We start from the raw sequence: 56102 nt of genomic DNA, 5'->3' as shown, positions 1-56102 counted from the left end.
CGAGCCGACGGGAACCGCCTCCCCCTCCGTCCCGGACCTCGGACCCCGCCCCGATCCCTACTCCGACCCCGACCCCGACCCCAAGCCCACCCCCGCCCGCGGGTTCGACGCCGTGGCCGAGGCCGTGCTCGGGGACGCGCCGCTCACCGCGCCGGGCGACGCCACCGCGCCCGCGCTGCTCGCGGAGCCGACGGCCCGTATCAACGAGGCCGTCAAGGAGGGACGTACGGACGCCGCGGCGCGGCTGGCCGAGGAAACGGTGACGGATGCCTCGGAGACGCTGGGGCCGGAGCACCCCGAGGTACTCCGGCTCCGTGAACTCACCGCGTACATCGCCTACTTGTCGGGCGACCCGGACCGCGCCTTCCGGCTCTCCCTTGACCTGGCCCGGATACACCGGCGTGCGGGCGACGCCGAGGCCGCGTACGGCAACGTCCAGAGCGCGGCGACCGCCTGGCGTGCCGTACGCGATCCCGCACGGGGCCTGGAGCTGGGGCACGACCTGGTCGGCCTGTGGGACGAGCTCGCCGCCGAGGACGGCCCGGCCGCCGAGGACGCCGAGCAACTGGAGTCCGCCCGCACCCGCATGGGCCGCCTCACCGAACGCGCCCGCGTTCAGACGGGCTGACGCCGGCCGGACGTACCCGCGCGGGGCCGTCCGTTCCTACTGCGACAGTTCCCAGACCGCGTACGCGATGGCGTCGCTGTTGCGGTCCAGGGCGGTGTCGTCGATGTTGGCGGTCGTGTCGCAGGACGAGTGGTAGCAGCGGTCGAACGGCTGGCCCGCGGTGCCGCCCCACTCGGCCGCCTGCGCGGACGTCTTGCGGTAGTCGGCGCCGCTGAAGAGGCCGCCCACGGGGACGCCCGCGTTCTTGAAGGGCGCGTGGTCGGAGCGGCCGTCACCCTCGGTCTCGATCTCCGTGGAGATGCCGAGACCGGCGAAGTAGTCCTTGAACGTCTTCTCGATCGTGGGATCGTCGTCGTAGACGAAGTAGCCGGGGTTGGGGGAGCCGATCATGTCGAAGTTCAGATAGCCGCTGATCTTCGCGCGTTCGGCCGCGCCCAGGCTGTTGACGTAATAGCGGGAGCCGACGAGCCCCAGCTCCTCCGCGCCCCACCAGGCGAAGCGCAGGTGCTTGGTGGGCTGGTAGCCGGACCGGGCGACGGCGAGTGCGGTTTCCAGGACGGCGGAGGAGCCGGAGCCGTTGTCGTTGATGCCGGGTCCGGAGGTGACGCTGTCCAGATGTGACCCGATCATGACAACCTGATTCGCGTCGCCGCCGGGCCAGTCGGCTGTCAGGTTGTACCCGGTGCGGCCCGAGGCGGTGAACTGCTGGACGCGAGTGGTGAACCCGGCCGCGTCCAGCTTGGCCTTCACGTAGTCGAGCGAGGCCTGGTAGCCGGCGCGGCCGTGGGCGCGGTTGCCGCCGTTCGCCGTGGCGATCGACTGCAACTGCGTCAGGTGGGCCTTGACGTTGGCTATCGATATGTCGGGCGCGGCGGCGGCCGTCGGGTGCGCGGGTGCGGGCGCGGCACCCGCGGCGGAACCGCCGGTCACCAGAGTGGCGACGGCGACGGCGGCGGCCGTCAGCGCGCGCCCGGAAAGGAGGAGCTTCATGTGGGGGGCTCCGGATTCCTAGGGGGTCCCTGGGAAGGGGACTCCGCAGTGAATGGGGTGCCTGGATGGTGCGGGTGTGACTGACCCGCCGTCAAGACCGCTATTCGGCCACGGCGTCGCGCATAGCGGAAGCCCCCTGGTCACGCCTCCGAACGGCCGGCCCTTCGGACAGGAACCATCCTTCGGGCAGGACCGGTTCTAGTGGACGCAGAACTCGTTCCCCTCGGGGTCCGTCATCACCACCCACTCCCCGCCCGGTTCCTTCACCTGCCGCTGCACGCTCGCCCCGAGCGCCTCGAGCCTGGCGACCTCCGCCTCGCGCCGCCCGTCCGTCGAGTGCACGTCGAGGTGGAGCCGGTTCTTGCCGGTCTTGGCCTCCGGCACGCGCTGGAACAGCAGCCGTCGCCCCAGCCCGGTGCCGCTCCCCTCCTGGAACGGGTCGTCGGGGTGCCGTACGGCGGCCAGGTCCCGCCAGGCGCGGCGGCCGCGGGACTCGACGGTCAACTCCTCCGGTACCGCCCCGAAACCCAGCAGTTTCTCGATGAGCGCGCTGTTGTCCTCCACCTCGTAGTGGAGGGCCGCGGCCCAGAAGTCCGCCTGTGCGTGCGGGGCGGCCGCGTCGATGACGATCTTGAAGTGCAGGGGGGCAGGCCTTGAGGTCGATGTCATGTAACCACTTATACTGGTTTCACGAGGGAGTGAGTAGTGGAATCGCCGGAACAGGCAGAACAGGCAGAACAGGCGGAACAGTTGGAACCTCCGAAGCCGTCCCCGGAGCGTCCTCCCGGACTGACACTGGTGTCCCACGAGGGCAAGCCCTACCGCTTCGACCCGGGCGCACTCTGCCTCGAACTGCTGACGACCGGAGGACCCGGCGCCTTCGCGCGCTGGGAGGTGCTGCACGAGCCCGCCGACCTGATGGACTGGGTCGACCGCAGCCGGCTCCCGGACGGGCTGGACCTGACCGTGGACCGGACGGACGTGGCACGGGCCAGGACCCTGCGCGACGCCCTCTTCCTCCTCACCGCCGACCGTGCCCACGGACAGCCGCTCCACCCCGGTCACCTGGACGCCGTCAACGCCGCGGCGGCCGAGGCCCCGCTCGTCACCCGCCTCGAACCGGACGGCACTCGCGGCTGGGCCCCGGGAGCCACGGGCGCCCGCCTGCTGGCCACGGTGGCGCGCGACGCGATCGAGCTGTTCACCGGTCCCTACGCGGACCGCATCCGCGAGTGCGGCGCCCACGACTGCCGTCTGTTGTTCGTCGACACCTCACGCCCCGGCCGCCGCCGCTGGTGTGCGATGGAACACTGCGGCAACCGGGAGAAGGTCCGGGCGCACCGCGCGCGACGGGCACCGGAGCAGCGCTGACCCGGTGCCCCGCGGGGAGCTAGGGCTTCGTCGCCCTGGCGTCGCGCTGCTCGGTCGTGTCGGGGGAAGCGGGGGCCGGCGCCCCGGAGGCCACGATCCCCTGCTCCCGCGCGGCGGCGTCCCCCTTGACCGGCGGTGCACCGGCGCCCGCCCGGTCCAGCTGCTCCCGCAGTGCCCGCGCGGACCGGCGGGCCGTGCGCAACGCGTCCCAGGTGAGCAGCGTCAGCGCCAGCCAGACCAGCCCGAAACCGGCCCAGCGCTCGGGCGGCATGGCCTCGCCGAAGTACAGGACGCCGAGCACGAACTGGAAGACCGGCGCCAGGTACTGCAGCAGCCCCAGCGTGGACAGCGGCACGCGGATCGCCGACGCGCCGAAGCAGACCAGGGGGATCGCGGTGACGACGCCGGTCGCGGCGAGCAGGGCCGAGTGCCCGAGACCCTCCGTGGTGAAGGTCGACTCGCCCCGCGAGCCCAGCCACAGCAGGAAGCCGAGCGCCGGCAGGAACTGGATCGCCGTCTCGGCGGCCAACGACTCGACACCACCGAGGTTGACCTTCTTCTTCACCAGGCCGTAGGTGGCGAAGGAGAAGGCGAGGCAGAGCGAGATCCACGGCGGCTGGCCGTAGCCGATGGTGAGGACGAGCACCGCCGCGAAGCCGGTGGCGACCGCCGCCCACTGCGCGGGCCGCAGCCGCTCCTTGAGCAGCAGCACGCCCATCGCGATGGTGACCAGCGGGTTGATGAAGTACCCGAGCGAGGCCTCGACGACATGGCCGCTGTTCACGGCCCAGATGTAGACGCCCCAGTTGACGGTGATGACCGCGGCGGCCACCGTCACCAGGGCGAGCCGGCGCGGCTGCCGCAGCAGCTCGCCGGCCCAGGCCCAGCGCCGTACGAAGAGCAGGGCGACGGCGACGAAGACGAGGGACCACACCATCCGGTGGGCGAGGATCTCACCGGCCCCGGCGGGCTTGAGCAGCGGCCAGAACAGGGGAACGAGACCCCACATCCCGTACGCCGCGACGCCGTTCAGCAGGCCTATGCGCTGATCACTCCTGGACGACCCGGCCACGGGCACCTCCTTCTCGCACACGGCATGCCGGGGACGGGAGGCATGCCAGGACGAAGGTAGCGTCGTACCCCGCCGCCTGTCATGCCCGTATCGGAATACGGTCATGACAGGCGAAGTGGAAGCGGGAGGGCGAGGTCAGCCCTTGAGGGCGGCGGCGACGGCCTCCGCGAGCGGCGTCGTCGGGCGGCCGGTCAGCCGGGACAGATCGCCGGTGGAGACGACCAGCTCGCCCTTGGCGATGGCGGCTTCCGCGCCCGCGAGGATGTCCGCGAGCGGCCCGGGCACCCCGGCGCCGGTCAGGATGCCGGTGTACGCCTCGACGGAAACGGGGTTGTAGACGATCTCCTTGCCCGTCTGCCGGCTCAGCTCGGCCGCGTACTCGGCGAAGCTCCAGGCCTCGTCGCCGCCCAGCTCGTACGCGGTGTTCTCGTGACCCTCGCCGGTGAGTACGGCGACGGCGGCGGCCGCGTAGTCGGCGCGGGAGGCGGAGGAGACCCGGCCCTCGCCGGCCGCCTGGACGACGGCGCCGTGCTCCAGGACCGGGGCGAGCTGCTCGGTGTAGTTCTCGTGGTACCAGCCGTTGCGCAGCAGCACGTACGGCACGCCCGAGCCGACCAGTACCTCCTCGGTGGCGCGGTGGTCGTCGGCGAGCGCGGCCTCGAGGCTGCTGGGGGCGCTGGTGTAGGCGAGCAGGGCGACGCCGGCCTTCTTCGCCGCGTCGATCACGCTCGTGTGCTGCCGCACGCGGCCCTTGTCGAACTCGTTTCCGGAGATCAGCAGAACCCGGTCGCCGGCCGCGAACAGGTCGTCGAAGGTCTCGGGGGAGCTGTAGTCGGCGACCGCGAGCCGTACGCCGCGGGCGGCGAGGTCGGCGCCCTTGTCGCGGTCCCGGACGACGGCGGTGACCTGGTCGGCCGGCACCTTCTCCAGCAGTTGCCGCACGACGTGGCGGCCGAGGTGTCCGGTGGCTCCGGTGACGACGATGCTCATGGTTTCAGTGCTCCTTGTGGGGGTGCGTTGTCACCGACCCTAGGAGCTGCGCTAACTGATGGAAAGTGCCCACTTTGAAGTAAGGTACTTACCTTTACGTAAGCCGGAGGGGCCCGGACGGCATGCGCATGCGTCCGGGCCCCTGGCGTGCTGTGAACGGCGGTCCTGTCAGCCGACGACCGTCCAGGTGTCGTTGCCGGCGAGCAGCGCGGCGAGGTCGCCCTTGCCGTTCTGCTCGACGGCGGTGTCGAGCTGCTCGGACATGAGCGTGTCGTAGACCGGCCGCTCGACCGAGCGCAGCACGCCGATCGGCGTGTGGTGCAGGGTGTCCGGGTCGGCGAGGCGGGAGAGCGCGAAGGCCGTGGTCGGGGACGCGGCGTGGGCGTCGTGGATCAGGATGTCCGCCTCGTTGTCCGCGGTGACGTCGACGACCTCCAGGTCACCGGTCCGCGGATCCCGTACGACACCCTTGGCGCCTCCCCCACTCTCGGCTTCGCTCGAGCGGGAGGTGCCCCCACCGCCGAAACGGATCGGCTGCCCGTGCTCCAGGCGGATCACCGCCTCCTCGGCCTGCTCCTTGTCCTTGAGGGCGTCGAAGGCGCCGTCGTTGAAGATGTTGCAGTTCTGGTAGATCTCGATCAGGGCCGTCCCCGGGTGCTCGGCGGCCTGCCGCAGGACCTCGGTGAGGTGCTTGCGGTCCGAGTCGACGGTCCGGGCGACGAAGGACGCCTCCGCGCCGAGGGCCAGCGAGACCGGGTTGAAGGGCGCGTCCAGCGAACCCATCGGAGTCGACTTGGTGATCTTGCCGACCTCGGAGGTCGGGGAGTACTGGCCCTTCGTCAGGCCGTAGATCCGGTTGTTGAACAGCAGGATCTTGAGGTTGACGTTGCGGCGCAGGGCGTGGACGAGGTGGTTGCCGCCGATGGAGAGCGCGTCGCCGTCGCCGGTGACGACCCACACGCTCAGGTCGCGGCGCGAGGCGGCGAGCCCGGTGGCGATGGCGGGGGCCCGGCCGTGGATGGAGTGCATCCCGTAGGTGTTCATGTAGTACGGGAAGCGGGAGGAGCAGCCGATGCCGGAGACGAAGACGATGTTCTCCTTCGCCAGCCCGAGCTGGGGCATGAAGCCCTGCACGGCGGCGAGGATGGCGTAGTCGCCGCAGCCGGGGCACCAGCGCACTTCCTGATCGGACTTGAAGTCCTTCATGGACTGCTTGCCCTCGGCCCTGGGGACGAGCTGGAGCAGTGCGTTGGTGTCAGCCATCGATGGCCTCCTTCAGGACCGTGGCGAGCTGTTCCGCCTTGAACGGCATCCCGTTGACCTGGTTGTACGACTGGGCGTCGACCAGGTACTTCGCGCGGATCAGGGTGGCGAGCTGACCGAGGTTCATCTCCGGGACCACCACCTTGTCGTACCGCTGCAACACCGCGCCGAGATTGGCCGGGAAGGGGTTGAGGTGACGCAGGTGGGCCTGGGCGATCTCCTCGCCGGCGGTGCGCAGCCGGCGCACGGCGGCGGTGATCGGCCCGTATGTCGAGCCCCAGCCCAGCACCAGCGTGCTCGCGCCGTCCGGGTCGTCGACCTCCAGGTCGGGGACGTCGATGCCGTCGACCTTGGCCTGCCGGGTGCGGACCATGAAGTCGTGGTTGGCCGGGTCGTAGGAGATGTTCCCGGTGCCGTCCTGCTTCTCGATGCCGCCGATCCGGTGCTCGAGACCGGGCGTGCCCGGCACCGCCCAGGGCCGGGCGAGGGTGTGCGGGTCACGCTTGTACGGCCAGAACACCTCGGTGCCGTCGTCCAGGGTGTGGTTGGGCCCCTGTGCGAACCGCACCGCCAGGTCCGGCAGTTCGTCCGGCTCGGGGATCCGCCACGGTTCGGATCCGTTGGCGAGGTAGCCGTCGGAGAGGAGGAAGACCGGCGTCCGGTAGGCCAGCGCGATCCGCGCGGCCTCCAGGGCGGCGTCGAAGCAGTCGGCCGGGGTGCGCGGGGCGACGACCGGGACCGGCGCCTCGCCGTTGCGCCCGTACATCGCCTGCAGCAGGTCGGCCTGCTCGGTCTTGGTCGGCAGACCGGTGGAGGGACCGCCGCGCTGGATGTCGACCACCAGCAGGGGCAGCTCCAGGCTCACCGCGAGCCCGATCGTCTCGCTCTTGAGCGCCACACCCGGGCCGGAGGTGGTGGTCACCGCCAGCGAGCCGCCGAAGGCCGCGCCGAGCGCCGCGCCGATCCCCGCGATCTCGTCCTCGGCCTGGAACGTGCGCACGCCGAAGTTCTTGTGCCGGCTCAGCTCGTGCAGGATGTCGGACGCCGGGGTGATCGGGTACGAACCCAGGAAGAGCGGCAGGTCCGCCTGCCGGGACGCGGCGATCAGGCCGTAGGCCAGGGACAGGTTGCCGGAGATGTTGCGGTAGGTGCCGGGCGGGAACGCAGTCGCCGCCGGCGCCACCTCGTAGGAGACCGCGAAGTCCTCGGTGGTCTCACCGAAGTTCCAGCCCGCGCGGTAGGCCGCGATGTTGGCCGCGGCGATGTCGGGCTTCTTCGCGAACTTCGACTTCAGGAACTTCTCCGTGCCCTCGGTGGGCCGGTGGTACATCCAGCTCAGCAGCCCGAGCGCGAACATGTTCTTGGAGCGCTCGGCCTCCTTGCGGCTGAGGTCGAACTCCCCCAGCGCCTCGACGGTCAGCGTGGTCAGCGGCACCGGATGCAGGCGGTAGCCGTCGAGGGAACCGTCCTCCAGCGGAGAGGTGTCGTAGCCGACCTTCTGCATCGCCCGCTTGGTGAACTCGTCCGTGTTGACGATGATCTCCGCGCCGCGCGGCAGGTCGCCGACGTTCGCCTTCAGCGCGGCCGGGTTCATCGCCACCAGCACGTTGGGCGCGTCGCCCGGCGTGAGGATGTCGTGGTCGGCGAAGTGCAGCTGGAAGGACGAGACGCCCGGCAGGGTGCCGGCGGGTGCCCGGATCTCGGCCGGGAAGTTCGGCAGCGTCGACAGATCGTTGCCGAACGACGCCGTTTCCGAGGTGAAGCGGTCGCCGGTGAGCTGCATCCCGTCGCCCGAGTCCCCCGCGAACCGGATGATCACCCGGTCGAGCCGGCGGACGTCCTTCGTCCCGGCCGGTTTGCGCTGCGCTCCCACGACGGTCTCGTCGGTTCCGTCGGTCTGCTCCGCTGGGCTGCTGACCTGGCTGGTCACTTACTGGACCTCCCTCGGGACGGCTGTCCGGGGACTGGTCTTCCACCGACCGTCCCAGGATCAACCCTACGTCCGCACGCCATGACTTCCGGTGGACATTCGCATGTTGGACACGACTTCGAGAAGGCCCGCAGCCCTGCAATTCCAAGGCTTCCCGCCCCTGGCACGTACGAGGACGCACCCCTGCCGCCCTCCGGTTTCTCATTCGTCCGGATGAGCGTCCGCGTCACCGGGCCGGGCCGGTGCTTCCGAGGCGTGGGCCGCTGATGTCAGGAATTGAGATACGTGAGGACGGCGAGCACCCTGCGGTGATCACCGTCGCTGGGGGACAGGCCGAGCTTCATGAAGATGTTGCTGACGTGCTTCTCGACGGCCCCGTCGCTCACGACGAGCTGCCGGGCGATCGCCGAATTGGTCCGGCCCTCGGCCATGAGCCCCAGCACCTCCCGCTCCCGCGGGGTCAGCCCCGCCAGCACGTCCTGCTTGCGGCTGCGCCCGAGCAGCTGCGCGACCACTTCCGGGTCCAGCGCCGTACCGCCCTGCGCCACGCGCACCACCGCGTCCACGAACTCCCGCACCTCGGCCACCCGGTCCTTGAGCAGATAGCCGACGCCCCGACTGGAACCGGCCAGCAGCTCCGTCGCGTACCGCTCCTCCACGTACTGGGACAGCACCAGCACGCCGAGACCGGGATGTGCCTTGCGCAGCCGCACCGAGGCCCGCACCCCTTCGTCGGTGTGCGTCGGCGGCATCCGTACGTCCGCCACCACGACGTCCGGCAGCTCGCCCTGCGCGTCCAGCTCGGTGATGGTCTTGATCAGTGCCTCACCGTCGCCGACACCGGCCACGACCTCGTGCCCGCGGTCGGTCAGCAACCGGGTCAGCCCCTCTCGGAGCAGCACTGAATCCTCGGCGATGACCACCCGCACCCTGTCCTCCACGATCTTCGGCCCCCCACAGCCCGTGCACCTCACGGTCCGCGCGGCCCGCGCCGCGTCCACGAACCGTCCGTGCGACAGGTCCAGCATTCCAGCATCCGAGGCCGGACGCCTTCAGGCAACGGAAAAGGGATCGGGAAGTCCTGAGGGCCGGTCCGGGTTCGGCCGCTCGATGGCCGGTTCCCGATCACGCCGCCCCAGCCCCGGTGGCCTGGGGGAGGGGGCCGGGTGGACCGGTCGGCGGTACCTGCGCCCGGCCCGGGACGAGCGCTGGGCGGGCGCAGTGCGCAGTGCGGATCAGTCGGTGACCGGCTCGTTCCGCCACGGCAGCTCCGCCGTGATCCGCGTCGGCCCGCCGGCCGGCGAGTCCACCACGAGAATCCCGTCCACCGCGTCGAGCCGCTCCGCGAGACCGGCCAGACCGGAACCGGCCGACGCGTTCGCGCCGCCCACGCCGTTGTCCACGACCTGGAGCATCAGCCGGTTCTCCACCCGCCACACCTCCACCGCGGCCGACGTGGCCCGCGCGTGCTTGCTGATGTTCTGGAGCAGCTCCGAGACCGTGAAGTAGGCGATGCCCTCGATCGCCGACGCCGGCCGCTCCGCCAGGTCGACCTCCACCCGCACCGGCACGGTGCAGCGCGAGGCGACCGCCGACAGCGCCGCGTCCAGACCGCGGTCGGTCAGGACCGCGGGGTGGATGCCCCGAGCCAGATCCCGCAGTTCCTGGAGTGCCGTCTTCACCTCGCCGTGCGCCTCGTCCACCATGACGGCCGCGGCCCGCGGGTCCTCCTTCAGCTTCTCCTTGGCCAGTCCCAGATCCATGGCGAGGTTGACCAGCCGGGCCTGTGCCCCGTCGTGCAGGTCGCGCTCGATGCGCCGCAGGTCGGCCGCGGCCGTGTCGACCACGACCCCCCGGTCCGACTCCAGCTCCACGACCCGCGTCGCCAGTCGCGACGGCCCGAGCAGCCCGTGGACCATGACCCGGTCCACCGTCGTCAGCGCCCGCACCAGCCACGGCGTCGCCAGGGTGAACAGCAGCCCGATCAGCGCCGTAACGGTGATCTCGAAGGGGTTGTCCAGGTAGATCCGGTGCGTCTCGTCGCCGTACAGCTGGAGCCCGTCCTGGCCAGCGTACATGGGGAACACCCAGAACCACAGCGGGTACGTCAGCATCGCCCACCCGAACGCCCAGACGTTCAAGGCGACGACGAACGAGAACACCGACCACGGGAACTGCAGCAGCGCGTACAGCAGGCTCCGCCAGGAAGCGCCGCTCTTGAGCACGGCCCCCATCCAGCCCATCGCGCCCCGCTTCCTCAGCCGCAGCGGTTCGGGGTCGGACACCCGCAGTCCCAGCAGGGCGCGGGCCCGCGCCCGCTCCATCGCCCCGAAGCCCCGGCACCCGGCGAGCGCGGCCGCCAGCACCGGCACACCCAGGAACGTCACGAGCAGGCCCGCCCCCAGCGACACCATCGTGACGGCGTAGGTGAAGAGCAGGATGCCGACCGGCAGACCCACCAGGACATAGCCGAACTCCCGCCAGCTGCGCGCCTCGAACGGTGCCCGCAGCCCCGCCGGCAGCCGGTGGCGCCGCGCACCCGTGTCCCCGGGGAAGCCGGACCCGCCCCCGAGTCCGTAACTCTGTCCGTATTCCGTGGCCATCGGTGCCGTCCCTCTCCTCGTCGCCCTACGGCTGTGCTGTCGTAACTCCACCCTCCTCGACCGCACCGCCACGGCCAATGGAGCCCGTCGGCGTCTGCGAAGGGGGGTTTTCCCTACCTCCTGGGTGCGGAGCCGGCCGCGTCGGCCCCCGTGCGGTCGCGCCACGGCAGCTCGGCCGTGACCGTCGTCGGACCGCCTTCCGGAGAGTCGACGACGAAGAGTCCGTCGACGGCGGACAGCCGGTCGGCGAGGCCCCTCATCCCCGTACCGCCGTCGAGGCGCGCGCCCCCGTGGCCGTCGTCCTCCACCTGTATGAGCAGTCGGTCTGACGACCGCCACACCTCCACGGACGCCGACCTCGCCCCGCTGTGTTTGCTGACGTTCTGGAGCAGCTCCGAGACGGTGAAGTAGGCGATGCCCTCGATGGCGGCCGCGGGGCGCTCCGTCAGGTCGACGGCCACCTTGACCGGCACGGTGCAGCGGGAGGCGACCGAGGAGAGCGCCGCGTCCAGGCCCCGGTCGGTCAGGACGGCGGGGTGGATGCCGCGGGCCAGGTCCCGCAGCTCCTGCAGGGCCAGCTTCACCTCGCCGTGCGCCTCGTCGACCATGGCCGCCGCCGCGTCGGGGTCCTCCAGGAGCTTCTCCTTGGCCAGGCCGAGACCCATGGCGAGGTTGACCAGGCGGGCCTGTGCCCCGTCGTGCAGGTCGCGCTCGATGCGCCGCAGGTCGGCCGCGGCCGTGTCGACCACGACCCCCCGGTCCGACTCCAGCTCGGCGATCCGCCGCTCCAGCTCGTCGGACGGCGACAGCAGCCCGCGCACCATCGCCCGGTCGACGTTCGCCAGGCCCCGCGCGATGAACGGCAGCACCGGCCACAGCACGAACAACGACGTCAGCGTCACGACGAAAGTGAGAACGCCCCAGGGAAACCGGATGAAGTCGTACAAAACCGTGCGCCAGCCCACCGGGTCCTTCAAGGACATCCACAACTGTGCGAAGAAGCCGCGCTCACCCCTCAACGGCAGCGGGCTCGGCTCGTCCACCCGCACCCCGAGCAGCGCCCGGGCCCGCGCCCGCTCCAGCTTGCCCAACTGCCGCGCGCCCAGCAGGCCGGCCGCCAGAAGCGGGAGCCCGATCACCGTGACCGTCAGTCCGATGCCCACGGACAGCATCGTCACGACGTAGGTGAATCCGAGCAGCGCCGCCGGGAAGTTCGCCAGCAGGTGGGCGATCTCCTTCCAGGTGTGCCGGTCGTAGGCGAAACGGGCCGGCGGCAGGCGGTCGCCGGCCGCCACGCCGGTGGTCCAGGCGGGGCTCGATGTCGAGACGCGTTCGGTCATACACGTCAGCGTGCCGTGCGGCGCGGCGCCGCGCCATGAGGTGGACCGCCGGGACGCACTGAGGAAAACCCCACCCCGCGTCTCAACGTACGACGGGCTGCTTACCGTCTCTTTATCAGGCCCTAGACTCCCGTGCGTACAGATCGTCGAACGTCAGCGTTCACGACGTTCACGACGTCCACGACAGGGAGCGAGGGGCGCACGTGCCGGAACCGACCGTCGGCGACGCGACCGCCGGCGCCGTGACCAACACCGATGCGACCGTCGGGCTCGCCGCTGACTACTTCCGGTCCTACTCGGTCGTCGGCCTGCTCGCCGTCGTGGGGGTGCTCTTCGTCGCCGTGGCTTTCGGTGCCGGGCGTCTGCTGCGACCCGTGGTCCCGACGCCCGAGAAGCTGCTCACCTACGAGTGCGGCGTCGACCCCGTGGGGGAGGGCTGGGCACACACCCAGGTCCGCTACTACGTCTACGCCTTCCTCTACGTCATCTTCGCCGTCGACTCGATCTTCCTCTTCCCCTGGGCGACGGTCTTCGCCGACCCTGGTTATGGCGCCACGACCCTTGTGGAGATGTTCATCTTCCTCGGATTCCTCGCCGTGGGCCTGTTGTACGCATACAAGAAGGGCGTCCTGTCGTGGACGTGAACCCCTCCGATCCCGCACCCGTGCCGCTGCCCGAGCCCAAGAGGCTGGGCACGCTCGCGCGCCTCGCCCCGGAGCCGATGAAGGTCGTCCTGAACTGGGGCCGCCGCTACTCGCTCTGGGTCTTCAACTTCGGCCTCGCCTGCTGCGCGATCGAGTTCATCGCCGCGTCCATGGCCCGACACGACTTCATCCGGCTCGGCGTCATCCCGTTCGCGCCCGGTCCTCGCCAGGCCGACCTGATGGTCGTCTCGGGCACGGTGACCGACAAGATGGCGCCGGCAGTCAAGCGCCTGTACGAGCAGATGCCCGAGCCGAAGTACGTCATCTCCTTCGGTGCCTGTTCCAACTGCGGCGGCCCCTACTGGGACTCCTACTCCGTGACCAAGGGCGTCGACCAGATCATCCCCGTCGACGTCTACGTTCCCGGCTGCCCGCCGCGCCCCGAGGCGCTGCTCCAGGGGATCCTCAAGCTCCAGGAGAAGATCGCACGGGAGTCCCTGGGGGAGCGGTACGGCTCTTCGCCCCGGCCGTCGACGGCCGCGCTGCGGAGCGGCCCGGTACGACCGCCTGCTCCGTCGTCCGACGCGGAGGAGGGGCGATGACCGCGGTCGGCTGGCTGCCCGCCGACGCCGAGGAACTCTTCGGTACGGACGCCACGGCAGAGGAGTCGTACGACCTCCTGACCGTCGACGTGCCGTCCACGTCCTGGATCTCCGCCCTGGAGACGGCGCGTGACCGGCTGGGCTGCACGTACTTCGACTGGCTGAGCGCGGTCGACGAACCGGGCACCGGTTTCCGCGTCGCCGCACATGTCGCCGCACTGGGGCGGCCGGTACGCCGGCTGCTGCTGCGTACGACCGTCCCGCACGAGGCCCCGGTCCTGCCCACCGCCGTGGGGGTGTACGCGGGCGCGGCCTGGCACGAACGCGAGACCCACGAGATGTTCGGTGTCGCCTTCGAGGACCACCCCGCCCTCGACCACCTGCTCCTGCCGGAGGGCTTCGAGGGCCACCCGCTGCGCAAGGACTTCGTCCTCGCCGCACGCGTCGCCAAGGCCTGGCCCGGGGCCAAGGAGCCCGGCGAGTCCGACCACGGCGGTCCCCGTCGCCGCCAGATGCTGCCGCCGGGTGTCCCCGACCCCAACGAGTGGGGCCCGCTGAAGGGCCAGCTGCCTCCCGCTCCGGCCCGCCCGGCACGAGGCGCGGGACGTGCGGCGGGGGAGCGCCCGGTACGCGCGGCAGGCGAACGCCCGGCCCGGCGGGCCCGTACGGCCGCCGAGGGCTCCGTCGGCCAGTCGGCGCCCGGTACCGAGACCCCGGCCGCGCCGCGCCGCTCCCGTACGGCCGCCGAGGGCTCGGTCGGCCAGACCTCCCCGGCCGACGAGCCGACGGCCGCACCGGCGCCGCGGCGGTCGCGCAGTGCGGGCCAGGGATCCGCGTCCCAGCGAGCAGCCGGCCCGACGGACGGGCCCACCGCCGACACGGCTGCCGGGCAGCGGGACGCCGCCGGTACCGGCCGCCCCCGGCGTACCCGGAGTGCGTCGCAGGGCTCGGCCGGCCAGCGGGAAGCCTCGGACGCCGGGCAGCCGGACGACACGGGTTCCGGCAGCGCCCCCCGGGGCGGCGACGGGACCGGCACCGCCTCCTCGCCTGCCGAGGATCCGGCCCCGAAGCCGGCGCCCTCGACACCGCGCAGCCCGGACGCCCCGTGGCATCACGCCCGTCCGGCGTTCGGCGAGCCCTCCGAGGCCCAGGAGCCGACAGCTTCCGAGGAGTCACCGGACACTCCCGACGGGGCAGAGGCTCCCGGCGGGTCAGAGGCTCCCGGCGGGTCAGAGGCTCCCAGCGGGTCAGAGGCTCCCAGCGGGCCGGGCACGCCCGAGGAGCCGGGCACCCCCGAGGACCCGGGCGCTTCCGAGGCGTCCGACACCGCCGGCGACACCGATGTCCCCGAGAACCCCCCGAACTCTCCAGGAGGCCCGCAGTGAACGACGCGCTCGACGTCACCCTGCGCCTCCTGATCGTCTTCGTCGTCTTCCTCGCCCTCCCCCTGATCGTCGGCCAGACCGAGCACAAGGTGATGGCACACATGCAGGGCCGCCTGGGCCCGATGTACGCGGGCGGCTTCCACGGCTGGGCCCAGCTCGTCGCGGACGGCGTGAAGTTCGCGCAGAAGGAGGACGTGGTCCCCGCCGACGCGGACCGCCGCATCTTCCAGCTCGCCCCGGCCGTGGCCCTGCTGCCCTACCTCCTCGTTCTCCTGGCCATCCCCGTCGGGCCCGGAGCGGGCGCGGTCGGTCAGGTCGTCGACGCGGGCGTCTTCTTCGTCCTGGCCGTCATGGGCGTGGGCGTCCTCGGCTCGCTCATGGCCGGCTGGTCCTCCGCGAACAAGTTCTCCCTCCTCGGCGGCCTGCGTACCGCCGCCCAGCTCCTCGCCTACGAACTCCCGATGCTGCTCACCGCCGCCTCCGTGGCGATGGCGGCCGGCACCGTCTCGCTCGTCGGCATCCTCGACGCCTTCGAGTGGTGGTGGCTGCCCTGGCAGATCGTCGGCGCGGTCGTCTTCTTCGTCGCCGGGCTGGCCGAACTGCAGCGACCCCCGTTCGACATGCCGGTCGCCGATTCTGAGATCATCTTCGGCGCCTACACCGAGTACACCGGCCTGCGCTTCGCCCTGTTCCTCCTCGCCGAGTACGCCGGAATCGTCGTCCTGTGCGGTCTGACCACCGTCCTCTTCCTTGGCGGCTGGCACGGCCCCTGGGGCGCCGACGGCCTCGGCTGGGTCTGGACCCTGCTGAAGGCGGCCGTCCTCGCCTTCGTCGTGATCTGGCTGCGCGTGACCTACCCGCGCCTGCGCGAGGACCAGCTCCAGAGACTGTCGTGGACGCTCCTCGTCCCCCTCTCCCTCGCCCAGATCGCCCTCACCGGCATCGTCAAGGTGGTGATCCAGTAACCATGGCCGCGTCCCGCCCACCCTCCAGGCCCCGCATCCCTGGCTCGGGCCTCGCCAAGGGCCTGGCCGTCACCCTGCGCACGATGACGAAGAAGACCGTCACCGAGCAGTACCCGGACGCCCAGCCGGAGCTGCCGCCCCGCAGCCGCGGTGTGATCGGCCTGTTCGAGGAGAACTGCACGGTCTGCATGCTGTGCGCCCGCGAGTGCCCCGACTGGTGCATCTACATCGACTCCCACAAGGAGACGGTCCCGGCGGCCACCCCCGGCGGACGCGACCGCAGCCGCAACGTCCTCGACCGTTTCGCCATCGACTTCGCCCTGTGCATGTACTGCGGTATCTGCATCGAGGTCTGTCCTTTCGACGCCCTGTTCTGGTCCCCGGAGTTCGAGTACGCCGAGACCGACATCCGCGACCTCACCCACGAGCGCGACAAGCTGCGCGAGTGGATGTGGACCGTGCCGGCCCCGCCCGCCCTCGACCCCGGCGCGGAGGAGCCCAAGGAAGTCGCCGCCGCACGCAAGGCCGCCGACAAACTCGCCGCGCAGCAGCAGACGGACCAGCCGGGGCAGGAGGACCGGACATGACCCTCGCAGCGACCGTCGGCCACCTCACCGCGTACGCGCACCCCACGACCACCGCCGCCGCATCCCGGGGATTCCTGTCCCCGACCGGTGTCGAGATCGCCTTCCTCCTCGTCGGCCTGGTCACCTTCGGAGCCGCCGTCGTCACCGTCACCACCCGTCAGCTCGTCCACGCGGCGCTCTGGCTGGTGGTGGCCCTCGGCGGCCTGGCCGTCGAATACCTGTTGCTCACCGCCGAGTTCATCGCCTGGGTCCAGGTCCTCATCTATGTCGGTGCCGTCGTCGTCCTGATCCTTTTCGGACTGATGCTCACCAGAGCGCCCATCGGCCGGTCCCCGGACGCCGACTCCGGCAACCGCTGGGCCGCTCTCGCCGTGGCCGTGGCCTCCGCGGCGGCCCTGGTGTGGGTCGTCGTCGACGCCTTCCGCACCACCTGGATCGACCTGGACGGCCCGGCCGCCGGCTCCACCGCCGTCACCGGAGCGAGCCTCTTCCAGAACTGGGTCCTCCCCTTCGAGGCCCTCTCCGTCCTCCTTCTCGCCGCCCTGGTCGGCGCCATCGTGCTGTCCCGCAAGGCCAAGGCGGAACGCGCGACCGACGCTGCCCGGACCGACGCGACGTGGACCGACTCGCGCCGTACTGAACCGCCCCGGACCGCCACCGCCCGGACCGACACGCCCGCCCCCAACGGTCCGGACAAGGACGGTGTCCGCTGATGCACCTCGCCTATCCCGCCGTCCTGTCCGCCCTCCTCTTCTGCACGGGCCTCTACGGCGTCCTGGCCCGCCGCAACGCGATCCTGGTCCTGATGTCGGTCGAGCTGATGCTCAATGCCGTCAACCTCAACCTCGTCGCCTTCGACGTCTGGCTCAGCAGGGCCGCGGAAGAGACCCTGCACTCCGGCCAGGCCCTGACACTGTTCACGATCGCCATCGCCGCCGCCGAGATCGGCATCGGCCTGGCGATCGTCCTCGCCGTCCACCGCAACCGCGGCACCTCGGACATCGACAGGCTCCGCGACACCGCCGAGGGCCACGAGCCGGACGGCCCCGACACCGACACCCCCGCGACCGGGGCGGCCGCCGAGAAGGCTGAGGCCACCGCGTGACCACGACCACCCTCGCCGTACTCGTCCCCCTCCTTCCCTTCCTCGGGGCAGCCGCCGGTCTCCTGCTGGGCCGGTCGGCGCCCGGGTTCGTCCGTCCCCTCGCCGTCCTGCCGACGCCGGCGGCCCTCGTCCTCGCCGTCCTCGTCGCGGCCCGGCAGGGCGGTGACCGGGCCGTCGACGCCGTCACGGAGCTGACACCCACCGGTTCGGTCCCCGTCGAACTCGCCCTGCACATCGACGGCTTCGCCGCCCTCGTCGCCGTCCTGGTCGGCACCGTCGCCACCTGCGTGCAGATCTACTCCACGGGCTATCTGCGCGACGACCCCCGCTACGCCTCGTACGCCGCTCTCGTCTCCCTGTTCACCTCCGCCATGTTCCTCGTCGTCTACTCCGGCGACCTGATGGTGCTGCTGGTCGGCTGGGAAGTCATGGGCATCTGCTCGTACTTCCTGGTCGGCCACTACTGGGAGACCCCGGAGGCGCGCGCGGCCTCCCTCAAGGCCTTCCTGGTCACCAAGCTCGGCGACGTCCCCTTCCTGATCGGCCTGCTGGCGCTGGCGACCGAGGCCGGCTCCTTCCGCATCACCAAGATCCTCGGTGCGGTGGCCAACGGATCGCTCGACCACCCGACGCTGATCGCCCTGCTGCTCCTGGCCGGTGTGGCGGGCAAGTCGGCGCAGTTCCCGCTGCACACCTGGCTCCCCGACGCGATGGCGGGCCCGACGCCCGTCTCCGCGCTGATCCACGCCGCGACGATGGTCGCCGCCGGTGTGTACTTCGTCGCCCGGCTCCTTCCGCTCTTCGAGGCCTCGCGGGCCGCGATGGTCGTCCTCGCCGTCATGGCCGCCGTCACGATGCTCGGCTCCGCACTCGCCGCCCTCGCCCAGGACGACATCAAACGCGTCCTGGCCTACTCGACGATCGGACAGCTCGGGTACATGACCGGCGCCCTCGCCACGGGCGACCGGGGTGCCGCCGTCTTCCACCTCCTGTCCCACGGCGCCTTCAAGGCGCTCCTGTTCCTCGCCGCGGGCGTGATCATCCACGCCGCCGGCACCAACTCGCTGGCCGCCATGTCCCGCATGCGGGGCCTGCGCGACCGCGTCCCGGACGCCTACTGGACGATGACCGTGGCACTGCTCGCGCTCGCCGCGATCCCGCCCTTCAGCGGCTTCTTCTCCAAGGAGTCCGTCCTCGGCGCCGCGGAGCACGTCGCCACCGGCCACACCGAGCACGCACCAGGCGCCGCGGGCTGGACCGTCCTCGTCGCCGGCCTGATCACGGCCCTGCTCACCGCCGCCTACGCGACCCGACTGTGGCTGCTGGCCTTCCGCGGACGAGGCGCCGAGGCTCCCGACCACGGCAGGCAGCCGGTGGTCATGAACGCCGTGCTCTGGGTGCTCGCCGTCCCCTCACTCGCACTGGGCGGGCTCACCTTCCGTCTGCTGCCCGACTGGTTCGACGGCCACGACCTCACCCCGACCCTCACCACCTCCGTGCTCGGCACGGGAGTGGCCCTGGTGGGCGGCATCGTCACCTACGCGGCCTGGCGGCACACCATGGCCCTCGCGGCCCGCACCCCGCTGGGCGCGGTCGCGGCCCACCCCGAGGGCGACGCCGCCCTGGTGGAGGCCGAGGCCATCGCCAGCCACCGGCCCGCCTACGGAGACCTCGCCTCCGCGCCCGACCCGTCCGATCCGGGGCGACTTCTGCTGGGCCCGGTGCACCGGCACGCGGCCGTCGGCTTCCACCTGGACGCGGTGTACACGATCCTCTTCGTCCGCCCGGTCCAGGCCGGAGCGAGCCTCGTCCGGTTCCTCGACCGTGAGGTCGTCGACACCTACGTACGCGCGGCGGGCGTGCTGCCCCGCTTGCTCGGGGCCGCCGTACGACGTGCCCAGACCGGCAATGTGCAGACCTATGTGAGCGCGCTGCTCGCCGGCACCGTCGTCCTCGCGGTCGCCGCCGTCCTCGTCGCCACGGGAGCGTGAGCAGGCGTGATCGATATCAACGAGTCCGTGATGCAGGTCCTTCTCGCGTTCCTCGTCGTCGGCCCGCTCCTCGGTGCCGCCGCCGCCCTTCTGCCCGCCCCGCCCGGACTGAAGGGGAAGTCACCCGAGCAGGCCGTGCTCCGGCACGGTGTCACCGTCACCGGCGCGGTCCTCGTCGCCGCGATCGTCCTCGTGCTCGGCTTCGACCACGACCATCCGTCGAAGATGCAGGCCAGCACGGACATCAGCTGGATCCCCGCACTCGACGTACGCATCCACCTCGGCATCGACGGCATCTCCCTCCCCCTGCTGGTCCTGACCGCGCTGCTGTTCTTCCTCTGCGCGCTCTACTCGTACTTCAAGCCGCGACACGAGCGGCTGACGCCGCGGGCGTCGGGCCCGAGCCCGAAGGCATTCGTCGCGCTGCTGCTCGTCCTGGAGTCCGGCACCCTCGCGACCTTCGCCGTCCTCGATCTGGTCCTGTTCTTCCTGGCCTTCGAGATGGTCCTCATCCCGATGTACTTCCTCATCGCCCGCTGGGGCGGCGAGGGACGGACCGGGGCCGCCTGGAAATTCATCCTCTTCACGCTCCTCGGCTCCGTCGTCATGCTGCTCGGCCTGCTCCTGATCGGAATCACGGCGGGCACATTCGACATGGTGGCACTCGCCACTGACAACGGCCGGTCGCTGACCACATCCGTGCAGGTCACCGCCGTTCTGGCGATCGGGATCGGACTCGCGGTGAAGACCCCGATGTGGCCGCTGCACAGCTGGCTGCCCGACGCCCACACCGCCGCGCCGACCGTGGGCTCTGTCCTGCTGGCCGGTGTCCTGCTGAAGATGGGTACGTACGGGTTCGTCCGGATCCTGCTGCCGGTGGCGCCGGAGGGCTTCCGCACCTTCGCGCCCTACCTCGCCGCCTTCGCCGTCGTCGGCATCATCTACGGGTCCCTGGCCTGCCTGGCCCTCGCCAGAAGAGGCGCGAAGGGCGACCTCAAGCGCCTCATCGCCTACTCCTCCGTCGGCCATATGGGTTTCGTCCTGCTGGGCATCGCGACGATGACTCCGACCGGCGTGAACGGCGCCCTCTTCGCCAACATCGCCCACGGCCTGATCACCGGCCTGCTCTTCTTCGTGGTCGGCGCGCTCAAGGACCGCACCGGAACCACCGACCTCGACACCCTCGCCGAGGAGTCCGGCCACGCCCTGTACGGCAAGGCGCCGCGCCTCGGCGGACTGCTCGCCTTCGCCGCGGTCGCCTCGCTGGGCCTGCCGGGCCTGGCCGGATTCTGGGGCGAGATGCTCGCCCTGTTCGGCGCCTTCGACCCGCACGACGACCTCAGCCGCCCCGCCTTCCTCACCTTCATGGCGATCGCCGCCTTCGGCACCCTGCTGACGGCCGCGTACATGCTGATCGTGGTCCGCCGCGTCTGTATGGGCGCCGTACCGCAGGACGTCCCGCAGCCGCGGTTCGCCGACGTGCGCACGTACGAGTTCGCCGCCTGGGCACCGCTCGTCGTCCTCACCGTCGTCGCCGGACTGTGGCCCAGAACCCTCCTCGGGCTGACCGACCCGGCCGTGCAGCAGCTCCTCTCAGGAGGCACCCGATGAGCTTCCCGGCCCAGCACCTCGCCGAGGCGGCCCAGGCGCAGTCACTGGCCCAGAACCTCGTCCAGTCCGTCGACTGGCTCGCCATCGCGCCGCCCACCATCACGGCGGTCGTCGGACTCGTCGTGCTCGTCACCGACCTGTTCGTCAAGGACACTCGCAAGGCTCTGCTCGGCTGGATCTCGGTCGCCGGGCTCGCCGCCTCCGCCCTCATGCTGCTGCCCCTGGTGAACGACGACCGCTCGACGTTCTGCCTGAGCAGCGAGCCCGGCGTCTGCAGCTACACCGCGGACACCTTCACCCTCGCCATCCAGTTCCTGGTCCTCGGCGGCGCCCTGCTGACCGCCCTCCTGTCCGTCACCGCGGTGAAGGACGCCGACCGGGGACTGCCCGAGGGCGAGTTCTGGTTCCTGCTGCTCTCCTCCGCGGCCGGCGCCGCGCTCCTGCCCGCCTCCCGCGACCTCGCGACGCTCGTCGTCGCCCTGGAGGTCGCCTCCCTGCCCGCCTTCGCCCTCGTCGGCCTCCGGCAGGGCGACCGCAGGTCCTCCGAGGCGGCTCTGAAGTTCTTCCTGTCCTCGGTCACCGCGACCGCGGTCAGCCTCATGGGCATCAGCTTCGTGTACGCCACCACCGGCACCCTCTACCTCACCCAGGTGGCCGACCGCATCCAGCACGTCGACGGGCAGTTCACGACCCTCGCCCAGACCGGCGTCGTCCTCACCCTCGTCGGCTTCGCCTTCAAGACGGCCGCGGTGCCGTTCCACTTCTGGGTGCCCGACACCTACGTGGGCGCGCCCCTGCCGATCGCGGCCTATCTGTCCGTGATCGGCAAGGCGGTCGGCTTCTGCGGCCTCATCCTCGTCACGGTCGTCGCCCTGCCGTCCTACGCCGACGTCTGGGGCCCCGCCCTCGCCGCACTGGCCGCGCTCACGATGACCGTCGGCAACGTCGGAGCCCTCCGGCAGCAGGCCACGCGCGCGTACAGCGCGGTACGCCTGCTCGCCTGGTCGTCCGTCGGTCAGGCCGGCTACCTCCTGGTGCCGATCGCCGCCGCCGCGTACTCCGACGATCCCGAACGTTCGATCGGCTCCACCGTCGCCTACGCGCTCATGTACGCCGCGGTGAACCTCGGTGCCTTCGCGGTGGCCGCGCTCGTGGGCCGCACGAGGGCCCTGAACCGCGTGGCGGACTACCGCGGCCTGTACGCGTCGAACCCCCTCGCCGCCCTGCTCCTGGCCTTCTTCCTGCTCTGCCTCGCCGGGCTGCCGCCCGGCATCATCGGCCTCTTCGCCAAGGTCACGGTGTTCTCCGCGGCCGTCGACGCCGGACTCGGCTGGCTGGCCGTCGTCATGGCCGTCAACGTCGTGATCGCGCTCTTCTACTACCTCCAATGGACGGCACTGCTGTTCCGGGCACCCAAGGAAGCGACCGACGGCCACCGCGCCCCCGCCCCTCTCACGGCCGCGATCACCGTGACCGCGGTCCTCGCCGTCGCCCTCTCCGGAGCACCCCAGCTGATCCTGCGCTTCGCCGACACCGGGCTCTTCTGAACGCAGCCGCCACGGCACGCACGCGTGCGGCACCCGTCCTCCACGCGCGCGTGCCGCCCGCCGCAGCCGTCACCCGTACGGACCACACGCGCCGTGCCGGGCACCGGGGAACTGGTGGCCCTCGCCTGGCGTTGACCAGTACGGAAGGGTCCACTGGACGTGTCACCACGCCACCGGTGGCATCGGAGACCAGGAAGCAACCACAGCGAGCGAGACCAGCAAGCAAAGGGTTCCCCTGCTGCACCACTTGGAGGGCGTACCGTGCACCGCCGGCACAACGGGCTCAGGACCGCAGTACTCCTCGGGGGACTGTCCGCGCTCATCATCGTCATCGGCAGCTTCTTCGGCCGAGCGGGGCTCGTCGTCGCCGTCCTCGTCGCCCTGGGCACCAACGCCTACGCGTACTGGAACAGCGACAAACTCGCACTCCGCGCGATGCGGGCGCGACCGGTCAGCGAGTTCGAGGCCCCGGCGCTGTACCGCATGGTCCGCGAGCTCTCCACCCAGGCCCGCCAGCCGATGCCCCGCCTGTACATCTCACCGACGGAGGCACCGAACGCCTTCGCGACCGGCCGCAACCCGCGCAACGCGGCCGTGTGCTGCACCGAGGGCATCATGCGCCTGCTCGACGAGCGCGAACTGCGGGGCGTCATCGGCCACGAACTCAGCCATGTCTACAACCGGGACATCCTGATCTCCTCCGTTGCCGGTGCCCTCGCCTCCGTGATCATGTTTCTGGTCAACTTCGCCTGGCTGATCCCCGTCGGCCGGTCCAACGACGACGACGGACCCGGTCTGCTGGGCATGCTCCTCATCATGCTGCTCGGACCGCTCGCCGCCACCGTCATCCAACTGGCGATCAGCCGCTCCCGGGAGTACGAGGCCGACGCGTCCGGCGCCCAGCTGACCGGCGACCCGCTCGCCCTGGCCGGCGCCCTGCGCAAACTGGAACTCGGCACCAAGCAGCTGCCGCTCCCCCCGGAGCCCCGGCTCGAGACCGCCGGCCACATGATGATCGCCAACCCCTTCCGCCCGGGGCAGGGACTCTCGAAGATGTTCTCCACCCACCCGCCGATGGCGGAGCGAATCGCCCGACTCGAAAAGATGGCAGGTCGTCAGCAGTGAAGACCATCCTCAACGTCATTTGGCTCGTGCTCAGCGGCTTCTGGCTGTTCCTCGGCTACCTGTTCGCGGGCGCGCTGCTCTGCATCACGGTCATCGGAATCCCCTTCGGCATCGCGGCCTTCCGTATCGGTGTCTACGCCCTGTGGCCCTTCGGGTACACGGCGGTCGAGCGCCGCGACGCCGGGGCACCCTCCTGTATCGGTAACGTGCTGTGGCTCGTCCTCGCGGGCTGGTGGCTGGCCCTCGGCCACATCGTCACCGGCATCGCGCTGTGCGTCACGATCATCGGCATCCCGCTCGGCATCGCCAACTTCAAGCTGATCCCCGTCTCACTGCTTCCGCTGGGACGCGAGATCGTGCGGACGGACCAGCCCTTCACCGCGGCGGGGACGACGCAGCGGACCGGCTGGTGAAGGCCCTCGTCGCCTTCATTGTCCACAACTTCCGCGTTGTCCACAGGCCCGCCCCGATGTCAGTGGCGGCTTGCATCATGAATCCATGACCGAGATCGAGCAGTTGCTGGACCGGGTGGCCGCCAAAGCGCGCGACACTCGCCCGTGGGGCTGGGCTTCGCTGCCCGCCCCCGTGGACGGGGCGACGCCGGCCCGTGCCGAAGCAGCCCTGGGCTTCCCTCTCCCCTCCCTGCTCGCCGAGCTGTACCTGCGCATAGGGGACGGCGGATTCGGCCCGGCGTACGGGCTGTTGCCTCTGTTCGACAGCCCGCCCTCGGGCGAGCCCGCCGCCGTCACCCAGTACCTCGCCAACCGCGAGAGCGGTGCGAAGGACCCCGACTGGCCCTGGGCCGAGGGCGTCCTGCCGATATCCCACTGGGGCTGCGCGATGTACGCGTGCGTCGACTGCCGATCCCCGCAGGCCACCGTCCTCCTCTTCGAGCCCAACGCCGGCGACCCCGACCACGCCTGGTACGTCGACGCCCCGAGCCTCACCGACTGGTTGCGCGCCTGGGTCGACGGCACGGGCTGGTACGAGGAGGCCAACGACGGGCCGGAACCCACCCCGTGGGCCGGCTTCCCCATACGCACCGGGAGACGGCCCGGTACGACGGTCACGGCGCCCGTACAGGCGTCCTGAGCAAACCGGCCGAGCCACTCCCACCGGGCGTGAGGCCGGAGCGCGGCCCGTCACCCGGGGACGTATGCCTACCGCGGCACCTGCCGACTCCGCACCCCGTACGCCACCACACCCACCGCCAGCACCCCCGCACCCACCACGACCGACACCACCGGTAGCGAGAACGCGAGCACCACACACCCGATCAGTCCCAGCGCCGGTACGAACCGGGACACCCGCGAAGGGCCGAGCGTCCAGGCCGACGCGTTGGCCACGGCGTAGTACGCCAGCACACCGAAGGAGGAGAAGCCGATCGCCCCACGTACGTCCACCGTCGCCGCCAAGACCGCGACCACCGCGCCCACGGCCAGCTCCGCCCGGTGCGGCACCTGAAAACGCGGGTGCACCGCGGCCAGTGCCTGGGGCAGATGACGGTCCCGGGCCATGGCCAGCGTCGTCCGTGAAACGCCCAGGATCAGCGCCAGCAGCGAACCCAGCGCGGCCACGGCGGCGCCCACCCGCACGACCGGTGCCAGCCCCGGCAGGCCGGCCACCCGTACCGCGTCGGCCAGGGGCGCCGTCGCCTGCCCCAGACCGGCCGGGCCCAGCACGGAAAGGACAGCCACCGCGACACACCCGTACACGGCCAGCGTGAGGCCCAGCGCCAGCGGGATCGCGCGCCCGACGGTCCGCCGCGGGTCCCGCACATCCTCACCGAGGGTCGCTACGCGCGCGTACCCCGCGAACGCGAAGAACAGCAGGCCGGCCGCCTGCAGTAGCCCGCCGGGGCCGCCCGACAGGCCGATGTCCAGCCGTCCGGAGTCGGCCCGCCCCGACCCCAGACACACCACCACCACAGAAGCGAGGACGGCAAGGACCACCGCCACGATCACCCGCGTCAGCCAGGCGGATTTCTGGATCCCGCCGTAGTTCACCGCGGTCAGCACCACCACGGCCGCGACCGCCACCACGTGCGCCTGCTCCGGCCAGACGTACGCGCCCACGGTGAGCGCCATGGCGGCACAGGAGGCCGTCTTCCCGACGATGAACGACCAGCCCGCGAGAAACCCCCAGAACTCCCCGAGCCGCTCACGTCCGTAGACGTACGTGCCACCCGAGGCCGGGTACCGGACGGCCAGCCGGGCAGAGGACATGGCATTGCAGTAGGCGACGACGGCTGCCGCGGCGAGGGCGAGGAGCAGTCCCGAGCCGGCGGCGCGCGCCGCCGGTGCCAGGGCGGCGAAGACCCCGGCGCCGATCATGGAACCGAGCCCCACGACGACGGCGTCGCCCAGACCAAGGGTGCGACGCAGCCCCGAATCCGCAGGTGTCATGGGCCGCACCATACTGATCAGCGCAACCACCGGGCGCGGTCGGAACGTCCTGTCCGCCAAGAGGACATGAACACCGCGGAGGAACGAGCCCCACAGCACTGGCACAGTGCGGGCACAGCAAGGAAGGGCAGGGTCACGGCATGACCGTCATCAGCTGGATCATCCTCGGACTGTTGGCCGGAGCCATCGCCAAGTTCCTGCTACCGGGCCGCGACCCCGGAGGGCTCATCGGCACCACCCTCATCGGCATCGCCGGCGCGTTCATCGGCGGCTGGATATCGGCCCGCTGGCTGGACCACCCGATCAGCAAGGACTTCTACGACGGCGCGACCTGGGCCGCGGCGATCGGCGGTTCGCTGGTGCTCCTGGTCGCCTACCGGCTTCTGTTCGGCAACTCGCGCGACTGAACACGCGCGGACCGGACGAGAAGGGGTGGGCACCGTCGGGTGCCCACCCCTTCTCGTCAACGGAGGACTACCCGCCACCGCGTCGCCGGCTCAGCACATCACCGGTAGTTCACGAACTGCAGCGCGAAGTCGAAGTCCTGGCCCTTCAGCAGGGCGATCACGGTCTGCAGATCGTCCCGGCTCTTCGAGGAGACCCGCAGCTCCTCGCCCTGCACCTGAGCCTTCACGCCCTTGGGTCCCTCGTCGCGGATGAGCTTGGCCACCTTCTTCGCGTTGTCCTGGGAGATGCCCTCCTCGATCGACGCGAAGATCTTGTACTCCTTGCCGGAGAGCTGGGGCTCGCCCGCGTCCAGAGCCTTGAGCGAGATACCGCGCTTGATCAGCTTGGACTGGAAGACGTCGAGGATTGCGTTCACCCGGTCCTCGGAGTTGGCCTCCATGAGGATCTTCTCCCCGGACCACGAGATCGAGGCCCCCACGCCCTTGAAGTCGTAGCGCTGCGAGATCTCCTTGGCGGCCTGGTTGAGGGCGTTGTCGACCTCCTGCCGCTCGACCTTCGAGACGATGTCGAAACTGGAGTCGGCCATGTCCTGTGGCTCCTTGTATCTGGGTGCGTGTCGGGCCGCGTATCGGGTCCGTACCGGCATTCATCAGCGGCCACCGGGCCCGGCAGGGTCCTCGGCCGCATCCGGACAAGCCTAGCCACCCGCCGCGGCCCGAGCGGCGATCAATCGGGTGGCGAAGCACCCCTCCACATCAGGTATTGTTTACGTCGTTGCCACGGAGCACCGCCCAAAAGCGGTTCGACGGGCAGCGAACCCCGGCGGTGTGCCCGAGCGGCCAAAGGGAGCAGACTGTAAATCTGCCGGCTCAGCCTTCCCAGGTTCGAATCCTGGCGCCGCCACACGGGAACGAAAGGGCCCCGTGACCTGCCCGAACAGCAGGTCACGGGGCCCTTCGTCATGCGCCGATCCGGAAGGGCGGCCCGTGGGACGGCTCTGGGGCCGGGCCTGGCGGGCAGACTGGTGCCATGGTCTCGTCCTCCCGCCGCAGAACCTGCCCCGAGTGCCGTCGCGAGATCGCCGTAGTCGCGGGGCGGTACGCGCGCCATGACCCGCCCGGCGCACGGGGGAGCGGTGAGCTGGTGTCCTGTCCTGGTTCGCGCCGATCGGCGCAACTCGGAGCGGCGCAGCCGTCCTTGGACGGGTACGTCGTCCCTGAGTTCCCCGGACAGCTGCCCCTCTTCTAGCCGTTGGTTCGAACCGTTCGCCCGCGGCCGCGAGTCGCCGTGCTCGGAGCCGCAGCGCCGCCCTCAGTTCCCGGCCACCGCCTTCACCGCCACCGACACCGGCGCCGAGCCGCTGATCAGCTCCAGGATCAGGCCGCTCGTGGCCGGGGTGTCGACCAGTTCCGCGAGGACGGCGGCGACGTCGTCGCGCGGAACGGGGCCGCGCCCGGTGTGCGCCTCCAGACGTACGAGGCCCGTGCCCGCGTCGTCCGTCAGGGCGCCGGGGCGCAGGATCGTCCAGTCCAAGGCGTCCAGGGAGCTGACGTACGCGTCGGCCTCGCCCTTGGCGCGCAGGTAGACGTCGAAGATCTCGTCCCCCTGGTGCCCGGGGTCGGCGGCCATGGACGACACGATCAGGAAGCGGCGTACGCCCGCCCGGACCGCCGCGTCCGCGAAGAGGACCGCCGCCGCCTTGTCCACCGTGTCCTTGCGGGCCGCCCCGCTGCCGGGGCCGGCCCCCGCCGCGAAGACCGCCGCGTCCGCGCCCCGCAGCCGCTCCGCCACCTCTTCGACCGAGGCCGACTCCAGGTCCAGCACGACCGGTTCGGCGCCCGCCGCACGCAGATCGTCGGCCTGCTCGGCCTTGCGGACGATGCCCGCCACCTCGTCACCGCGCGCGGCGAGCAACCGCTCCAGCCGCAGCGCGATCTGACCATGACCACCAGCGATGACAATGCGCATGTCTTCGACCGTACGCCCCGACGACCGCCCCCGCCCCACGACTTCGCCTCCCGGCGCCGCGCCGGCTCGCCGCCCACCACCCCGGCTCTCCCACAGGCCCTCAGGCCATGTCCCCACGCCCGCCGTGCCCGTCAGGCCCGCCGTGCCCGTCAGACCCGCCGTGCCCGTCACGTCGTCCGCGCCCGCTACGCCCCTGCCGGGGCAGCCCCAGGTCGGACGCGACGGTCGAGTCGCCGTACTCCCGTACCGCGCTGGTCCGCGCCACCACGCGCCCCCGGTGCACCACGATCCGGCTGTACGCCAGCGACAGTGCGCCTGCCAGCCGGTCCCCGCGTACGGCGACGAGTTCGGCCGGGAAGCCCGCCTCCACCCGTACCTCGGGCAGACCGAGGGCCGACCGCGCCGCCGCGCTCACCGCGTCGTACGCCTCCTCGGGACGCAGCCCGTGGTGCGAGGCCAGCAGGTAAGCGGACTCCAGGGGATCGCCCCGCCCGACCGGGTTGGACACGTCCCGCAGTGCACCGCTCCCGGCGGTGACCCGCACCCCGGCCGCCCGCAGCAGCCGTACCGGAGCCGTGCCGCCGGGGTGGTCCGACGCCCCGCAGGCGCCCTGCGGCAGGCAGACCACCGTCACTCCGGCCGCCGCGAGCTGGTCCGCGGCCCGGGAGACCGCCTCGGAGGGGAGCCGGCCCAGACCGTCGCAGGGACCGATGGCCACCCCGGGGCGCAGCCCGCCCGCCATGGCCGCCAGGCGGGCCAGCCGCGCCGGGTCGGCGGCGTCCGTGTGCAGGTCGACCGGGCAGCCGTGCTCGGCGGCGACCTCCAGGACGGCCTCCACGTACCCCGTCGGATCGGGGTCCAGGTCCGGACACCCGCCCACCACGTCCGCGCCCATCTTGACCGCGTCCCGCAGTATCGCCAGGCCGTCGGCACCGGCCACTCCGGTGAGCACCCGCGGCATCGCCACCGCGGTCAGTTCGGCGAGCCCGCGCAGCGAGCGCCGGGTCCGCAGTACGGCGGTCAGTGCGCCAAGGCCCGCGACGTCACCCACCCGCACGTGTGCCCGGAGCGCGGTGGCACCGTGTCCCAGCTGGAGCAGGGCCGCCTCGGTGGCCCGGCGCTGGACGTCCTCGGGGTCGTAGGAGACGGGGCCCGGGACATCCGCCGTGAGCGCTGTGTCGGCGTGGACGTGCGGATCGGCGGGGGCGGGCAGGAGCAGATAGCCGCCCAGGTCCAGATGACCGCCCGTGTCCAGCCGGACGCCGGGGCCGGGCGCGCGTCGTGGGGTCAGGCTGCCGGCCGTGCCGACCGCCTCGATACGCCCGCCGTGGAGCCGTACGTCCACGGTCCGGCCGTCGGTGAGCCGGGCCCCGGCGAGCAGGAGCGAACCGCGGTCGGCGGAGTCCGAGGGGAAGGGCGAGTGGGGCGGCTGCGGCTGGCTGTCGGGCATCGCGCTCCTCTGGGCTCGGGGCTGCGCAGTGGGGGACGCAAGATCACGCAGAGTGAGTCGAGCCTAGGACGGTGGTCAGCCCGTGGCGCGGAGGAGCGCAATAGTCGTACCGGTGCCGTCCGTGCGGTCGGGGCCGCCCCTCAGCGGTCCGGGCGGGACGGGGCAGGGTCGGCGAAACGGATTTGGGCGAACGGCGGGCGAGCGTGTAATGTCTTCATCGCTCGCCCCAATAGCTCAGTCGGCAGAGCGTCTCCATGGTAAGGAGAAGGTCAACGGTTCGATTCCGTTTTGGGGCTCTGGTGTGAGAGGTTCCCGTCGCAAGGCGGGGTCCGATCGCATCACAGCGGTGTAGCTCAGTCGGTAGAGCAAGCGGCTCATAATCGCTGTGTCACCGGTTCAAGTCCGGTCACCGCTACTCTTAGTAGCCGATTGCGGGGTCGGTCCTTCAATCGGCTACTCTTTCCTGCGTTAATAACATCAATCCGTTCGTCAAGGAGCACTCACGTGGCTGCCACCGACGTCCGCCCGAAGATCACGCTGGCCTGCGTGGAGTGCAAGGAGCGGAACTACATCACCAAGAAGAACCGGCGTAACAACCCGGACCGACTGGAGATGAAGAAGCACTGCCCGCGTTGCAACGCGCACACCGCGCACCGCGAAACGCGATAAATCAGGCTCGTACACGAGGCCGTCCCCGAAACCTGGGGGCGGCCTCGTGTCGTTGGCACAGTCGGCACAGTCGGTCGTTGTCACAGAAGCGAAGAGCAGCAGCAGGAGGTAGCGAGCCCATGGCGCTCGACCAGTCGTTCGTGGGGCGGAGTTATCCGCCGACCGCGCCGTATGAGGTGGGCCGGGAGAAGATCCGTGAGTTCGCGGAGGCGGTGGGTGACGCCAATCCGGCGTACACCGATGCGGAGGCCGCGAAGGCGCTCGGTCATCCGGACGTGATCGCTCCGCCGACCTTCGTGTTTTCCATCACGTTCAAGGCGGCCGGTCAGGTCATCGAGGACCCGCAGCTCGGGCTGGACTACAGCCGGGTGGTGCACGGCGACCAGAAGTTCGCCTACGTCCGCCCGGTGCGGGCCGGTGACCGGCTCACCGTCACCTCGACCATCGAGGCGATCAAGTCGATGGCGGGCAACGACATCCTGGACATCCGCGGCGAGGTCCACGACGAGGCCGGCGAGCACGTCGTGACCGCCTGGACCAAGCTCGTGGCCCGCGCGGCCGAGGAGGCGTGAGCACCCCATGACGAAGATCGCGTACGGCGACGTAGAGGTCGGCACCGAACTGCCCGCGCAGAGTTTCCCCGTGGACCGCGCCACGCTCGTCCGGTACGCGGGCGCCTCCGGCGACTTCAACCCGATCCACTGGAACGAGAAGTTCGCCAAGGAGGTGGGCCTGCCGGACGTCATCGCGCACGGCATGTTCACCATGGCCGAGGCGATTCGCGTGGTCACCGACTGGACCGGTGACCCGGGCTCGGTCGTGGAGTACGGCGTCCGCTTCACCAGGCCCGTCGTCGTCCCGAACGACGACCGGGGTGCCGTGATCGAGGTCAGCGGCAAGGTGGCCGCCAAGCTCGACGGCAACACCGTCCGCGTCGACCTCACGGCCACCAGCGCCGGCCAGAAGGTCCTCGGCATGTCCCGGGCGGTCGTCCGACTGGGCTGACGGGTCCGTCCGGTCCTGCCTCGTGCCGGTCTCATCACGCGATGCGGCCGGCGCGGGCGGGCGGGTCCGCGTCAGCCGGCGCCGGTGCGCACCGCCGTGGCCGCCAGCGTCGTGTAGTGCATCGTGAAGCGGCCGCCCAGGGCGTCGATGGCGTGGCCGACCGCGTCCAGTATCGCGGTCAGCTGATCGGGGCGCAGCCGGGTGAGACCGCCGGTGGTGGGGAGCAGTTCCAGCCACTCCTCGCGCGTGTAGGACCGCTGCCATTCGAATCGCCACTGCTCCGGCTCCTCGAACCGCCCGGTCTCGAGGATCCGGTCGGCGATCTTCGCGTACCCCGCCTGGTACGTCTCCAGCGGACGACGCGCCGGCTGACCGCTGAACGGCGAGTCGGGCGCCGCCCGGCGGCAGGCGGCCGCGAACGGCTCGGCCACCTCGGTCGGCGGCTCGAAGACGTGCCCGAAGACGGCAAGGCGCCCGTGCGGGCGCAGCACCCGGGCCGCCTTCTCGGCGCCGGCGACCGGATCCACCCAGTGCCACGACTGACCGGCGATCACCGCGTCGAAGGCTCGGCCGGCAGGCTCCCAGGCCTCGAAGGTCGCCACCTCCACCGGCAGGCCGCGGGCCCGCGCGAACTCGGCCATCCGCGCGTCCGGCTCGACACCGAGCACGGTGCAACCGGCGGCTGTGAACTGACGGGCCGCTATGCCCGTGCCGCAGCCGACGTCGAGGACGTCGGGTCCCGGGCTTCCGGCGACGATCCGCGCGACCAGGTCGTCGGGGTAGGACGGCCGGGCCCGGTCGTAGCGCTGCGCGTCCGTGCCGAAGGACTCGGCCGTGAGCCGGGCCTGGTGCAGTGGCATGGGCTGTGGCTGCGACGGTGGCTGCGGGGCCGGCTGCGGCTGCGGTTCCGACTGCGGTGGCATGGGCTCGGGCTGCTCCGGCGGCTCGGACGACGGTAAAGTGGGCATGCGTTCACTTTAGTGGGCAAGCGCCCACGTGCCAATGTGTGGGCAAGTGCCGAGAGTGCCAGGAGTGGCTGGCGTGAGGGAGGTTCCGCGAGTGCCGACCGGCGTGCATCTTCGCGATGCGCGGCAGCAGCTGTTCGACGCCGCCGAACGCGTACTCCTGCGGGACGGCCCGAACGGGCTGACCAGCCGGGCCGTCACGGACGAGGCGGGCTGTGCCAAGGGTGTCCTGCACCGGCACTTCGCCGACTTCGACGCATTCCTCGCCGAGCTGGTGCTCGACCGGGCCGCGCAGCTCGAGACTCAGGCACTGGCGCTGCGCGAGGCCGTGGGGACCGGCACCGTGGCCGCCAACCTCACCGATGCGCTGACCACTCTGTTCGGGCCGGTTCCGGTGGCGATCATCCCGCTCATCACCTTCCGGGACGAGCTGCGCGTACGGCTGCGGCAGGCCATGCCCGGAGGCGGCATCGCGATCCTCTCCCAGGTCACGGCCGCCGTCTCCGCCTACCTGGCCGACGAGCGCGCGAGGGGGCGCATCTCGGCCGACGCCGACATCGACTCGCTCACCCTCTCCCTGGTAGGAGGAGGGCACCTCCTGTTCGCGGACCGCGATCCCGGCCCGCCGCCCGCGGCGACCGTCGGCAAGCTGGTGAACACGGTGCTCGCCGACGTGGTGCAACGGCGCCCGCGCTGACTCGCCGCCTCCCGCACCACCCCGGACGCAAGCCCCTTGACCAAGTTAGTGATTGAGTACTAACTTAACTTCATGGTCAGGATGAGCGCAGAGGAACGGCGTGAGAGCGTCATTCGCGCGGCGACGAGCGAGTTCGCCCGGGGCGGCTACCACGGCACGTCCACGGAGGTCATCGCCAAGCGTGTGGGGGTCTCCCAGCCGTACCTCTTCCGCCTCTTCCCGGGCAAGAAGGCGATCTTCCTCGCGGTGGCGGAGCGCTGCCTGCGGGACACGCGGGAGGTCTTCGAGAAGGCGTCCGAGGGCCTCCACGGTGAAGAGGCCCTGCACGCCATGGCCGAGGCCTACTCGCAGCTGATCGCGGACCAGCCCGAGAAGCTCCAGATGCAGTTGCAGGTGTACGTCACCGTCGCCGCCGCCGAGGCGGCCGGGGACCACGAGTTCGGCGAGATGGTGCGCAAGGGCTGGCTCGAGATCTGGGACGCCGTGCACCTGCCGCTGGGGGCGGACATCGAGCAGACGACGACCTTCCTGGCCTACGGCATGCTGATCAACACCCTGGTCGGCATGGGGTTCCCGCCGGGGCACCGCGTCTACGGCGGTATCTACGAATCCGGGCAGGCCAAGCCCGGCCGGGAAGGCGCGTAGGGGGCGCGTGAAGGGTGCCGGGAGCGGTCGTTCGCCGTCACGCATACCCGCAGAAGTTAGTCATCAATTACTAATCAGAGACGCCACGGCAAGTGCACACCCTCTGGGGGAGAGATGTCACACCACGGAGCACGTCGGAACACACATCACACACGTCGCGGGGGAGCCGTCTGGGCCCTCGTCATCACCAGCGTCGCCGGCTTCATGGCGGCCCTGGACAACCTCGTCGTCACCACCGCCCTGCCCTCCATCCGGGAGGATCTGGGCGGCGCGCTGCACGACCTGGAATGGACCGTGAGCGCCTACACGCTCACCTTCGCCGTCCTCCTGATGTTCGGCGCGGCACTCGGCGACCGCTTCGGCCGTCGCAGGCTCTTCCTCGTCGGCCTCACCGTCTTCACCGGGGCCTCCGCCGCCGCGGCCATGGCACCCGGCATCGACTCGCTCATCGCGGCCCGCGCGGTGCAGGGCGTCGGCGCGGCGATCATGATGCCGCTGACGCTGACCCTGCTCACCGCCGCGGTACCCGCCGAGCGCCGCGGGATGGCGTACGGGATCTGGGGCGCGGTCAACGGGCTCGCGGTGGCTTCCGGGCCGCTGGTCGGCGGCAGCCTCACGGAGCACATCTCGTGGCAGTGGATCTTCTGGCTGAACGTTCCGCTGGGCCTGGCCCTGCTGCCCCTCGCCCGCCTCCGCCTCGCCGAGTCGCACGGCGCCGGCGCCCCGCTCGACATACCCGGCACCCTGCTCGCCAGCGGCGGACTCTTCGGCATCGTCTACGGCCTGGTCCGCGGACCCGTCGACGGCTGGACCGGCGCCGTGGTGCTGACCGCCCTCTTCGCCGGGGTCGCACTGCTGGCCGGCTTCGTCCTCTACAGCACCCGTGCCAAGAACCCCATGCTCCCCATGCGGCTGTTCCGCTCCCGCGCCTTCTCCGGCGTCAACGCGGCGAGCCTGCTGATGTTCCTGGGGATGTTCGGCTCGATCTTCCTGCTCAGCCAGTACATGCAGCTCGTGCTCGGCTACTCGCCCACCGAGGCGGGCCTGCGCATGCTGCCCTGGACCGGCATGCCGATGCTGGTCGCGCCCATCGCCGGCATCCTCTCGGACCGCATCGGAGGCCGCCCGGTCGTCGCCGCCGGACTCACCCTCCAGGCGGCCGGGCTCGGCTACCTGGCCTCCGTGATCACGGCCGACGCCTCCTATGCGATCCAGCTGCCCGGTCTGATCATCAGCGGAATCGGCATGGCCCTCTACTTCGCGCCCGCCTCCGCGCTGGTGATGTCCAGCGTCGCCGCGAAGGAGCAGGGCATCGCCTCCGGCGCCAACAACGCACTGCGCGAGGTGGGCGGCGCGCTCGGTATCGCGGTCATGTCGTCGATCTTCGCGGCGCAGGGCGGCTACGAGTCGGCGCAGACCTTCGTGGACGGACTGCGGCCCGCGGTCGCCGTGGGGGCCGCGGTGGTGGCCCTCGGCGGTCTCGCGGCCCTGGTGATCCCGGCGCGCCGCCGGACCGGCGACGGGGGACGGGGCGCCTCGGCCGCACCGGCGACGGAGCCGGCCCCGGCACCGGAACCGACCCTGGCCACGACGAGCCCGACGACCCCTCACTGACCGCGCGACACCTGAGCCCGAGCACAACGACACGAGAGGAGTACGACATGCCCACCCTTCCCTGGACCGTGCCGAACCGGCCTCCCCGGGCCACCGAGGTCCACGTTTTCGCCTCCCGCTTCGAGACCCGCAACCTGTGGGGAGCGCTGAAGTTCCTGGCGCGCACGCCGGGCGTGTGGCGGCAGGTCGGGAGCGCGCCCGGGGCGTACGGCGCCTCCCTGAGGGCGGAACCGTTCAAGCGGACCTTCTGGACGCTCTCCGCGTGGGAGTCGCCCGAGGCCCTCAAGGCCTTCGCCCACTCCGGCACCCACGCGCCGACCTCCCGCGGGCTGTCGGCGCAGATGCGGGACTCGAAGTTCGCCTCCTGGCCGGCGTCGAGCGACGAACTCCCGGTGAGCTGGGCGGAGGTGCGCAGGCGCCTGACGTGAGGACGCGCCCGAAGCGCACACCTCGGCATCGCCCCGGCCGCGCGGTCGGGGCGTTCCCGCGTTCCCCACTGCTCGGTGCCGTGGGTGCTGTCGGTGGCGTCTCGTAGTCTTGAGCGCGTGCAGGAACTCCACGACGCCCCCCTCGCCCCGCTGACCACCTTCCGCCTGGGCGGGCCAGCGACCCGGCTGGTCACGGCCACGACCGACGCCGAGGTGATCGCCGCCGTCCGCGAGGCCGACGACACCGGGACCCCGCTGCTGCTCATCGGCGGCGGATCCAACCTGGTCATCGGCGACAAGGGCTTCGACGGCACCGCCCTGCACATCGCCACGCGCGGCTTCCGCCTCGACGGCACGACGCTGGAGCTGGCGGCCGGCGAGATCTGGACCGACGCCGTCGCCCGCACCGTCGAGGCGGGCCTGGCGGGCGTCGAGTGCCTGGCCGGCATCCCCGGCTCGGTCGGCGCGACACCGATCCAGAACGTCGGCGCGTACGGCCAGGAGGTGTCCGCCACGATCACCGAGGTCACCGCCTACGACCGCAGAAGCCGTGAGACGGTCGCCCTCTCCAACGCCGACTGCGCCTTCTCCTACCGGCACAGCCGCTTCAAGGCCGAGCCGGAGCGGTACGTCGTCCTGCGGGTCCGCTTCGAGCTGGAGGACGCCGGCGGTCTCTCCGCGCCGCTGCGCTACGCCGAGACGGCCCGCGCCCTCGGTGTCGAGGCGGGCGACCGGGTGCCGCTGACGACCGCCCGGGAGACGGTGCTGAAGCTGCGCGCGGGGAAGGGCATGGTGCTGGACCCCGAGGACCACGACACCTGGTCGGCCGGGTCGTTCTTCACCAACCCGATCCTCACGGACGAGGAGTTCGCCGCGTTCCGCTCCCGCGTCGCCGAGCGCCTCGGCGACACCGCGGAGCCGCCCGCCTTCCCGGCCGGTGAGGGGCACGTCAAGACCTCCGCGGCCTGGCTGATCGACAAGGCGGGCTTCACCAAGGGCTACGGCGCCGGCCCCGCCCGCATCTCCACCAAGCACACCCTCGCCCTCACCAACCGCGGCGAGGCGACCACCGAGGACCTGCTCGCGCTGGCCCGCGAGGTCGTCGCCGGAGTCCACGACGCCTTCGGCGTGACGCTGGTCAACGAACCGGTGACGGTCGGTGTCAGCCTCTGACGGCCGGCGTCAGTGGCCGACGCTCGGCTTCAGCCGCCGACGCTCGGCGGGCGGCCCTCAGTAGGCGACGCCCACACCCCGGTTCACGGTCTCCGCGTCCTCGGTCATCGAGAGCATCGCGTGGGCGACGTCGGCACGGCCCGCGAAACGGCCCTTGGGCGGGAAACCGCCGATCACCGTCCGGTACCGGCCGGTCAGCGGCTTGTCCTGCAGCCGCGGCGGGCGCACGACCGTCCAGTCCAGGCCACTGCGCGCCACCTCCTCCTCCATGGCGCGCAGATCGACGTACACGTCCTTCAGCACGGCGGAGACGATGCCGCGCACGGTGCGGTCCACGAGCCCGTCCTCGCGCGGCTGGGGCCCCACCGGGGCGGCACTGACGACCAGCAACCTGCCCACGTTCTCGGCCCGCATCGCCTCGAGCACCGTCCGGGTCAGCCGGGTGGCGACCCCCGCGTCCTTCCGGCTGCGGGCGCCGAGCCCGGACAGCACGGCGTCCCGCCCGGCCACCGCCGGACGCACCGCCGCCGGGTCGCCCAGCTCCGCGCGGAACACCTCCAGGCCCTCGCCGGTCACGGACAGCCGCGCCGGGTCCCGTACGACGGCGGTCACCCGATGTCCCGCGCCGAGCGCCTGCCGGACGATCTCCTGACCGATTCCTCCGGTGGCACCGAAGACGGTGAGTTTCATGGCACACCCCATCCATAACCGTCCGAACGGACTGGTGGGTGAGTACTCACTCACCCCCACTCACTCTAGAGTGAGCAGGCACTCACCCCCGAGTCAACCCCCGACTGGAGCAGCCATGCCCTCCGCCAAGCCGGCCAGGGAACGCATCCTGGACGCCGCCCACGAGCTGATGCTGACCGTCGGGCTCGCCCGTGCCACCACGAAGGAGATCGCCAGGGTGGCGGGCTGCTCCGAGGCCGCGCTGTACAAGCACTACGCGAGCAAGGAGGAGCTCTTCATCCGGGTCCTGTCCGAACGGCTGCCTCGGCTGACCCCCTTGCTCCGGGGTCTCGCGGCCGAGCCCGGACGGGCCCCGCTCGAGGACAACCTCACGGAGATCGCCCGCCAGGCCGCGCTCTTCTACGAACAGAGCTTCCCGATCGCCGCCTCGCTGTACGCGCAGACCCAGCTCAAGCGCCGGCACGACGACACGATGCGTGAACTCGGCACCGGGCCGCACCTGCCGATCGAGGGCCTCGACGCCTATCTGCGGGCCGAGCAGGCGGCGGGCCGGGTCAGGTCCGACGCGGACACGTTCGCGGCCGCGTCACTTCTGCTGGGGGCCTGCGCACAGCGGGCGTTCGCGTACGAGGCGACACCGACCGGCGTACGCCCGCCGGTCGACGCGTTCGCACGCCGGCTGGCCCGGACGCTGCTCGCGGGACTCGGCTGACCCGTACCCCGTCCGCAGCCCCTCCCTGGGGGGCGTCGTTGGATCTTGCCGGGGTCGCGGGGCCTGGCACGCGCTCCCCCACTGCCAATCGACGCCCACTAGGCCGCCAGCCAGTCGTCCACTCCCGCGAGCAGCTTCGCCTTCATCTCCTCCGGCGCCGCCGACCCCCGCACCGACTGGCGCGCCAGCTCCGCCAGCTCCGCGTCCGTGAACCCGTGGTGCTCGCGCGCGATCTCGTACTGGGCGGCCAGCCGGGCTCCGAACAGCAGCGGATCGTCCGCGCCCAGCGCCATCGGCACCCCGGCCTCGAACAGCGTCCGCAACGGCACGTCCTCCGGCTTCTCGTACACGCCCAGCGCGACGTTCGACGCCGGGCACACCTCGCACGTCACCTGCCGGTCCGCCAGCCGCTTCAGCAGCCGGGGATCCTCCGCCGCCCGCACGCCGTGCCCGATCCGGTCCGCCTCCAGGTCGTCCAGGCAGTCCCGCACCGACGCCGGCCCGGTCAGCTCGCCCCCGTGCGGCGCGCTCAACAGCCCCCCGTCCCGCGCGATCGCGAACGCCCGGTCGAAGTCCCGGGCCATGCCGCGCCGTTCGTCGTTCGACAGCCCGAAGCCGACCACGCCCCGCTCCGCGTACCGCACCGCCAGCCGCGCCAGCGTCCGCGCGTCCAGCGGATGCTTCATCCGGTTCGCGGCGACCAGCACCCGCATCCCGATCCCGGTGTCCCGCACGGTCGTCTCCACCGCGTCCAGGATGATCTCCAGCGCCGGGATCAGCCCGCCCAGCCGCGGCGCGTAGGACGTCGGATCGACCTGGATCTCCAGCCAACCCGAGCCGTCCCGCACATCTTCCTCCGCGGCCTCCCGCACCAGCCGCTGAATGTCCTCCGGCGTCTGCAGACACGACCGCGCCGCGTCGTACAGCCGCTGGAAGCGGAACCAGCCCCGCTCGTCCGTCGCCCGCAGCTTCGGCGACTCCCCGCGGCTCAGCGCCTCGGTCAGCGTCTCGGGCAGCCGCACGCCGTGCTTGTCGGCCAGTTCCAGCAGGGTGGTGGGCCGCATCGACCCGGTGAAGTGCAGGTGGAGATGGGCCTTGGGCAGTTCAGAGACATCACGTACACGCTCCATTCGGTGATCCTGCCGCACGACACGCCCGGCCCGACAGCACTTTCCCCGTACGTGGTCTTGCTCGCACAAACAAACAGGGCCGCACCTCGACGTCCGAGGTGCGGCCCTGCAGAGAGCGCGGCGGTCAGTCCCGCGCCTCCGCCAGCAGCTTCTGGATCCGGCTCACGCCCTCGACGAGGTCCTCGTCCCCGAGCGCGTACGACAGCCGCAGGTACCCCGGAGTGCCGAACGCCTCACCCGGCACCACCGCGACCTCGGCCTCCTCCAGGATCAGCGCGGCCAGCTCGACCGAGTCCTGCGGACGCTTGCCGCGGATCTCCTTGCCGAGCAGCGCCTTCACCGACGGGTAGGCGTAGAACGCGCCCTTGGGCTCGGGGCACAGCACGCCGTCGATCTCGTTGAGCATCCGCACGATGGTCTGGCGGCGCCGGTCGAAGGCCTCCCGCATCTTCGCCACGGCGTCCAGGTCGCCGGAGACCGCGGCCAGCGCCGCCGCCTGGGACACGTTGGACACGTTGGACGTGGCGTGCGACTGGAGGTTCGTCGCGGCCTTGACGACGTCCTTCGGGCCGATGACCCACCCGACCCGCCAGCCGGTCATCGCGTACGTCTTCGCCACGCCGTTGACCACGATGCACTTGTCGCGCAGCTCGGGCAGCAGCGCCGGCAGCGACACGGAGACGGTGTCGCCGTAGACGAGGTGCTCGTAGATCTCGTCGGTCATCACCCACAGGCCGTGCTCGACGGCCCACTTGCCGATCGCCTCGGTCTCGGCCTCGCTGTACACGGCCCCCGTCGGGTTCGACGGCGACACGAAGAGGACGACCTTGGTCTTCTCGGTGCGCGCGGCCTCCAGCTGCTCCACCGTCACCCGGTAGCCGGTCGTCTCGTCGGCGACCACATCGACCGGGACGCCGCCGGCCAGCCGGATCGACTCCGGGTACGTCGTCCAGTACGGCGCCGGGACGATGACCTCGTCGCCCGGGTCGAGGATCGCGGCGAACGCCTCGTAGATGGCCTGCTTGCCGCCGTTGGTGACGAGGATCTGCGACGGGTCGACCTCGTAGCCCGAGTCGCGCAGCGTCTTCGCGGCGATGGCGGCCTTCAGCTCGGGCAGCCCGCCGGCCGGCGTGTAGCGGTGGAACTTCGGGTTCTTGCACGCCTCGACGGCGGCCTCGACGATGTAGTCCGGCGTCGGGAAGTCGGGCTCACCCGCGCCGAAGCCGATCACGGGACGTCCTGCGGCCTTGAGGGCCTTGGCCTTGGCGTCCACGGCGAGGGTCGCGGACTCGGAGATCGCGCCGACTCGGGCGGAGACCCGGCGCTCGGTGGGAGGGGTTGCAGCGCTCATGACCCCATCGTTCCAGACCGGAAACCTCCCGGGCACAGGGGTTTCACGGACTGAACCGGACCGGTCCAGGACCTGAACGCCAGTCCGGTCCACGCGCTGAACATCAGTCCGGACACGCTTTCTGTTCGACGCCCGGCCCGTGAGCACGTACACTCTCACCTCGTTGGCCTTCAGCGGTCCGCGATCACCCGGTGCACACCAAGCATCCGGGCGGATGCGGTACGTTGGGGGACGAACAAAGGGTCGTAGCTCAATTGGTAGAGCACTGGTCTCCAAAACCAGCGGTTGGGGGTTCAAGTCCCTCCGGCCCTGCTACACACACCATCGCCAGGATGTGTGCGCATGTACGTACAGCAATGCACCGCCGTGCGGCTCCAACCGGGCGCGGCACGGCCACGACCCGGAATCAGGTGAGGACGAGTGACGGACGCCGTGGGCTCCATCGACATGCCTGATGCCCAGGACGAGGCGCCGGACTCCAAGAAGAAGTCCCGCAAGGGCGGCAAGCGAGGCAAGAAGGGCCCGCTGAAGCGGCTCGCGCTCTTCTACCGCCAGATCGTCGCGGAGCTGCGCAAGGTCGTCTGGCCCAGCCGCAACCAGCTGACCACGTACACCACCGTGGTGATCATCTTCGTGGTCATCATGATCGGCCTGGTGACTCTGATTGACTATGGCTTCTCTCACGCCGCCAAGTACGTCTTCGGCTGAGTCGAGAGCGAAGGGCGCCGAGGTACCCGGCGCCCCTTTCGCGTGTTCCACCCCTATGTATCCAGGAAGAAGCAGCCACAGTGTCTGACCCGAACGTGAACGACGCCATCGAGCCGGTCGAGTCCGTCGAGGACGAGCTCGGCACCGTCGAGGGCGCCGACAACGAGGACACCGAGGCCTCCGCCGAGGCCGAGGCTGCCGACGACACCGTCGTCGCGGAGGTTGACGAGGCGGAATCGGAGGCGGACGAGACCGCCGAGGCGGCCGGCGAAGCCGAGGCCGACACCGACGCCGACACCGACGCCGACGCCGGTGAGGCCGAAGTCGAGGCCGAGGCCGAGGAGCCCGATGTCGACCCGATCGAGAAGCTCCGTCAGGAGCTGCGCGTCCTCCCCGGCGAGTGGTACGTCATCCACACCTACGCCGGTTACGAGAACCGCGTGAAGACCAACCTCGAGCAGCGCGCCGTCTCGCTCAACGTCGAGGACTACATCTTCCAGGCCGAGGTGCCGCAGGAAGAGGTCGTCCAGATCAAGAACGGCGACCGCAAGACGATCCGGCAGAACAAGCTGCCCGGTTACGTCCTGGTCCGCATGGACCTCACCAACGAGTCCTGGGGTGTCGTCCGCAACACCCCCGGCGTCACCGGCTTCGTCGGCAACGCCTACGACCCGTACCCGCTGACGCTGGACGAGATCGTCAAGATGCTCGCCCCGGAGGCCGAGGAGAAGGCCGCCCGCGAGGCCGCCGAGGCCGAGGGCAAGCCGGCTCCGCAGCGCAAGGTCGAGGTTCAGGTCCTGGACTTCGAGGTCGGCGACTCGGTCACCGTCACCGACGGCCCGTTCGCGACGCTGCAGGCCACGATCAACGAGATCAACGCCGACTCGAAGAAGGTCAAGGGCCTCGTCGAGATCTTCGGCCGCGAGACCCCGGTCGAGCTGAGCTTCGACCAGATCCAGAAGAACTGAGACCTTCTGGACGTACTGCTTCCGAGCAGGTCAGGCGGGCCTTCGCGCCCTGCCTGACCTGCTCGGTTTTTGGCCGCGCATCTATACCCGTTATCGTTGTGCGGTATGCCTGTGTCCGGGTAGCTCCCGAACGCGGGCAGGACCCGAATCGAAAGGACCCGGAGAGCTATGCCTCCCAAGAAGAAGAAGGTCACGGGGCTCATCAAGCTCCAGATCCAGGCCGGTGCCGCGAACCCGGCTCCGCCGGTCGGCCCCGCGCTGGGTCAGCACGGCGTCAACATCATGGAGTTCTGCAAGGCCTACAACGCCGCGACCGAGTCGCAGCGCGGTTGGGTCATCCCGGTGGAGATCACGGTCTACGAGGACCGCTCCTTCACCTTCATCACCAAGACGCCGCCGGCCGCCAAGATGATCCTCAAGGCCGCGGGCGTGGAGAAGGGCTCCGGCGAGCCGCACAAGACCAAGGTCGCGAAGATCACGCGTGACCAGGTCCGTGAGATCGCCACCACCAAGATGCCCGACCTCAACGCCAACGACCTGGACCAGGCGGAGAAGATCATCGCCGGTACCGCCCGTTCCATGGGCGTCACGGTCGAGGGCTGAACCCCACCTTCCAGCAGCAGAAGTGGCGGGGCCTGCTCGGCCCGGACCACGACTCCTAAGAAGCCACAGGAGCAGTAGTGAGCAAGCGCAGCAAGTCTCTCCGCGCTGCGGACGCCAAGATCGACCGGGACAAGCTCTACGCCCCGCTCGAGGCCGTCCGTCTCGCCAAGGAGACCTCCACGTCCAAGTTCGACGGCACCGTCGAGGTCGCCTTCCGTCTGGGTGTCGACCCGCGCAAGGCGGACCAGATGGTCCGTGGCACCGTGAACCTCCCGCACGGCACCGGTAAGACCGCCCGGGTCCTGGTCTTCGCGACCGGTGACCGTGCCGAGGCCGCGCGTGCCGCGGGCGCCGACATCGTCGGCGCCGACGAACTGATCGACGAGGTGTCGAAGGGCCGTCTGGACTTCGACGCCGTCGTCGCCACCCCGGACCTCATGGGCAAGGTCGGCCGCCTCGGCCGCGTGCTCGGTCCCCGTGGTCTCATGCCGAACCCCAAGACCGGCACCGTGACCCCGGACGTGACCAAGGCCGTCACCGAGATCAAGGGCGGCAAGATCGAGTTCCGCGTCGACAAGCACTCGAACCTGCACTTCATCATCGGCAAGGCGTCGTTCGACGACACCCAGCTGGTGGAGAACTACGGCGCGGCGCTGGAGGAGATCCTCCGTCTGAAGCCGTCCGCCGCCAAGGGCCGCTACATCAAGAAGGCCGCCATCAGCACCACGATGGGCCCCGGCATTCCGCTCGACTCCAACCGCACCCGCAACCTCCTCGTCGAGGAGGACCCGGCCGCGGTCTGAGCGAGCAGCTCGCCCCACCGGTTCCGGGCCCCGCACCTTCCGAGGTGCGGGGCCCGTCCCTTTTTCCGGCGCCCTGGGCTAGCGTGCGGGCACCGGGTCCGCGCATGGGGCGCAGGGGCCGTACGGGGCGCAAGGGGTGGGCGGATGACGGGCACGACGGCACGCCGTACGGTCGTCTCGGTCGCGGTGTCGGCCGCGCTGGCGTGTGTCACCGCCTGTACCTCCGGTGAACCGTCCGCATCCCCGCCACCCACCTCCACTCCACCGGGCTCCGCCGCACCGTCCTCCCGACCCCCGGCCCTCACCGGCCCTTCGGCGGACGCCCTGCGGTCCGTCGAGCGGGCCACCGGGCGGGCGGGGTCGGCGCGGGTGGAGTCCACGACCGTGATGGGCCGGGAGCTGTCCCTGGAGGCAGCGGGCGCCCTCGGCTGGCGCGACGACGGTCTCACCGGCACCCTGACGATCACCTACACGGGCGGCACGACCGCCGAGACCATGCGCCGCCTGGGCACCACCGCCATGGAGGCCCGGTATCTGCCCGACGCCTACTACGCCAAGATGGGCGACGAGTTCGCCGACCGGGTGGGCGGCAGGCACTGGATCAAGTACGTGTACGAGGACCTGGAGGAACTCGGCGGCGGCGCGGGCGCCGGGTTCGCCGACCAGATGCGCAACACCACGCCCAACCAGGCGGTGAAGCTGCTGCTGACGGCCGAGGACGTGCGCCAGGTGGGCGAGGAGACGACGCGCGGCCGGCGCACCACCCACTGGTCCGGCAGGGTGGGCGGGGAGAGTGCCCAGAGCGTCGACATCTGGGTCGACGACCGGGACCTGCTGGTCAAGAAGGTCGAGCGGGGACGCACGAAGACCGGGGAGCTGACCCAGACCGCCTATTACAGCGACTACGGCGTCACGGTCTCCGCCCGACGGCCACCGGCCGCGGACACGGCGGACTTCAAGGAACTGCTCGCGTCGCAGGGGCGTTAGGGCCGGCCCGGCGAAGAAATCACAAGATCGTTCGAACCGATTCGGATACGCTCGCGTCCTTGTTGTGGAGAACTGCTGTGGAGCAGCGGTGCGTCTCCTGTGCCCTACGCGCTCCCGTGTGCTTGCGCTCCGTGTGCTCCCTGAATCCCGTGGGGGGATATCGATGAAGACTTCCGTACGCGTGCCCGTGGGTGCCGGCCTGGCCGCGCTGCTGCTCGCCGCCGGGGCGGTGGGCTGTTCCAAGGAGGACGAGGCTTCCGAGTCCCCGGAGATGACGCCTGCGGCCGCCGTCGCCAAGGCGGCGAAGAACTCGGAGGAGATCGACTCCCTCCACTACCGCCTGACCGGCAAGGTCCCCGAGGAGGGCCGGGTCGAGGCGGAGGCCCAGATGCAGATCAAGCCGACGCTCGTGATGAGCATGAAGATGACGGCGCTCGACCAGGGCGCCGAGGGCACGGCGGAGATCCGGCTCGTCGACAAGGCCATGTACATCGGCGGCAGCCCCGAGGTGGCCAAGGAGACGGACGGCAAGCGCTGGATCAAGTTCGACCTGTCCGGAACAGGCGCCGACGAGCAGCTGAACCAGCTGGGCGGCGCCTCCCAGGCCGACAAGAACCCGGCGACCGAGTCCACCTTCCTCACCGGCGCCAAGGACGTCGAGAAGGTCGGCTCCGAGACCGTCGACGGCGTGAAGACCACCCACTACAAGGGCACCGTCACCCTCGCCGACCTGGAGAAGTCTATCGGGGACGAGGACGAGGCCACTCGGGAGACGCGCCGGAAGAGCCTTGAGCAGTACGAGAAGATGGGCGTCGACAAGCTCACCATGGACATGTGGGTCGACGGCGACGACCAGACCAAGCAGTTCCGCATGCAGGCCGACGCGGACAAGGGCCCGCTGGACATGACCTTCACCTTCCTCGGCGTCAACGAGCCCGTGAAGGTCACCGCCCCGCCGGCCGCGGAGACCGCCGACCTCGCCGAGATGATGAAGGAGGCCCAGCAGGGCTGAGGCCTCCGCGGGGACGGATTTGCCTGCCGCCGCCCCGTTCACGTACTCTTCCACAGAAGCCAAAGACCGCTGGTCGTTGCCGTGTGTTCGAAAGAGGACACGGTGGCCGAAGGATCCGCTGAACTGCGGACGACCCGCGCAGGTGACTGTGGATGAGCTCCCGGAAGTCCTCGCCCCGTGCGTGTGGCGACCGGTCGAGTCACGCCCCGTGCGCCTGCGCCGGGGCGTTTCGTTTTCCCCAGTCCTCCTTCGGGTCCGCGCGGTCCGAATCACCCGGAAGGAGGCCGAGGCTCTATGGCAACGCCCGAAAAGGCTGCCGCGGTTGCCGAGCTGACGGACAAGTTCCGCAGCTCCAACGCCGCCGTGCTGACCGAGTACCGCGGTCTCACCGTGGCGCAGCTCAAGACGCTGCGCCGGTCGCTCGGTGAGAACGCCCAGTACGCCGTGGTGAAGAACACGCTGACCAAGATTGCGGCCAACGAGGCCGGGATCACGCTCGACGACCAGCTCTTCGCTGGTCCGACGGCCGTCGCCTTCGTCACCGGTGACCCGGTGGAGTCGGCGAAGGGTCTGCGCGACTTCGCCAAGGACAACCCGAATCTCGTCATCAAGGGCGGTGTCCTTGACGGCAAGGCGATGTCCGCCGACGAGATCAAGAAGCTTGCGGACCTCGAGTCCCGCGAGGTTCTGCTCTCCAAGCTGGCGGGTGCCTTCAAGGGCAAGCAGTCCCAGGCTGCTCAGCTCTTCCAGGCGCTTCCCTCGAAGCTCGTCCGCACCGTGGACGCGCTCCGTGCCAAGCAGGACGAGCAGGGCGGTGCCGAGTAACTCGGCTCGCTTTCTGATCCGGGCCGCCTGACGCGGCACGGGTCGCAGCGGGCCCGACGTACGCCCGCCACACCCCGTACATCCGGCACCTGCCGAATTAGTGGAAGGACCGCCATCATGGCGAAGCTCAGCCAGGACGACCTGCTCGCCCAGTTCGAGGAGATGACCCTCATCGAGCTCTCCGAGTTCGTGAAGGCCTTCGAGGAGAAGTTCGACGTCACCGCCGCCGCCGCGGTTGCCGCCGCCCCGGTCGGCCCGGCCGCCCCGGTCGAGGCCGCTGCCGAGCAGGACGAGTTCGACGTCATCCTCACGGGTGCCGGCGACAAGAAGATCCAGGTCATCAAGGTCGTGCGCGAGCTGACCTCCCTGGGTCTGAAGGAGGCCAAGGACCTCGTGGACGGCGCCCCGAAGCCCGTTCTCGAGAAGGTCGCCAAGGACGCCGCGGACAAGGCCAAGGAGTCCCTCGAGGGCGCCGGCGCCTCCGTCGAGGTCAAGTAGGACCGCACCGGCACGACGGATCCGTCAGGGTCTGTAACGCCGTAGCACCGAAGAGCGATCATCCATCCGGGTGGTCGCTCTTCGGCGTATCCGGGGTCCGGCGGCGGCTGCCTTGCACGTGTGACGGTGAAGAGTAGGGTGATCTTCGTCGTGCCGTCTCCAGGGCGCTGAGAGCCGCTGGAGGCAACCGGTTCGGGCCAAGGGGGGCCTTGACGAACCGCACGCAGCGCGCAATTCTCAGGGCGTCGTCAAAGGATCCGAATCCGAGGCATGGATCGACGGCGAAGAGGGCAGTATCTGGGTGCGTTGAGGGTGAGGCCTTGCCGCACAGGTGGTGAGAACAACGAGGAGCGAACACGGTCCCCGAGAACCGCACTGGACATCAGTGTGCCAAGTGGCTACACTGACCCTTTGCGCTGCCTGTTAGCTGCCCCCTGCCCGTCACCAGGGGTCTCCCTCGCCCGAGCACTGACGACCAGAGCATGCCTGACCTGGCCCTTAAGCCACATCAGGCACCCCCTGTCTCCGTGCACGGAAGAGGGGCCGGTACGCGCGTAGTGAGTCCGAGCCCTCGGAAGGACCCCCTCTTGGCCGCCTCGCGCAATGCCTCGACCGCGAATACGAACAACGCTGCCAGCACCGCCCCGCTGCGCATCTCCTTTGCAAAGATCAAGGAGCCCCTCGAGGTTCCGAACCTTCTCGCGCTGCAAACCGAGAGCTTTGACTGGCTGCTCGGCAACGACGCGTGGAAGGCTCGCGTCGAGTCGGCTCTGGAGTCGGGTCAGGACGTCCCCACCAAGTCCGGTCTGGAAGAGATCTTCGAGGAGATCTCGCCGATCGAGGACTTCTCCGGGTCGATGTCGCTGACGTTCCGCGACCACCGCTTCGAGCCCCCCAAGAACAGCATCGACGAGTGCAAGGACCGCGACTTCACGTACGCGGCCCCGCTCTTCGTCACCGCCGAGTTCACCAACAACGAGACCGGCGAGATCAAGTCCCAGACGGTCTTCATGGGCGACTTCCCGCTCATGACCAACAAGGGCACCTTCGTCATCAACGGCACCGAGCGTGTCGTGGTGTCGCAGCTGGTCCGTTCGCCGGGTGTCTACTTCGACTCCTCCATCGACAAGACGTCCGACAAGGACATCTTCTCCGCCAAGATCATCCCGTCCCGGGGTGCCTGGCTGGAGATGGAGATCGACAAGCGCGACATGGTCGGTGTGCGCATCGACCGCAAGCGCAAGCAGTCCGTGACCGTCCTGCTCAAGGCCCTCGGTTGGACGACCGAGCAGATCCTCGAGGAGTTCGGCGAGTACGAGTCCATGCGCGCCACCCTGGAGAAGGACCACACCCAGGGCCAGGACGACGCGCTGCTCGACATCTACCGCAAGCTGCGTCCGGGCGAGCCCCCGACGCGTGAGGCCGCGCAGACGCTGCTCGAGAACCTCTACTTCAACCCGAAGCGCTACGACCTCGCCAAGGTCGGCCGCTACAAGGTGAACAAGAAGCTCGGCGCCGAGGAGCCCCTGGACGCCGGCGTCCTCACCACCGACGACGTCATCGCCACCATCAAGTACCTGGTGAAGCTGCACGCCGGTGAGACCGAGACGGTCGGCGAGTCGGGCCGGGAGATCGTCGTCGAGACCGACGACATCGACCACTTCGGCAACCGCCGCATCCGCAACGTCGGCGAGCTGATCCAGAACCAGGTCCGTACGGGTCTCGCCCGTATGGAGCGTGTCGTGCGCGAGCGCATGACCACCCAGGACGTCGAGGCGATCACGCCGCAGACCCTGATCAACATCCGGCCGGTCGTCGCCTCCATCAAGGAGTTCTTCGGCACCAGCCAGCTGTCCCAGTTCATGGACCAGAACAACCCGCTGTCGGGGCTGACGCACAAGCGTCGTCTGAACGCCCTCGGCCCGGGTGGTCTCTCCCGTGAGCGGGCCGGCTTCGAGGTCCGTGACGTTCACCCGTCGCACTACGGCCGCATGTGCCCGATCGAGACGCCCGAAGGCCCGAACATCGGTCTGATCGGCTCGCTCGCCTCGTACGGCCGGATCAACCCCTTCGGCTTCATCGAGACGCCGTACCGCAAGGTCGTCGAGGGCCAGGTCACCGACGACGTCGACTACCTGACCGCCGACGAGGAGGACCGCTTCGTCATCGCGCAGGCCAACGCCACGCTCAACGACGACATGCGGTTCGCCGAGGCCCGTGTCCTGGTCCGCCGTCGTGGCGGCGAGGTCGACTACGTCCCCGGTGACGACGTCGACTACATGGACGTCTCGCCGCGCCAGATGGTGTCGGTCGCGACCGCGATGATCCCGTTCCTCGAGCACGACGACGCCAACCGTGCCCTGATGGGCGCGAACATGATGCGTCAGGCGGTGCCGCTCATCAAGAGCGAGTCGCCGCTGGTCGGCACCGGCATGGAGTACCGCTCCGCCGCCGACGCCGGTGACGTGGTCAAGGCCGAGAAGGCGGGTGTGGTCCAGGAGGTCTCCGCGGACTACATCACCACGACCAACGACGACGGCACGTACATCACGTACCGCCTGGCCAAGTTCTCCCGATCCAACCAGGGCACCTCGGTCAACCAGAAGGTCATCGTCGCCGAGGGCGACCGGGTCATCGAGGGCCAGGTCCTCGCCGACGGTCCGGCCACCGAGAACGGCGAGATGGCGCTCGGCAAGAACCTGCTGGTCGCGTTCATGCCGTGGGAGGGTCACAACTACGAGGACGCGATCATCCTGTCGCAGCGCCTCGTGCAGGACGACGTCCTCTCCTCGATCCACATCGAGGAGCACGAGGTCGACGCCCGTGACACCAAGCTCGGCCCCGAGGAGATCACCCGGGACATCCCGAACGTCTCCGAGGAGGTCCTCGCCGACCTCGACGAGCGCGGCATCATCCGCATCGGTGCCGAGGTCGTCGCCGGCGACATCCTCGTCGGCAAGGTCACGCCCAAGGGCGAGACCGAGCTGACGCCGGAGGAGCGCCTGCTCCGTGCGATCTTCGGTGAGAAGGCCCGTGAGGTCCGCGACACCTCGCTGAAGGTCCCGCACGGCGAGATCGGCAAGGTCATCGGCGTCCGCGTCTTCGACCGCGAGGAGGGCGACGAGCTTCCCCCCGGTGTGAACCAGCTGGTGCGCGTGTACGTGGCGCAGAAGCGCAAGATCACCGACGGTGACAAGCTCGCCGGCCGCCACGGCAACAAGGGCGTCATCTCCAAGATCAACCCGATCGAGGACATGCCGTTCCTGGAGGACGGCACGCCCGTCGACATCATCCTGAACCCGCTGGGTGTCCCGTCCCGAATGAACCCGGGACAGGTCCTGGAGATCCACCTCGGCTGGCTCGCCAGCCGCGGCTGGGACGTCTCCGGCCTCGCGGAGGAGTGGGCGCAGCGGCTCCAGGTCATCGGCGCCGACAAGGTCGAGCCCGGCACCAACGTCGCCACCCCGGTCTTCGACGGTGCGCGCGAGGACGAGCTGGCCGGCCTGCTCCAGCACACCATCCCGAACCGCGACGGCGAGCGCATGGTGCTCCCGTCCGGCAAGGCGCGGCTGTTCGACGGCCGCAGCGGTGAGCCGTTCCCGGAGCCGATCTCGGTCGGCTACATGTACATCCTCAAGCTCCACCACCTGGTCGACGACAAGCTGCACGCCCGGTCGACCGGCCCGTACTCGATGATCACCCAGCAGCCGCTGGGTGGTAAGGCCCAGTTCGGTGGCCAGCGCTTCGGTGAGATGGAGGTGTGGGCGCTGGAGGCTTACGGCGCCGCGTACGCCCTCCAGGAGCTGCTGACCATCAAGTCCGACGACGTGACCGGCCGCGTGAAGGTCTACGAGGCCATCGTCAAGGGCGAGAACATCCCTGAGCCCGGCATCCCCGAGTCCTTCAAGGTGCTCATCAAGGAGATGCAGTCCCTGTGCCTCAACGTGGAGGTGCTGTCCTCGGACGGCATGTCCATCGAGATGCGTGACACCGACGAGGACGTCTTCCGCGCAGCGGAGGAGCTCGGCATCGACCTGTCCCGGCGCGAGCCGAGCAGCGTCGAAGAGGTCTGACGGGAGTCAGGCGGGGCCTGTCACCCACAGGCCCCGCCGATCCCGCGACCCCCGTTTCAGACCACAGACTTACAACCCTGAGAGGGATTGACGCATAGTGCTCGACGTCAACTTCTTCGACGAGCTCCGGATCGGTCTGGCCACCGCTGACGACATCCGTCAGTGGAGCCACGGCGAGGTCAAGAAGCCCGAGACCATCAACTACCGCACCCTCAAGCCCGAGAAGGACGGACTCTTCTGCGAGAAGATCTTCGGTCCGACCCGGGACTGGGAGTGCTACTGCGGCAAGTACAAGCGCGTCCGCTTCAAGGGCATCATCTGTGAGCGCTGCGGCGTCGAGGTCACTCGCGCCAAGGTGCGCCGTGAGCGGATGGGCCACATCGAGCTGGCCGCTCCCGTCACCCACATCTGGTACTTCAAGGGCGTCCCGTCGCGCCTGGGCTACCTGCTGGACCTGGCGCCGAAGGACCTCGAGAAGGTCATCTACTTCGCCGCGTACATGATCACCTTCGTGGACGAGGAGCGCCGCACCCGCGACCTGCCCTCGCTGGAGGCCCACGTCTCCGTCGAGCGTCAGCAGATCGAGCAGCGCCGCGACTCCGACCTGGAGGCCCGCGCCAAGAAGCTCGAGACCGACCTGGCCGAGCTGGAGGCCGAGGGCGCCAAGGCCGACGTGCGCCGCAAGGTGCGCGAAGGTGCCGAGCGTGAGATGAAGCAGCTGCGCGACCGTGCGCAGCGCGAGATCGACCGCCTCGACGAGGTGTGGAACCGGTTCAAGAACCTCAAGGTCCAGGACCTGGAGGGCGACGAGCTGCTCTACCGCGAGCTGCGCGACCGCTTCGGCACCTACTTCGACGGCTCGATGGGCGCCGCCGCGCTGCAGAAGCGCCTGGAGTCCTTCGACCTCGACGAGGAGGCCGAGCGCCTCCGCGAGATCATCCGCACCGGCAAGGGCCAGAAGAAGACCCGTGCGCTCAAGCGCCTCAAGGTCGTCTCCGCGTTCCTGCAGACCAGCAACAGCCCCAAGGGCATGGTGCTCGACTGCGTGCCGGTCATCCCGCCGGACCTGCGTCCGATGGTGCAGCTGGACGGTGGCCGCTTCGCGACCTCCGACCTGAACGACCTGTACCGCCGCGTGATCAACCGCAACAACCGCCTGAAGCGGCTTCTCGACCTCGGCGCGCCCGAGATCATCGTGAACAACGAGAAGCGCATGCTCCAGGAGGCCGTGGACGCCCTCTTCGACAACGGTCGTCGTGGTCGCCCGGTGACCGGTCCCGGCAACCGCCCGCTGAAGTCCCTGAGCGACATGCTCAAGGGCAAGCAGGGTCGTTTCCGTCAGAACCTGCTCGGCAAGCGAGTCGACTACTCGGCGCGTTCCGTCATCGTCGTCGGCCCGCAGCTGAAGCTGCACCAGTGCGGTCTGCCCAAGGCCATGGCGCTGGAGCTCTTCAAGCCGTTCGTGATGAAGCGCCTGGTCGACCTGAACCACGCGCAGAACATCAAGAGCGCCAAGCGCATGGTCGAGCGCGGCCGCACGGTCGTGTACGACGTGCTGGAAGAGGTCATCGCGGAGCACCCGGTTCTGCTGAACCGTGCGCCCACCCTGCACCGCCTCGGCATCCAGGCCTTCGAGCCGCAGCTGGTCGAGGGCAAGGCCATCCAGATCCACCCGCTCGTCTGCACCGCGTTCAACGCGGACTTCGACGGTGACCAGATGGCCGTGCACCTGCCGCTGTCCGCGGAGGCGCAGGCCGAGGCCCGCATCCTGATGCTGTCCTCGAACAACATCCTCAAGCCGGCCGACGGCCGTCCGGTGACGATGCCGACCCAGGACATGGTCCTCGGTCTGTTCTTCCTCACCACCGACGGCGAGGGCCGCGACCTCAAGGGTGAGGGCCGTGCCTTCGGTTCCGCCGCCGAGGCGATCATGGCGTTCGACGCGGGCGACCTGTCGCTCCAGTCGAAGGTCGACATCCGCTTCCCGGTGGGCACCATCCCGCCCCGCGGCTGGGAGCCCCCGGCCCGCGAGGAGGGTGAGCCGGAGTGGCAGCAGGGTGACACCTTCACCCTGAAGACCACGCTGGGCCGCGCGCTCTTCAACGAGCTGCTGCCCGAGGACTACCCGTTCGTCGACTACGAGGTCGGCAAGAAGCAGCTCTCCGAGATCGTCAACGACCTCGCCGAGCGCTACCCCAAGGTCATCGTGGCGGCGACGCTCGACAACCTGAAGGCGGCCGGCTTCTTCTGGGCGACCCGTTCCGGCGTCACCGTGGCCATCTCCGACGTCGTCGTTCCCGAGGCGAAGAAGGAGATCGTCAAGGGCTACGAGGCGCAGGACGAGAAGGTCCAGAAGCAGTACGAGCGCGGTCTGATCACCAAGGACGAGCGCACGCAGGAGCTCATCGCGATCTGGACCAAGGCGACCAACGAAGTCGCCGAGGCGATGAACGACAACTTCCCGAAGACCAACCCGATCTTCATGATGGTGAACTCGGGTGCACGAGGCAACATGATGCAGATGCGTCAGATCGCCGGTATGCGTGGTCTGGTGTCGAACGCGAAGAACGAGACGATCCCGCGTCCCATCAAGGCCTCCTTCCGTGAGGGCCTGTCCGTGCTGGAGTACTTCATCTCCACGCACGGTGCCCGTAAGGGTCTGGCGGACACCGCTCTGCGTACCGCCGACTCGGGTTACCTCACGCGTCGTCTGGTCGACGTCTCCCAGGACGTCATCATTCGCGAGGAGGACTGCGGCACCGAGCGCGGTCTGCGGCTGCGGATCGCCGAGCGCGGCGCCGACGGCGTGCTGCGCAAGGCGGAGGACGTCGAGACCAGCGTCTACGCCCGCATGCTCGCCGAGGACGTCGTCATCGACGGCAAGGTCATCGCGCCGGCCAACGTCGACCTCGGTGACGTGCTCATCGACGCCCTGGTCGCCCACGGCGTCGAGGAGGTCAAGACCCGCTCGATCCTGACCTGCGAGTCCCAGGTCGGCACCTGCGCCATGTGCTACGGCCGCTCGCTGGCCACCGGCAAGCTGGTCGACATCGGTGAGGCGGTCGGCATCATCGCCGCCCAGTCCATCGGTGAGCCCGGCACCCAGCTGACGATGCGTACCTTCCACACCGGTGGTGTGGCCGGTGACGACATCACGCAGGGTCTGCCGCGTGTCGTCGAGCTCTTCGAGGCCCGTACCCCGAAGGGTGTCGCCCCGATCTCCGAGGCCTCCGGCCGCGTCCGGATCGAGGAGACCGAGAAGACCAAGAAGATCGTCGTCACCCCCGACGACGGCAGCGACGAGACGGCGTTCCCGATCTCGAAGCGTGCCCGTCTGCTGGTGGGCGAGGGCGACCACGTCGAGGTGGGCCAGAAGCTCACCGTGGGTGCCACCAACCCGCACGACGTGCTGCGCATCCTGGGTCAGCGTGCCGTCCAGGTCCACCTGGTCGGCGAGGTCCAGAAGGTCTACAACTCGCAGGGCGTGTCGATCCACGACAAGCACATCGAGATCATCATCCGGCAGATGCTGCGCCGCGTGACGATCATCGAGTCCGGCGACGCCGAGCTGCTGCCCGGCGAGCTGGTCGAGCGCACGAAGTTCGAGACCGAGAACCGTCGTGTGGTCCAGGAGGGCGGTCACCCGGCCTCCGGTCGTCCGCAGCTGATGGGTATCACCAAGGCCTCGCTGGCGACGGAATCCTGGCTGTCGGCCGCCTCCTTCCAGGAGACGACCCGAGTCCTGACGGACGCGGCGATCAACGCCAAGTCCGACAGCCTCATCGGCCTCAAGGAGAACGTCATCATCGGTAAGCTCATCCCGGCCGGTACGGGCCTGTCCCGCTACCGCAACATCCGGGTGGAGCCGACCGAGGAGGCCAAGGCCGCGATGTACTCGGCCGTCGGCTACGACGACATCGACTACTCGCCGTTCGGCACGGGCTCCGGCCAGGCCGTTCCGCTGGAGGACTACGACTACGGTCCGTACAACCAGTAAGCGGGCGGTTTGAACGAAGGGCGGTCACCCCGTAGGGGTGGCCGCCCTTCGGCGTGGGTCAGTGCAGGACCTCCCACAGCGCGACGGCGACGCCGGCCGTCGCGGCGAGCGCGGTGATGCTCGCGAGGGGCCAGCGGGAGCGTTCCAGCGTGTCGAGCCGGGCCTCGTGGTCGGCGAGCTGCTTGTCGGTCTGGTCGCTGCGCTGCACCAGGAGGGCGAGCTGGCCGTCGGCGCGGGCGAAGCCGGCCTCCAGGCTGCCGCGCAGGCGCTCCAGTTCCAGCGCGACGGCGACCGGGTTGTTCGGGTCAGTCTCCGTCATGGGCGCCTCCCGACGGTTCGCCTCCGGGCGGCGCGGTGCGCAGCCACGCCGGGAGCAGGGCCTGCACCCCGGGCACGGCCATCGCCCGGGTCAGCGCCCCCGCGACGGCCAGGGCCCCGGCGACCCAGGGCAGGGACGCCGGGATTCCGGCCGCGTCGACAAGCGCGGGCAGAAGCAGGGCAAGGGCGACGGCGGTCTGCAGGACGGTGCGGGCGGTACGCCTTGCGGCGTCGGACATGGCTGGCTCCTC

At 70.3% G+C, this 56102-nt stretch carries 55 protein-coding genes, 4 tRNA genes and 1 pseudogene (2 of these 60 only partly in view); 40 read left to right on the top strand and 20 right to left on the bottom strand.

What is annotated here, in order from left to right; all coding sequences use genetic code 11:
- Positions 1–628, top strand: partial view of a tetratricopeptide repeat protein gene (locus ABS735_RS33715; protein ID WP_373901374.1) — the 3' portion only. The gene continues 713 nt to the left of window position 1, outside the view; the window shows 628 of its 1341 coding nt (coding positions 714–1341); its start codon lies beyond the left edge, outside the window; its stop codon occupies positions 626–628.
- A gap of 36 nt (positions 629–664) precedes the next feature.
- Here the strand turns inward: ABS735_RS33715 and ABS735_RS33710 are convergent, their stop codons facing one another.
- Positions 665–1618 (bottom strand): M28 family metallopeptidase, encoded by a 954-nt coding sequence (locus ABS735_RS33710; protein WP_373901376.1) that lies wholly within the window; start codon positions 1616–1618, stop codon positions 665–667.
- A 198-nt stretch (positions 1619–1816) separates the two neighbouring features.
- Entirely contained in the window at positions 1817–2287 is a 471-nt protein-coding gene (locus ABS735_RS33705) for a VOC family protein (RefSeq protein WP_373901377.1), read from the bottom strand.
- Between the two features lie 129 nt (positions 2288–2416).
- On the opposite strand from ABS735_RS33705, the gene ABS735_RS33700 reads away from it, so the two are divergent.
- A complete protein-coding gene (locus ABS735_RS33700) occupies positions 2417–2989 on the top strand; it encodes a CGNR zinc finger domain-containing protein (RefSeq protein WP_373901378.1) in 573 nt (190 codons plus the stop codon).
- Between the two features lie 19 nt (positions 2990–3008).
- Here the strand turns inward: ABS735_RS33700 and rarD are convergent, their stop codons facing one another.
- The 7 genes from rarD to ABS735_RS33665 form a co-directional block, all read right to left on the bottom strand.
- Positions 3009–4061: an EamA family transporter RarD gene (rarD, locus tag ABS735_RS33695; protein ID WP_373901380.1), complete on the bottom strand. Its 1053-nt coding sequence runs from the start codon at positions 4059–4061 to the stop codon at positions 3009–3011.
- A gap of 135 nt (positions 4062–4196) precedes the next feature.
- Positions 4197–5051: an SDR family oxidoreductase gene (locus ABS735_RS33690; RefSeq protein WP_373901382.1), complete on the bottom strand. Its 855-nt coding sequence runs from the start codon at positions 5049–5051 to the stop codon at positions 4197–4199.
- A 168-nt stretch (positions 5052–5219) separates the two neighbouring features.
- Complete coding sequence (locus ABS735_RS33685) at positions 5220–6314, bottom strand: 2-oxoacid:ferredoxin oxidoreductase subunit beta (RefSeq protein WP_373901383.1); 1095 nt, start codon at positions 6312–6314, stop codon at positions 5220–5222.
- A complete protein-coding gene (locus ABS735_RS33680; RefSeq protein ID WP_373901384.1) occupies positions 6307–8244 on the bottom strand; it encodes a 2-oxoacid:acceptor oxidoreductase subunit alpha in 1938 nt (645 codons plus the stop codon). The genes ABS735_RS33685 and ABS735_RS33680 overlap by 8 nt, the downstream gene beginning before the upstream one ends.
- 269 nt (positions 8245–8513) lie before the next feature.
- A complete protein-coding gene (locus ABS735_RS33675) occupies positions 8514–9173 on the bottom strand; it encodes a response regulator transcription factor (RefSeq protein WP_007443820.1) in 660 nt (219 codons plus the stop codon).
- 306 nt (positions 9174–9479) lie between these two features.
- Complete coding sequence (locus ABS735_RS33670) at positions 9480–10847, bottom strand: sensor histidine kinase (protein WP_373901385.1); 1368 nt, start codon at positions 10845–10847, stop codon at positions 9480–9482.
- A 113-nt stretch (positions 10848–10960) separates the two neighbouring features.
- On the bottom strand, positions 10961–12187 hold the full coding sequence (locus tag ABS735_RS33665) for a sensor histidine kinase (protein ID WP_373901386.1): 1227 nt from the start codon (positions 12185–12187) through the stop codon (positions 10961–10963).
- Between the two features lie 203 nt (positions 12188–12390).
- Between ABS735_RS33665 and ABS735_RS33660 the strand changes: the two genes are divergently transcribed.
- The 13 genes from ABS735_RS33660 to ABS735_RS33600 all read left to right on the top strand — a co-directional run bounded on the left by ABS735_RS33660 (position 12391) and on the right by ABS735_RS33600 (position 24841).
- On the top strand, positions 12391–12831 hold the full coding sequence (locus ABS735_RS33660) for an NADH-quinone oxidoreductase subunit A (protein WP_373901387.1): 441 nt from the start codon (positions 12391–12393) through the stop codon (positions 12829–12831).
- Positions 12822–13433: an NADH-quinone oxidoreductase subunit B gene (locus ABS735_RS33655; protein WP_373901388.1), complete on the top strand. Its 612-nt coding sequence runs from the start codon at positions 12822–12824 to the stop codon at positions 13431–13433. Before ABS735_RS33660 ends, ABS735_RS33655 begins: the two co-directional genes overlap by 10 nt.
- Entirely contained in the window at positions 13430–14818 is a 1389-nt protein-coding gene (locus tag ABS735_RS33650) for an NADH-quinone oxidoreductase subunit C (protein ID WP_373901389.1), read from the top strand. Before ABS735_RS33655 ends, ABS735_RS33650 begins: the two co-directional genes overlap by 4 nt.
- Positions 14815–15783 carry a complex I subunit 1/NuoH family protein gene (locus tag ABS735_RS33645; protein ID WP_373901390.1) on the top strand — a complete coding sequence of 323 codons (969 nt, stop codon included), beginning with the start codon at positions 14815–14817 and terminating at the stop codon, positions 15781–15783. The genes ABS735_RS33650 and ABS735_RS33645 overlap by 4 nt, the downstream gene beginning before the upstream one ends.
- A 2-nt stretch (positions 15784–15785) precedes the next feature.
- Entirely contained in the window at positions 15786–16370 is a 585-nt protein-coding gene (locus ABS735_RS33640) for a NuoI/complex I 23 kDa subunit family protein (RefSeq protein WP_373901391.1), read from the top strand.
- Positions 16367–17083: an NADH-quinone oxidoreductase subunit J family protein gene (locus ABS735_RS33635; RefSeq protein ID WP_373901392.1), complete on the top strand. Its 717-nt coding sequence runs from the start codon at positions 16367–16369 to the stop codon at positions 17081–17083. Before ABS735_RS33640 ends, ABS735_RS33635 begins: the two co-directional genes overlap by 4 nt.
- On the top strand, positions 17083–17475 hold the full coding sequence (gene nuoK, locus ABS735_RS33630; RefSeq protein WP_373901393.1) for an NADH-quinone oxidoreductase subunit NuoK: 393 nt from the start codon (positions 17083–17085) through the stop codon (positions 17473–17475). The genes ABS735_RS33635 and nuoK overlap by 1 nt, the downstream gene beginning before the upstream one ends.
- On the top strand, positions 17472–19466 hold the full coding sequence (locus tag ABS735_RS33625) for an NADH-quinone oxidoreductase subunit 5 family protein (RefSeq protein WP_373901395.1): 1995 nt from the start codon (positions 17472–17474) through the stop codon (positions 19464–19466). Before nuoK ends, ABS735_RS33625 begins: the two co-directional genes overlap by 4 nt.
- Before the next feature lie 6 nt (positions 19467–19472).
- Positions 19473–21077 (top strand): NADH-quinone oxidoreductase subunit M, encoded by a 1605-nt coding sequence (locus ABS735_RS33620; RefSeq protein WP_373901396.1) that lies wholly within the window; start codon positions 19473–19475, stop codon positions 21075–21077.
- Positions 21074–22624: an NADH-quinone oxidoreductase subunit N gene (locus ABS735_RS33615; RefSeq protein WP_373901397.1), complete on the top strand. Its 1551-nt coding sequence runs from the start codon at positions 21074–21076 to the stop codon at positions 22622–22624. Before ABS735_RS33620 ends, ABS735_RS33615 begins: the two co-directional genes overlap by 4 nt.
- Before the next feature lie 261 nt (positions 22625–22885).
- Positions 22886–23749 carry a zinc metalloprotease HtpX gene (gene htpX / locus ABS735_RS33610; protein ID WP_356366366.1) on the top strand — a complete coding sequence of 288 codons (864 nt, stop codon included), beginning with the start codon at positions 22886–22888 and terminating at the stop codon, positions 23747–23749.
- A complete protein-coding gene (locus ABS735_RS33605; RefSeq protein WP_373901398.1) occupies positions 23746–24162 on the top strand; it encodes a YccF domain-containing protein in 417 nt (138 codons plus the stop codon). Before htpX ends, ABS735_RS33605 begins: the two co-directional genes overlap by 4 nt.
- Positions 24163–24247: 85 nt before the next feature.
- Complete coding sequence (locus ABS735_RS33600; RefSeq protein ID WP_373901399.1) at positions 24248–24841, top strand: SMI1/KNR4 family protein; 594 nt, start codon at positions 24248–24250, stop codon at positions 24839–24841.
- 68 nt (positions 24842–24909) lie between these two features.
- On the opposite strand, the gene ABS735_RS33595 is transcribed toward ABS735_RS33600, so the two are convergent.
- Positions 24910–26154, bottom strand: a complete 1245-nt coding sequence (locus tag ABS735_RS33595; RefSeq protein WP_373901400.1) for an APC family permease — start codon at positions 26152–26154, stop codon at positions 24910–24912.
- A gap of 140 nt (positions 26155–26294) precedes the next feature.
- On the opposite strand from ABS735_RS33595, the gene ABS735_RS33590 reads away from it, so the two are divergent.
- Complete coding sequence (locus ABS735_RS33590) at positions 26295–26561, top strand: GlsB/YeaQ/YmgE family stress response membrane protein (RefSeq protein WP_030145422.1); 267 nt, start codon at positions 26295–26297, stop codon at positions 26559–26561.
- A 98-nt stretch (positions 26562–26659) separates the two neighbouring features.
- Here the strand turns inward: ABS735_RS33590 and ABS735_RS33585 are convergent, their stop codons facing one another.
- Positions 26660–27148, bottom strand: coding sequence for a YajQ family cyclic di-GMP-binding protein (locus ABS735_RS33585; protein ID WP_373901401.1), 489 nt, complete (start codon positions 27146–27148; stop codon positions 26660–26662).
- 235 nt (positions 27149–27383) lie between these two features.
- Here ABS735_RS33585 and ABS735_RS33580 point away from each other — a divergent pair.
- Positions 27384–27465 (top strand) — tRNA-Tyr (locus ABS735_RS33580).
- A 126-nt stretch (positions 27466–27591) separates the two neighbouring features.
- Positions 27592–27810: a hypothetical protein gene (locus tag ABS735_RS33575; protein ID WP_328562139.1), complete on the top strand. Its 219-nt coding sequence runs from the start codon at positions 27592–27594 to the stop codon at positions 27808–27810.
- A 63-nt stretch (positions 27811–27873) separates the two neighbouring features.
- Here the strand turns inward: ABS735_RS33575 and ABS735_RS33570 are convergent, their stop codons facing one another.
- On the bottom strand, positions 27874–28530 hold the full coding sequence (locus tag ABS735_RS33570; RefSeq protein WP_373901402.1) for an NAD(P)H-binding protein: 657 nt from the start codon (positions 28528–28530) through the stop codon (positions 27874–27876).
- A 100-nt stretch (positions 28531–28630) separates the two neighbouring features.
- Positions 28631–29980: an amidohydrolase family protein gene (locus ABS735_RS33565; RefSeq protein ID WP_373901403.1), complete on the bottom strand. Its 1350-nt coding sequence runs from the start codon at positions 29978–29980 to the stop codon at positions 28631–28633.
- Between the two features lie 223 nt (positions 29981–30203).
- Here ABS735_RS33565 and ABS735_RS33560 point away from each other — a divergent pair.
- The 5 genes from ABS735_RS33560 to ABS735_RS33540 all read left to right on the top strand — a co-directional run bounded on the left by ABS735_RS33560 (position 30204) and on the right by ABS735_RS33540 (position 31654).
- Positions 30204–30276, top strand: a tRNA-Thr gene (locus ABS735_RS33560).
- A 46-nt stretch (positions 30277–30322) separates the two neighbouring features.
- Positions 30323–30395 (top strand) — tRNA-Met (locus tag ABS735_RS33555).
- A gap of 89 nt (positions 30396–30484) precedes the next feature.
- On the top strand, positions 30485–30649 hold the full coding sequence (rpmG, locus tag ABS735_RS33550) for a 50S ribosomal protein L33 (RefSeq protein WP_003948671.1): 165 nt from the start codon (positions 30485–30487) through the stop codon (positions 30647–30649).
- A 119-nt stretch (positions 30650–30768) separates the two neighbouring features.
- A complete protein-coding gene (locus ABS735_RS33545; RefSeq protein WP_362100686.1) occupies positions 30769–31221 on the top strand; it encodes a MaoC family dehydratase N-terminal domain-containing protein in 453 nt (150 codons plus the stop codon).
- Positions 31222–31228: 7 nt separating this feature from the next.
- Positions 31229–31654 carry a MaoC family dehydratase gene (locus tag ABS735_RS33540; RefSeq protein ID WP_373901405.1) on the top strand — a complete coding sequence of 142 codons (426 nt, stop codon included), beginning with the start codon at positions 31229–31231 and terminating at the stop codon, positions 31652–31654.
- A 71-nt stretch (positions 31655–31725) separates the two neighbouring features.
- Here ABS735_RS33540 and ABS735_RS33535 read toward each other — a convergent pair whose 3' ends face one another.
- On the bottom strand, positions 31726–32514 hold the full coding sequence (locus tag ABS735_RS33535) for a class I SAM-dependent methyltransferase (RefSeq protein ID WP_373901406.1): 789 nt from the start codon (positions 32512–32514) through the stop codon (positions 31726–31728).
- Positions 32515–32713: 199 nt separating this feature from the next.
- Here ABS735_RS33535 and ABS735_RS33530 point away from each other — a divergent pair, with 199 nt between their 5' ends.
- The 5 genes from ABS735_RS33530 (at position 32714) to ABS735_RS33510 (ending at position 37176) form a co-directional block, all read left to right on the top strand.
- Entirely contained in the window at positions 32714–33316 is a 603-nt protein-coding gene (locus ABS735_RS33530; RefSeq protein ID WP_373901632.1) for a TetR/AcrR family transcriptional regulator, read from the top strand.
- Between the two features lie 72 nt (positions 33317–33388).
- Positions 33389–33961 (top strand): TetR/AcrR family transcriptional regulator, encoded by a 573-nt coding sequence (locus ABS735_RS33525; RefSeq protein ID WP_373901407.1) that lies wholly within the window; start codon positions 33389–33391, stop codon positions 33959–33961.
- Between the two features lie 204 nt (positions 33962–34165).
- Positions 34166–35575 (top strand): MFS transporter, encoded by a 1410-nt coding sequence (locus tag ABS735_RS33520; RefSeq protein ID WP_373901408.1) that lies wholly within the window; start codon positions 34166–34168, stop codon positions 35573–35575.
- A 47-nt stretch (positions 35576–35622) separates the two neighbouring features.
- A complete protein-coding gene (locus ABS735_RS33515; RefSeq protein ID WP_373901409.1) occupies positions 35623–36003 on the top strand; it encodes a DUF3291 domain-containing protein in 381 nt (126 codons plus the stop codon).
- A gap of 93 nt (positions 36004–36096) precedes the next feature.
- A complete protein-coding gene (locus ABS735_RS33510; protein ID WP_373901410.1) occupies positions 36097–37176 on the top strand; it encodes a UDP-N-acetylmuramate dehydrogenase in 1080 nt (359 codons plus the stop codon).
- Between the two features lie 57 nt (positions 37177–37233).
- Here the strand turns inward: ABS735_RS33510 and ABS735_RS33505 are convergent, their stop codons facing one another.
- Complete coding sequence (locus ABS735_RS33505; RefSeq protein ID WP_373901411.1) at positions 37234–37866, bottom strand: NAD(P)-dependent oxidoreductase; 633 nt, start codon at positions 37864–37866, stop codon at positions 37234–37236.
- Between the two features lie 115 nt (positions 37867–37981).
- On the opposite strand from ABS735_RS33505, the gene ABS735_RS33500 reads away from it, so the two are divergent.
- On the top strand, positions 37982–38578 hold the full coding sequence (locus tag ABS735_RS33500; protein WP_134654557.1) for a TetR/AcrR family transcriptional regulator: 597 nt from the start codon (positions 37982–37984) through the stop codon (positions 38576–38578).
- Between the two features lie 98 nt (positions 38579–38676).
- On the opposite strand, the gene ABS735_RS33495 is transcribed toward ABS735_RS33500, so the two are convergent.
- The gene (locus ABS735_RS33495) at positions 38677–39708 is read right to left on the bottom strand and encodes an adenosine deaminase (RefSeq protein ID WP_373901412.1); all 1032 of its coding nucleotides are present in this window, start codon (positions 39706–39708) and stop codon (positions 38677–38679) included.
- A 124-nt stretch (positions 39709–39832) separates the two neighbouring features.
- Positions 39833–41059 (bottom strand): pyridoxal phosphate-dependent aminotransferase, encoded by a 1227-nt coding sequence (locus tag ABS735_RS33490; protein WP_373901414.1) that lies wholly within the window; start codon positions 41057–41059, stop codon positions 39833–39835.
- A gap of 239 nt (positions 41060–41298) precedes the next feature.
- On the opposite strand from ABS735_RS33490, the gene ABS735_RS33485 reads away from it, so the two are divergent.
- The 11 genes from ABS735_RS33485 (at position 41299) to ABS735_RS33435 (ending at position 55533) form a co-directional block, all read left to right on the top strand.
- Positions 41299–41371, top strand: a tRNA-Trp gene (locus ABS735_RS33485).
- Positions 41372–41479: 108 nt separating this feature from the next.
- On the top strand, positions 41480–41767 hold the full coding sequence (secE, locus tag ABS735_RS33480) for a preprotein translocase subunit SecE (protein ID WP_007443916.1): 288 nt from the start codon (positions 41480–41482) through the stop codon (positions 41765–41767).
- Between the two features lie 80 nt (positions 41768–41847).
- A complete protein-coding gene (nusG, locus tag ABS735_RS33475; RefSeq protein WP_373901415.1) occupies positions 41848–42735 on the top strand; it encodes a transcription termination/antitermination protein NusG in 888 nt (295 codons plus the stop codon).
- 168 nt (positions 42736–42903) lie between these two features.
- Entirely contained in the window at positions 42904–43338 is a 435-nt protein-coding gene (rplK, locus tag ABS735_RS33470; RefSeq protein ID WP_003974315.1) for a 50S ribosomal protein L11, read from the top strand.
- A gap of 77 nt (positions 43339–43415) precedes the next feature.
- Positions 43416–44141 carry a 50S ribosomal protein L1 gene (gene rplA, locus ABS735_RS33465; protein WP_373901416.1) on the top strand — a complete coding sequence of 242 codons (726 nt, stop codon included), beginning with the start codon at positions 43416–43418 and terminating at the stop codon, positions 44139–44141.
- Between the two features lie 144 nt (positions 44142–44285).
- Positions 44286–45128, top strand: a complete 843-nt coding sequence (locus ABS735_RS33460) for an SCO4651 family lipoprotein (protein WP_373901418.1) — start codon at positions 44286–44288, stop codon at positions 45126–45128.
- A 163-nt stretch (positions 45129–45291) separates the two neighbouring features.
- On the top strand, positions 45292–46140 hold the full coding sequence (locus tag ABS735_RS33455) for an SCO4651 family lipoprotein (protein WP_373901419.1): 849 nt from the start codon (positions 45292–45294) through the stop codon (positions 46138–46140).
- A gap of 294 nt (positions 46141–46434) precedes the next feature.
- The gene (gene rplJ / locus ABS735_RS33450; RefSeq protein WP_077796783.1) at positions 46435–46965 is read left to right on the top strand and encodes a 50S ribosomal protein L10; all 531 of its coding nucleotides are present in this window, start codon (positions 46435–46437) and stop codon (positions 46963–46965) included.
- Positions 46966–47082: 117 nt separating this feature from the next.
- Positions 47083–47463 (top strand): 50S ribosomal protein L7/L12, encoded by a 381-nt coding sequence (gene rplL, locus ABS735_RS33445; protein WP_333748752.1) that lies wholly within the window; start codon positions 47083–47085, stop codon positions 47461–47463.
- A 587-nt stretch (positions 47464–48050) separates the two neighbouring features.
- Complete coding sequence (rpoB, locus tag ABS735_RS33440; RefSeq protein ID WP_373901420.1) at positions 48051–51536, top strand: DNA-directed RNA polymerase subunit beta; 3486 nt, start codon at positions 48051–48053, stop codon at positions 51534–51536.
- Between the two features lie 97 nt (positions 51537–51633).
- Positions 51634–55533: a DNA-directed RNA polymerase subunit beta' gene (locus ABS735_RS33435; RefSeq protein WP_373901421.1), complete on the top strand. Its 3900-nt coding sequence runs from the start codon at positions 51634–51636 to the stop codon at positions 55531–55533.
- A 58-nt stretch (positions 55534–55591) separates the two neighbouring features.
- Here ABS735_RS33435 and ABS735_RS33430 read toward each other — a convergent pair whose 3' ends face one another.
- From ABS735_RS33430 to ABS735_RS33420, 3 genes and pseudogenes are all read right to left on the bottom strand, one after another.
- Positions 55592–55852 (bottom strand): hypothetical protein, encoded by a 261-nt coding sequence (locus ABS735_RS33430; RefSeq protein WP_061443073.1) that lies wholly within the window; start codon positions 55850–55852, stop codon positions 55592–55594.
- A complete protein-coding gene (locus ABS735_RS33425; protein WP_186776954.1) occupies positions 55839–56090 on the bottom strand; it encodes a hypothetical protein in 252 nt (83 codons plus the stop codon). The genes ABS735_RS33430 and ABS735_RS33425 overlap by 14 nt, the downstream gene beginning before the upstream one ends.
- Before the next feature lie 10 nt (positions 56091–56100).
- Positions 56101–56102: pseudogene (locus tag ABS735_RS33420) on the bottom strand (peptidoglycan-binding protein); its annotated part runs 268 nt beyond the window's last position; the annotation flags it as partial.

This window comes from Streptomyces sp. MMCC 100, assembly GCF_041538145.2.
Classification (GTDB): Bacteria; Actinomycetota; Actinomycetes; order Streptomycetales; family Streptomycetaceae; genus Streptomyces.
Note: the sequence above shows the minus strand (reverse complement) of the source record. Positions and strands in the feature narration are given on the sequence as shown.

Excerpts from the sequence above, each read along its gene's own strand:
- ABS735_RS33540 (WP_373901405.1), top strand. The coding sequence starts at position 31,229 with ATGACGAAGATCGCGTACGGCGACGTAGAGGTCGGCACCGAACTGCCC.
- rplJ (WP_077796783.1), top strand. The coding sequence starts at position 46,435 with ATGGCAACGCCCGAAAAGGCTGCCGCGGTTGCCGAGCTGACGGACAAG.
- ABS735_RS33430 (WP_061443073.1), bottom strand. The coding sequence starts at position 55,852 with ATGACGGAGACTGACCCGAACAACCCGGTCGCCGTCGCGCTGGAACTG.
- nuoK (WP_373901393.1), top strand. The coding sequence starts at position 17,083 with ATGCACCTCGCCTATCCCGCCGTCCTGTCCGCCCTCCTCTTCTGCACG.
- ABS735_RS33640 (WP_373901391.1), top strand. The coding sequence starts at position 15,786 with ATGGCCGCGTCCCGCCCACCCTCCAGGCCCCGCATCCCTGGCTCGGGC.
- ABS735_RS33565 (WP_373901403.1), bottom strand. The coding sequence starts at position 29,980 with ATGCCCGACAGCCAGCCGCAGCCGCCCCACTCGCCCTTCCCCTCGGAC.
- ABS735_RS33545 (WP_362100686.1), top strand. The coding sequence starts at position 30,769 with ATGGCGCTCGACCAGTCGTTCGTGGGGCGGAGTTATCCGCCGACCGCG.
- ABS735_RS33665 (WP_373901386.1), bottom strand. The coding sequence starts at position 12,187 with ATGACCGAACGCGTCTCGACATCGAGCCCCGCCTGGACCACCGGCGTG.
- ABS735_RS33600 (WP_373901399.1), top strand. The coding sequence starts at position 24,248 with ATGACCGAGATCGAGCAGTTGCTGGACCGGGTGGCCGCCAAAGCGCGC.
- ABS735_RS33455 (WP_373901419.1), top strand. The coding sequence starts at position 45,292 with ATGAAGACTTCCGTACGCGTGCCCGTGGGTGCCGGCCTGGCCGCGCTG.
- ABS735_RS33490 (WP_373901414.1), bottom strand. The coding sequence starts at position 41,059 with ATGAGCGCTGCAACCCCTCCCACCGAGCGCCGGGTCTCCGCCCGAGTC.
- ABS735_RS33570 (WP_373901402.1), bottom strand. The coding sequence starts at position 28,530 with ATGCGCATTGTCATCGCTGGTGGTCATGGTCAGATCGCGCTGCGGCTG.
- ABS735_RS33495 (WP_373901412.1), bottom strand. The coding sequence starts at position 39,708 with ATGGAGCGTGTACGTGATGTCTCTGAACTGCCCAAGGCCCATCTCCAC.
- ABS735_RS33505 (WP_373901411.1), bottom strand. The coding sequence starts at position 37,866 with ATGAAACTCACCGTCTTCGGTGCCACCGGAGGAATCGGTCAGGAGATC.
- ABS735_RS33425 (WP_186776954.1), bottom strand. The coding sequence starts at position 56,090 with ATGTCCGACGCCGCAAGGCGTACCGCCCGCACCGTCCTGCAGACCGCC.
- ABS735_RS33705 (WP_373901377.1), bottom strand. The coding sequence starts at position 2,287 with ATGACATCGACCTCAAGGCCTGCCCCCCTGCACTTCAAGATCGTCATC.
- ABS735_RS33515 (WP_373901409.1), top strand. The coding sequence starts at position 35,623 with ATGCCCACCCTTCCCTGGACCGTGCCGAACCGGCCTCCCCGGGCCACC.
- ABS735_RS33500 (WP_134654557.1), top strand. The coding sequence starts at position 37,982 with ATGCCCTCCGCCAAGCCGGCCAGGGAACGCATCCTGGACGCCGCCCAC.
- ABS735_RS33535 (WP_373901406.1), bottom strand. The coding sequence starts at position 32,514 with ATGCCACTGCACCAGGCCCGGCTCACGGCCGAGTCCTTCGGCACGGAC.
- ABS735_RS33525 (WP_373901407.1), top strand. The coding sequence starts at position 33,389 with ATGGTCAGGATGAGCGCAGAGGAACGGCGTGAGAGCGTCATTCGCGCG.
- ABS735_RS33670 (WP_373901385.1), bottom strand. The coding sequence starts at position 10,847 with ATGGCCACGGAATACGGACAGAGTTACGGACTCGGGGGCGGGTCCGGC.
- rplL (WP_333748752.1), top strand. The coding sequence starts at position 47,083 with ATGGCGAAGCTCAGCCAGGACGACCTGCTCGCCCAGTTCGAGGAGATG.
- ABS735_RS33710 (WP_373901376.1), bottom strand. The coding sequence starts at position 1,618 with ATGAAGCTCCTCCTTTCCGGGCGCGCGCTGACGGCCGCCGCCGTCGCC.
- ABS735_RS33595 (WP_373901400.1), bottom strand. The coding sequence starts at position 26,154 with ATGACACCTGCGGATTCGGGGCTGCGTCGCACCCTTGGTCTGGGCGAC.
- ABS735_RS33585 (WP_373901401.1), bottom strand. The coding sequence starts at position 27,148 with ATGGCCGACTCCAGTTTCGACATCGTCTCGAAGGTCGAGCGGCAGGAG.
- ABS735_RS33690 (WP_373901382.1), bottom strand. The coding sequence starts at position 5,051 with ATGAGCATCGTCGTCACCGGAGCCACCGGACACCTCGGCCGCCACGTC.
- ABS735_RS33520 (WP_373901408.1), top strand. The coding sequence starts at position 34,166 with ATGGCGGCCCTGGACAACCTCGTCGTCACCACCGCCCTGCCCTCCATC.
- ABS735_RS33460 (WP_373901418.1), top strand. The coding sequence starts at position 44,286 with ATGACGGGCACGACGGCACGCCGTACGGTCGTCTCGGTCGCGGTGTCG.
- rplK (WP_003974315.1), top strand. The coding sequence starts at position 42,904 with ATGCCTCCCAAGAAGAAGAAGGTCACGGGGCTCATCAAGCTCCAGATC.
- ABS735_RS33615 (WP_373901397.1), top strand. The coding sequence starts at position 21,074 with ATGAGCTTCCCGGCCCAGCACCTCGCCGAGGCGGCCCAGGCGCAGTCA.
- ABS735_RS33635 (WP_373901392.1), top strand. The coding sequence starts at position 16,367 with ATGACCCTCGCAGCGACCGTCGGCCACCTCACCGCGTACGCGCACCCC.
- ABS735_RS33685 (WP_373901383.1), bottom strand. The coding sequence starts at position 6,314 with ATGGCTGACACCAACGCACTGCTCCAGCTCGTCCCCAGGGCCGAGGGC.
- ABS735_RS33590 (WP_030145422.1), top strand. The coding sequence starts at position 26,295 with ATGACCGTCATCAGCTGGATCATCCTCGGACTGTTGGCCGGAGCCATC.
- ABS735_RS33650 (WP_373901389.1), top strand. The coding sequence starts at position 13,430 with ATGACCGCGGTCGGCTGGCTGCCCGCCGACGCCGAGGAACTCTTCGGT.
- ABS735_RS33575 (WP_328562139.1), top strand. The coding sequence starts at position 27,592 with ATGGTCTCGTCCTCCCGCCGCAGAACCTGCCCCGAGTGCCGTCGCGAG.